This window comes from Micromonospora sp. NPDC048909, from assembly GCF_040649635.1.
In the GTDB taxonomy this organism is placed as follows: Bacteria; Actinomycetota; Actinomycetes; order Mycobacteriales; family Micromonosporaceae; genus Micromonospora.
This window is the reverse complement of sequence record NZ_JBEZFU010000006.1, coordinates 1-55,513: the sequence shown is the minus strand read 5'-3', so window position 1 is coordinate 55,513 and position 55,513 is coordinate 1. Positions and strand designations below refer to the sequence as shown.

Here is a 55,513-nt window from a genome sequence, read left to right as displayed (position 1 = left end):
GCGTCGGCGGCGGCGTCCCACTCCCTGGTCATCAGTCCATCGAGGACGAAGAAGTTGGTGACCCGGGTGGCGCCGATGGTCGGGTCCTGCCGTCCGGTGGAGGGGAACCAGTGCAGGTTCTCCGAGAAGATCGCCTTGAGCACGTACGCCAGGAAGAAGACCGGGATGCAGATGCCGATCAGCGAGCCGCCGACCGAGGCGTGATCGAGGAACCGGCCCCGACGGCGAGCGGCCAGGTAGCCCAGCGGGATACCGATGCCGATCGCGATCACCATCGCCATGACGGTCAGCTCGACGGTGCCCGGGAAGCGCTCGACGAACTCGGTGACCACGGAGCGCTTGGTCGAGGTGGAGGTGCCGAGGTCCAGCCGGATCAGCCGTCGGACGAACCGGCCGTACTGCACCAGGATCGGCTCGTCCAGGCCCATGTTGCGGCGGATCGCGGCGCGCATCTCGGGCGTCCCGCGTTCGCCGAGGATGGCGGTCTCGGGGCCGCCGGGCAGGCGCCGGAGCCAGATGAAGAGCAGGAGGGAGAGCCCGAACAGCGTCGGTATCAGCTGGAGCAGGCGTCTGACGATGAACCGGAACACGGGCAGCCTCGGAGGGGGTGCGGAGGGTTGCGGGCGGGCGCTGAGGATCCAGCGCCCGCCCGCGTTCCTTGCGTCAGGTCAGGACTTGAACTCGGCGCTGGCGTAGCGCTCGTCGGTGAGCGGGCTGGCCTTGATCCCGATCACGTCCTTGCCGAACACGATCGCCGGCGGCGAGTGCGAGATCGGCACACCCGGCAGGAAGTCCATCACGGCCTTGTTGAGGGCCTTGTACTTCTCGGTCCGGGCCGCCTGGTCGGCGGTCGTGTCGGCGTCCTTGAACTGGTCGAAGAGGGCCTTGTTGGTGAAGCCCCACTCGTCCTTCGGCCGGTCGAAGAAGGTGCCGATGAAGTTGTAGGCGTCGCCGTAGTCACCGGTCCAGCCGAGGAAGTGGATGTCGTGCTTGGCCCCGGAGGTGGTGGCGTTCAGGTAGTCCGGGCTCCACTTCAGCGGGATGGCCTCGACCTTGATGCCCACCGCCTGCAGGTCGGCCGAGAGCAGCTCGAAGATGTCCTTCGGGCTCGGCATGTACGGCCGGGTGACCTCGGTCGGGTAGTGGAACTTCAGGGTCAGGTTCGACGCGCCGGCCTCGGCCAGCAGCTGCTTGGCCTTCTCCGGGTTGTAGTCGTACTTGGTGACGTCGCCGTTCCAGCCCTCGACGGTGTCGGGCATGAAGTTCGCCGCGACCTTGGCGCCCGGGGGCAGCTTCGAGTCGACCAGGGCCTGCCGGTTCAGCGCGTACGCGATGGCCTGCCGGACCCGGATGTCGGCGAGCTTCGGGTTGCCCTTCTGGTTGATCGCCAGGTAGAGCACGTTGAACGCCGGACGGGTGAGGACGTTGAAGCCCTCGTCACCCAGCGGCTTGACGTCGGCCGGGCCGACCAGGTCGTAGCCCTGGATGTCGCCCGAGCGCAGCGCCTGCTTGCGCGCGTTCTCGTCCGAGATGGTCTTGAAGATGAGGGTCTTCAGCTTGGCCTTCGTGCCGGCGTAGTCGTCGTTCCGCTCCAGGGTCAGCGTCTTGTTCGCGACGTCCCAGGACTTGAACTTGAACGGACCGGTGCCGGTCGGGTGCTCGGTGGCGTAGGCCGGGTACTTGATGTCCTCGGCGGTGCCACCCACGTTGCTGGCGTCGTACTGCTCCAGCGCCTTCGGGCTGTGGATGGAGAACGACGGCAGCATCAGCGCGGCCGGGATCTTGCTGGAGACCCGGGTGAAGGCCAGGTCGACAGTGGTCGCGTCCTTGGCGGTGCAGGACTTGAAGAGGCTCGGCGGCAGGTCCGGGTTCTCGTTCTTGGCGAAGCCGCCCATGACGTCCTGCCAGTACGCGGTCACGTCGGGGCTCTGCATGAGGCCCTTGCCGTTGTACCAGCGGTTGAAGTTGTAGCAGACGGCCTCGGCGTTGAAGTCCGTGCCGTCGTGGAACTTCACGCCGGAACGGAGCTTGAACGTCCAGGTGGTGCCGGCAGCATCCGGCGTCCAGGTCTCGGCCAGGCCGGGCGTCACCTTGGTGCCGCCCTCCTCCGGGCGGACCAGGGTCTCGAACACCTGGCGGGCCACACGCAGCGACTCGCCGTCGCTGGCGAAGCTGGGGTCGAGCACCTTCGGGTCTCCGGCGACGCCGAAGACGAGGGTGTCCTTCTTGCTACCGCCGGAACTGTCATCGCGGTTGCTCTCGGCGCAGCCTGCTACCGCGAGGGCCGCGACCGCGACGGCCGCGATCGCGACCTTCGGCCTGGGTGCACGCATGTGCTTCACCTCGTCCTTGGGGGTACGGACAACGTGGTGACAGGGGTCACCGATGGCGGTGACCATAGCTCCCGTTACGACCGTGCGGAAACCGTTGCATGGACGGTTGGTATCGGATCGTGTCTTTGCCGGGGTTTGGCCGTCGATTCGAAGGTGAACACCGGGCAAATCCGAGGATTCGGTGTTCACGATGCCAAACTGTTACGTCGATCCCGCCGGTCCGGGCGTCAGGTGTCAGATCAACGCACGCTGGTCGTCAGACCGCCCGGCGCCCCTCGAAGGCCCGCCCGAGGGTGATCTCGTCGGCGTACTCGAGGTCGCCGCCGACCGGCAGGCCACTGGCCAGCCGGGTCACCGAGATGCCCATCGGCTTGACCATCAGCGCGAGGTAGGTGGCGGTCGCCTCACCCTCGGTGTTCGGGTCGGTGGCCAGGATCAGCTCGCGGATCTCGCCGCCGCTGAGCCGGGTCATCAGCTCGCGGATGCGCAGATTGTCGGGCCCGATCCCCTCCAGCGGATTGATCGCGCCACCGAGCACGTGGTAGCGACCGCGGAACTCACCGGTCCGCTCGATCGCCACCACGTCCTTCGGCTCCTCGACCACGCAGAGCACCTCGTCGGTGCGGCGCGGGTCGCGGCAGATCCGGCACTGCTCGGACTCGGCGACGTTGTAGCAGGTGGTGCAGAACCGGACCAGCTCCTTGACCTTGCGCAGCGCGCCGGCCAGCCGGTTGACGTCGGCGGGGTCGGCCGACAGGACGTGGAAGGCGATCCGCTGGGCGCTCTTCGGGCCAACGCCCGGCAACCGCCCCAGCTCGTCGATCAGGTCCTGGATGGCGCCTTCGTACATCTGCCGCTCAGAAACCGGGCAGGCCGAGGCCGCCCATGCCGCCGGTGACCGGGCCCATCTTCCGCTCGGTCAGCTCCCGCGCCGCCTCGGCGGCGTTGTGCACGGCCGCGACGACCAGGTCCTCCAGCGTCTCGACGTCGTCCGGGTCGACCGCCTTCGGGTCGATCTTGATCGCCTTGAGCTCGCCGGAGCCGGCGACGGTCGCGGTGACCAGGCCGCCGCCCGCGGTGCCGGTCAGCTCGGCCTCGGCCAGCTCGGCCTGCGCCTTGGCGATCTGCTGCTGCATCTTCTGCGCCTGCTTCAGCATCTGCTGCATGTTCGGCTGTCCACCTGGGCGCACGATGGCTCCTTCTCGCACTCGTCTGCTCGGCCGCCGCTCAGCCTATCCGTTGTGAGCAGGCTCGCCCCGCCCGGTGCTTCCCCCCGCCGCGCGCCGGACGGACGATCACGGGAACCGAGCGCGAGGGGGCACCGGATGACCGTCGAGCACGCCGCGACCAGCCTGGAACGGCAGGCCCGGGCCTGCGCAGCCATGGCCGCCGGCCGATACGCCGACCTGCTGTCGCGGGCGGCCGCGGACGTCCGAGCCGGCGGGCTGTTCGCCGAGGTGCTCGCCGGCCACCTGGACGCCCCGTTCGGCGCGGCGGTCCCGCTGCGGCTGCTCGGCGGGGTGCACGCCCTGGTGCTCACCGGGCGGGCGCCGGAGCTGGCCGCCTTCTATCCCAGCGCCGGTGGGCGGCAGGTGCCGGGCGACGCCGACGCCTGCTGGGACGCGTTCCGCGCGGTGGTCGCCACCGAGCGCGACACGGTACGGGACTGGTTGCGCCGCCCGCCGCAGACCAACGAGGTGGGCCGGGCCAACCTGCTGGTCGCGGGCCTGCTCTACGCCCTCGGCGAGGTGGGCGGGCGGCCGGTGCGGCTGGTCGAGCTGGGTGCGAGCGCCGGGCTCAACCTGCGCGCCGACCTGTTCCGCGTCGAGGCGCCGGGCTGGGCCTGGGGACCGGCCGACTCCCCGGTGCGGTTGCCGGACGCCTGGCGCGACGGCACACCCGACTGGCTGCCGGCCGCGGCGGCGGCGTACCCGGAGCTGACCGTGCTGGAGCGGCTCGGCTGCGACCTCACCCCGCTCGACCCGACCAGCGCGGACGGCGCGCTGGCGCTGCGGGCGTACGTCTGGCCGGAGCACACCGACCGGGCGGCCCGGCTGGCCGGGGCGCTGGCGCTGGCCCGGCGGGTGCCCGCCCGGGTGACGGCGATGGGGGCGGCGGACTTCCTGGCCGGGATCGACCCACGGCCCGGCACGCTCACCGTGGTGTGGCACTCGGTGATGCGGCAGTACGTACCCGCCGACGAGTGGGCCCGGGTGAGCGCCGAACTCGACCGGCTGGCCGCCGCGGCCGACGCCGACGCGCCCGTCGCGCATCTGCTCTTCGAGCCGGACCTGCTGGACGGCCGTCACTTCCAGCTGCACGCCCGGATCAACACCGCCCCGCCCCAACTCCTGGCCGAGGCCCACCCCCACGGCCTCCCCGCCCACCACCCCTAACCCCAGACCCCCGCCCTCGCCCCGCCCCTGACCCCCGCCCCGGCGCGGCGCGCCCCCGCCCCTGACCCCGCCCCGCCCCAGCGCCACAGGTCCGGCCAGCGCCGGGCCGGCACGTCGGAGAGGTCGGTGTCGAGGGCCAGCGCGCCGCGCCCCGCCCGCCCCGTCGATCATGCAGTTGTGGTGGTGGACGAAAGGTGCGTAACGGCATCGCTCGGGCACCACAACTGCATGATCGACCGCAGCGTGGGGTGGGAGCGGGTGGGGCGGGTGGGTTAGCGGGCGTCTACTTCGTTGATCTTCTCGGCGCCGAACGCCTCGCGGAGCAGCCGTACCGCCTGCGCCTCGCTGGACTCCCGGGCGGTCTTCTCGTCGATCACGTCGTCCAGCGGCTCGTCACCGGGGTCGAACCCCTCGTAGACCGGGGTCGCGGCCGACGGGGCCGACGGTCGCCCACCGCCGGGCCGGACCGGCCCGTCATAGTCCGGGTCGTACGGCGGTTCGCCCGCCCAGTCACTGTCCGCGGTCTGCCGGGCCGGTTGAGTGGGACGCGGCCCGCGGCCCGCCGCGGCGGCCCGGGCGGCCGCGATGGCGCTGCTCACCGGGGCGCTGCCGTTCCCGCCCTGGCGCGGGGTGGCCGACGCCGATCCGCCGGACGCCGCGCCGCTCGACCGACCGGCCGGGCCCGCCGAGGCGCTGGTCGATGTGGCCGGACGATCGGACGGTCCGGTCGGCGCATCCGCCGGGGGGCCGCCCAGGCGGGCCGGCTCGGGCCAGTCCTCGCCCGTGTCGCTCGTGCTGCCGGTGTCGCTCGTGCTGGCCGGGTCGTCCGGGCCGGACGCGGCTCCGCCAGGGCGGGCCGGCTCCGGCCAGTCCTCCTCGTCGTCGGCGGGCGCGGCGGTACCGGCCGAACCGCCTCCGGCCGAACCGGCATCAGCCAGACCGGCACCAGCCACACCGGCACCAGCCAGACCGCCTCCGGCCGCACGGCCACCAGTGGACGCGCCGCCTCGGGCGCCGCCCGCGCCGGACGTCGGGCCGGCCGGCGAGGTGGTTGCGGAACGGGCCGGGGCCGCGCTCGACGAAGTCGCCGCAGCCCGCGAAGTCGCCGCAGCCGGTGAAGTCGGCGCGGCTGGCGAAGCCTGTACTGCCTGTGAAGTCGCCGCTGCCGGCGAAGTCGGTGCAGCCGGTGCAGCCGGTGAAGTCGCCGCTGCCGGTGAAGTCGCCGCAGCCGGCGAAGTCGGTGCAGCCGGTGAAGTCGCCCCACCCGGCGAAGTCGGTGCAGCCGGTGAGGGCTGTGCTGCCGGCACAGTGGGTGCGGCCGGCGCTGACGGGGCGGAGCGGGCCGGGGCGGTCGCCGCGGGGGGCGGCCCGGCGAGCGAGGCGGCGCCCCGCTCACCGGCGACCTCGCAGCGGATCTGCCAGCGACCGCCGAACTCCTCGTACAGCGCCTCGACCAGCACCGACGTGTGGTTGCCCATCATCTGGGCGAGCACCGGCGACTTCACGGTCAGCACCAGGGTGTCGCCGTCCACGTCGCGGACCACCGCGTCGCGCATCAGCGCGGCGGCCGGCTTCTTGATCCGGTTGACCTTGGCGACGATGTCCGGCCAGACCCGGCGGACCGCGACGGCGTCCAGCGCGCCGGCCGGGGAGGCACCGGGGCGCGGCGGCTCGGGGGTGGCCGGATCGGCCATCACCGCGGACGGCGGCACCGGGCGGCGGGCGGGGGCGGCGTGGTCCGCGCCCGCGATGGCGGGATCCGAGCCTTGCGCGGTGGCGCCAGCGCGGCCCGCGCCGGGGGCGGCTGGGGCTCCGGCCACCGGGGCGGAAGCGCCCGGGGACCGGTTGGTCGAGCCCGGGGCGGGCACGGTGGAGCGGGCGCCGGCGACCGTGGCGGCGGCGCGGGCGGCGGCCGCCCCGGTCAGCGCACCGGCAGCCGCCGGCGTGCCGGCGGTCTCCGGGTGCGGCGCGGCGGCAGCCGCGGGCGGGGCGGAAGGCTCCTGGCGTACCCCGGAGGTGGGGGTGGCCGAGCCGGAGCCGGCGGCGGCGGTCGGCGCGTCGGTGCCGGCCAGGGTGAGCCGGCGCTCCATGCGCTCCAGGCGCTGGAGCAGGCCGCCGGTGGTGTCGTCGGCGCCGGGGAGGAGCATCCGGGCGCAGATCAGCTCCAGCAGCAGCCGGGGCGCGGTGGTGCCGCGCATCTCGACCAGGCCGTTGTGCACGATGTCGGCGCAGCGGGACAGGGTGCCCGGGCCGAGCTGCTGGGCCTGCGCGGCCATCCGCTCGATCTGGTCGGCCGGGCCGTCGATCAGGCCCTTGCTGGCGGCGTCGGGCACCTGCTGGAGCACGATCAGGTCGCGCATGCGTTCCAGCAGGTCGGCGGCGAACCGGCGCAGGTCGTGCCCGGCCTCGGCGACCCGGTCGACGGTGGCGTAGGCGGCGGCGCCGTCCCCGGCGGCCAGCGCGTCGCACATCTCGTCGATCAGCGCGGAGTCGGTCACGCCGAGCAGCGCGGCGGCCCGGGCGTAGCTGACCCCCTCCGGGCCGGCGCCGGCGATGAGCTGGTCGAGCACGGAGAGGCTGTCCCGCATGCTGCCGCCACCGGCGCGCACCACCAGGGGAAAGACCGCCGGCTCGACGGTTACCCCCTCCGCCTCGGTGAGCTGCTCCAGGTAGGGGCGGACCACCTTCGGCGGGAACAGCCGGAACGGGTAGTGATGGGTCCGCGACTTGATCGTGCCGAGGACCTTCTCGGGCTCGGTGGTGGCGAAGATGAACTTGACGTACTCCGGGGGCTCCTCGACCAGTTTGAGCAGGGCGTTGAAGCCGGCCGACGAGACCATGTGCGCCTCGTCGATGATATAGATCTTGAAGCGGCTGCGGGCCGGCGCGAAGAACGCCTTCTCGCGCAGCTCACGGGCGTCGTCGACGCCGCCGTGGCTGGCCGCGTCGATCTCGATGACGTCGATCGACCCGCCGCCGTCAGGGGCCAGCGAGCGGCAGGACTCGCACTGCCCACACGGCTCCGGAGTGGGGCCCTGCTCACAGTTGAGCGAGCGGGCCAGGATCCGGGCGCTGGACGTCTTGCCGCAGCCACGGGGGCCGGAGAAGAGGTAGGCGTGGTTGAGCCGCCCGCTGCGCAGCGCCTGTGACAGCGGCTCGGTGACCTGCTCCTGGCCGATCATCTCGGCGAAGCTACGCGGCCGGTACTTGCGGTAGAGCGCCAGTGCCACTCGTCCCGCCTCCTCTCGACCGAGCCATTCTGCGCCGGTCCGCCCCGGGTGACCACCCACCCCGCCGGATCGTTGCGCGCGGGCCGCTCGGTCCGGCTGGCTTGATCAACTCGATGTCGGCGACAGGGCGGTGTCGCGGCGCCCGGGACAGCCCCACATCGGCGACGTGGAGTGGATCAACCGGTCCACAGACAGAAAGGCCTCCCGTGCACCCGGCAGAGCTCGCTTATCCTTGCTGCCTTCCGGCCCTGGGGAGGTTCACGAGATACCGCCGCACGGGAGGTGCCACCAACCCTACCCGACTGCTCGTCGATCTTCAGGGGGTGGTGGGGTGGCCCGGCCGGCGGGGGCCTGTATCCTGGCTCGCGGAGGATTCGCCTAGAGGCCTAGGGCGCACGCTTGGAAAGCGTGTTGGGTTTACACCCTCACGAGTTCGAATCTCGTATCCTCCGCTCGATCGAGCAGGAACACGACAGGGCCGGCCCCATCGGGGACCGGCCCTGAGTCGTCTCTAGGCCGTCGGCGCCGTGGGGATCTTGCGCAGCTCGCCGAGGGTGTACCTGGCCACGGCCTCGATCATCCGGATGCCGGCCGCCTGCGTCCGGTGGTGGTTGGAGAGTACGGCCACCAGCCAGTCGTGCCCGGGCTCGACGAGCCGCCCGATCGTGTTGACCTGCCAGAGGCCACCGTCGGCGGTCACCGTGTCCCACCCGTTCTTGACGTAGACCTTCGTGGTCCCCGTGCCGGCGGCGGCGGGAACTCCCCAGTCCTGGCCTTCCTCGACGTGGCTCATCAGGTCGAACAGGTAGCTCCGGCTGTCCTCGTCCAGTGGACCGTCCTCGTCCGTGAGCGAGGTGAGCAGACGGATCTGGTCGGCCGCGGTCGTGGTGGTCACCCCCCACTGCGCGTCGGGGGTGGTCTCCTTCAGGCCGAAGGTCCTGTTCGCCGAGGTCAGTCCCGGCTTCCGGCCGATCCGGCGGTACAACGCGGTCGCGGCGACGTTGTCGCTCGCGGTGATCATTTTCTTGGCGTTGCGGCGATCGGTGTCGGTGATCTCCTGGTTGCGCTGCCGCGCTCGCAGCAGCAGGGCAGCCAGGATGTCGACCTTGACGATGCTGGCCGTCTGGAAGCGGGTGGTGCCGACGGTGAGCGCGACGTCGGATCTCCGGTCCTTCACCGCCACCGTGACCCGGCCGTTCCCGACCTTCTCCAGGTACGCCGCGACCTTCTGCCGGGCGGCGGCAAGGTAGTCCGGCGTCGGATTGGGTGTGGGCGGGCCGGCAGGTCCTCGGCCTCCCGCCTCGGGCGTCGACTCGTCGCGGCCATCGGACAGGCGCCAGAGGGCGCTCGTCTCGGCCACACCGCCGCCGGTGAGGGCCAGCACCGCCGCCGCCAGCAGTCCGCGACGCGACGGCCCCCGCCCGTTCACTCGGCCCGCTGCGTCGACACGTCGCCGACGAGTGTTCATCAGGGTCCCCAATCGCAGAACGCCAGAGACGGCGCACCCCTGGAACGGAGATGCCATGGCGAGGGGTTGCACGACGCAAACCATCCGGACGCGCCGGCGGTCGATGAGCGGGCACACTCACCGACCGTCAGCTCACCCCACCAGGGAGTACGGCAGGGGTCAGGAGCCCGCCGGGGCGAATTCCTTGTCGGACCGGCAGCTCATCGGGGCACCGTCCGACACGAGGAAGTGGGCGACCTTGTCGAACTCTTCGGCTCCCCGCACCGAGAAGACGCTGAAGTAGATGCGGCTGTTCTTCGGCATCTTCGCCGGCGCGACGACGAGGTCGTACTGCTTCGGCGACCCGTCGGGCCAGTTGACCTTCTCGGTCCGGTAGACCTGGTCGGCCCGCGGCAGTTCCTTGCCCTTCGGCACGCAGAGGGCGTGGGCCTTGACCTCGGCGGGGACACCCGCGTCGGTCAGCGCCCTCTGCAGGGCCGCGGGATCCAGGACCTGCTTGTAGTTCAGGGTCAGCTTCACCGTGCTGTCCGCCTGCTCGGTCAGCGTGAACGCCACCGGCGCCATCGCCGTCGTAGCGCCGGTCGTGGTGCCACCAGCGGCCGGGCCGTCGCCGGCCGGGGCCGCGCCGAGCTGCTGGGTGGCCATCGGCACGGCCAGCGCGAGCGCCGCCACGGCCGCGAGGCCACCACCGGCCAGACCGAGGCTGCGGTTGCGCCGCCGCGCCCGGCCGCGCCGCTCGATCGCCCCGACCGGACGACCCATCTGTACGTCGGAAAGGGTCTGCTTCACCGCGTCCAGCACCTCATCGTCCTTCATGTCCAATCTCCTAACTGGCTACGGGCACGAGCTGTGCCCGCAGGGTTGCGGTGGCACGGGACAGGTGGACGGCTACGGTTCGGGCGGAGATGCCCAGCACATCGGCCACGGCCTTGGTGTCCAGGTCGAGCCAGATGCGTAACACGATCACCTCGCGCTGCCGCTTCGGCAGCCGGCGGATGGCGGTCAGCAGGACGTCGTCCATGCCGAGTCCGTCCTCGGCGAGCTGCGCCCGGTCGTGGCCGTCGAGAGCCACCTCGCGTCGGCGCCGCCGCCACCAGGACACCCGGACGTTGAGGGCGGTGCGCACCACCCACGCCGCCGGTGCCGGATGCCGGCTCACCTTCCGCCAGGAGGCCCAGGCTCGCGCGAACGCCTCAGCGACCAGGTCCTCGGCCAGCGCGCGATCGCCCGTACCGGCCAGTACGGCGCGCAGGCAGTCGTCCCGAGAGCGCTGATAGAACTCCGCGAAGTCCGTCCCGTCTCGTTCCACACCTGCTTTACGCACCAGCGCCCCGATCCATTTACCGCAGCCCGGAGAAAAAACGATGGGCCCGGTGGGCACGGTAGCTCGGCGGATCAGGGCGCAGACCCACCCCTAGCTGGGCGGATCAGCCCGTACGACCAGCGTCCGGGACCGCCCCGGGGCGCGGTGGCAGCACGGACGACAGGGCCGGCCCCAGAAGAGGGCCGGCCCTGAGTCGTCTCCACGGTCATGTCCGCCCGCCCGTTGCGTCGGCGGGACGGCGTCAGCTCGCGACCTGGACCTGCTCCGCGCCGTGCTCGGCGAACCAGGCCTGAAGGTCGGCGCCGCCGAGCGACCGGGTCGCCTCCTGGTCGACGAAGACCGGGCCGATGACGGACCCCTTCGCGCCCTCGAGCTGGCAGCCGAACAGTCGCGCGCCGGTCAGCACGGCGGGCATGTTCGTGCCGCCCAGCGTGCACCACCGCAGGCTGGCGAATTCGAGGTTGGCGTCGCGCAGATCGGTCCGGTAGAGCTTGGCCGAGTTGAGGATCGCGTGGCTCAGATCGGCGCCGGTCAGCACGGCGTCGTCGAGTTGCACCGAAAACAGTCGCGCCGCGCGGAACCGCGCGTTTCCGGCCAGGCAGCCGACCATTTCCGCCTTGGCCAGATCGGCGAAGGAGAAATCGGCGCGCCCGAGCTCACAGTTGTTGAGGTTGGCGTCGCCGAGGTTGGCATCCTCGAATCGCACCCCGGTCAGGTTGGAATTGGCCAGGTAGGCGCCGGTCAGGTCGAGGTTGCTGAGATCGGCGCCGCGAAAGTCGAGAAAGTCGCCGGACAGGTAGGACGTGCCCGGAGCAGCGGCGGCGAACCACTCCTCAAGCGCCTCCCTGGCGTCGGGGCTCTCCGGCCAGCGGATCACGTCCGCGCTGCTGCGCTTGTATCTGCTCATTTGTCAAACACCACCTTGCCGTCCCAGTCCGTGCGACCGGCGACCCGACTCTTCAGATCAGCCACGGCGCTCGGGGACAGATTCTTGGTGTCGATGACCACATTCTGTCCGCCGGCTACCTCGTCGGCGAGTTTCTGCTCGAACTCGTCGCCATCGTAGCGCCCCCTCATTCCCTCGGGCATCGGCTGGCCGGCGTGCCGCCCAGCGGGGAATACGTCGGCCGGCGCTTTCACGTCCCAGTTGTCGCCGTTCGAGTCGATGAATTCGCCCTGGTCCTTCTGGAACGCGGGATCGGAGTTGTCGAGCTCGGCACGGCGAATCGGACCGGGAATCTTGCCCTCCGCCTCCGCCGCGAGCCCGACCTCGGCCTCACGGCGGGACTTGGCGCTGATGTTGCCGTTGTGGGCCGGGTCCGCGGCCAGTTCCTCCACCCGGCGGTCGTACTCGGGGGTGCCGGGTTTGGGGGTGTGGTAATCGTCGTTGCCGCCGGAGGGCCGGCCCGGTGATTCGCCGGAGTCGCCGCCGGGCGGGCGACCCAGTCTCGCCTCCTCGCCGGCGACCTCCTGGGCCCGGGAGACGTTGTCGGGCACTTCGGTGGAACTGCGCCGCCGCTGCCCGGGGATGCCGCTCTCGCCGTCACCGTCACCCGGGCGCGGGGTCGTCCCGCCGTCACCGTGCCCGCCCGGGGGCGTCTTGGGCTTCGCCATCGCCGGCCCTAGCCGTTCAGCAGCTTGGAGAGGTTGGTCAGGCTGCTGATCAGTGCGGCGACGTAGGTCAGGATGCGTCCGCCCCACTTGACCACGGCGGCCACGATCTGCGTGGCGATCACCGGGATGGTGACCACGAAGATCGCCTCGACCGCCCAGATGACCACGCGCGCCACCAGGTCGGCGATGAGGTCGCGTACGACGTCACGGGTGAACGCCACGAGGTTGCCGGCGGCCTGCGTCGCCGCGGCCATCGCGGCGGAGATGCCGCTCATCCCGTCGATCGCCGCCACGTTGTGCGCCATCAGGCCCTGGTAGGCGGCGGCCGCCTGCCCCTGCCACAGCGGCGTGTCCGCGCCGAGGTGCGACTTCAGATCGACGGCGATGCTCTCCAGCTCGGCGGCCATGTTGTCCCAGGTGGCGGCGTGCGAGGCGACGACGTCGGGCATGCCGGTGAGCTCGTCGAGGATCTGCCGCAGCGGCTCGAAGTACTCCATCGCCCAGCCCAGCCCGTTGGCGAGCAGCGCGCTGAAAGGGTCCAGCACGGTCGCGACGGCCTCCACCCCGAACGCCGCACCGGCGATGAGGTCGTCGACCCAGCCCTCGCTGCGAATGGCGTCGACCAGCCCTTGGAAGCTGTCGGCGGCGGCCGCCCCGGTCCACGGCTTGCGGGTCGACTGGACGTCGGCGATCAGCGACCCGTCGCTCAATGCGCCGCCCCCGCCCGACTTCCGTCCAACCCGCTCCCCGCCTTGCGGATCGTGTTGGTGGAGTCGGCGTCGGCGTTGTCGTAGTTGTCGGCGGTCGTGCCCAGCCCCTTGACGACCAGAGCCAGGTTCTCCTCGACGTAGGCGATCAGCTCGTCCTGCCGGGTGTGCCGGCCCTCCAGGACGCCGGAGATCCACCCGCACAGCACCCCGTACGCCGCGTCGTCCCCGGTGATGTGCGCGCTGGCACCCTTGATCGCGCCGAAGCGGCCGCGCAGCGCGTCTATGTTGCGCGCGTGCTGGCGGATCTGCTCCGCGTCGACCTCGAAACCGTCGCCCACGCGGTCACCACCTGCGTTGCTGGTCGTCGGGGCCGTCCGCGGCGGGATCGGCGTCGCGCAGCTGCTGCCCGACCCGCTCGGCGATCGCCCGCGCCGCCGGTGACTCGGTGCCCATGGTGTCGGCGATGATCGCTTGCGACCGGTCGGCCAACTGCTGCCGGGCGGCTCGGATCGTGGTCATGACCGTCCTGGCGACCACGTCGGGCGCGACCCGGTGGATCCGCTGGCCGAGCCAGAGGTCGACCAACTGCCCGGAGGAGTCGACGGTGACCTCCACCAGCCCGTTGTCGTCGGCTGCCGTCACCCGCAGCTCCTGGAGCTGGTCGCTCATCGCCCTGGTGTCGGCCGCGAGCTGGTTGATCCGGCCCTTCCACTCGGCGAGGCGCTCCATGGCGCCGTCCGGGTCCAGCAAGCCGCCCGTGCCTGGAACGCCGGCCACCATGTGTCCCCTCAGTCGCTCAAGGTGATCATGCCTAGTGACAGAGATTAACACGTGGCGTCGCTGCTCACGGTCCACATCAGACTCACCTGGGCCTTCCGCCCGTGCCGAGCCGTGCATTCGCGGCAGCCCGTCCCTCAGGCGGGCGGGCGGGTCCAGGTGAGGAAGCGGTTGGTCAGGTCGGTCGGCGGCGGGGCCTGGTCGATGGCGGCGAGTTCCTCGGCGGCCTCGGCCTGGAGGGTCGCCAGGTAGACCGTCAGCGCCGCGCGGTCGTGCCGGTACTCGCCGAGCAGACGCAGTTTCGCCGGCGAGCAGGGCCAGGCGATGCCGCAGGCGGCGCAGCGCCAGGTGGGCCGGGTCGGCAGGTGTTCGCGGCGGCGGGTCACAGGGCTCGCACCTCGACCTGCCGGGCCCGGTCGACGCGGACGAGCGCGTAGCTCTTCCGGGCCCGCAGGGTGCCGTCCGGATGCACCTCGTGGCCGCGCACCTCGGCCCACTCGGCGCCCTGGAACGGCCCGACGCTCAGCACCTCGGTGATCAGCAGGGTCAGCGGCCCCTCGCCGAACCGGTACGCCTCCTCGGGCACCCGGATCGTCGTGCCAACGGTCAGGTGGTTCACCAGACCAGGCTCCCGTCAGTGGTCAGACAAACACAGGGCGTAGCGATATGGTGGCCAGATATTTTGGGACATCCGATGGAGGGGCCCGTGAACGACGCGCTCCGGGTGGCGCTCAGCGACACCGGGCACACGATCGAATCGCTCGCCGAACGAGTCGGCGTCGACCCGAAGACGGTCGGACGGTGGTTGACCGAGGGCCGCATCCCGCACGCCCGGCACCGGCTGTCGGCGGCGGAGGAGCTTCGCCGGGACGTCGCGGACATCTGGCCGGACACTTCGAGACGTCGTGACCCCATCTGGTTCCGGCCGTGGCAGGAGATCGAGCGCGAGGCGGTGTCGCTGCGGTCGTACGAGTCGGTCGTCCTACCCGGGCTGTTGCAGACCGAGGCGTACGCCCGCGCCGTGCTCGGCGAAGCCGGGCTGATCCCCCGTGGCGACGTCGAGCGGCACCTGATCCAGCGACTCAACCGGCAGGGCATCCTCAAGCAGGACGACCCGCCGCAGCTCACCGCCGTGGTCGACGAGGCGGTGCTGCGCCGGCCGGTCGGCGGCCCGGCCACCATGCGCGAGCAGCTGCACGCCCTGGTGGCGGCCTGCGCCGAGCCGCACGTCCGGGTGCACGTGGTGCCGGCCACGGTCGGCGCGTACGCCGGGCTGAACGGACCGTTCGTGATCGCCACCGCGCGGGACCACCGGATCGCCGGCTACTTGGACAACCAGCTCCAGGGACATTTGGTTAGCGACCCGAGCGACATCGCGGCCATGATGGCAGCGTGGGAGAACGTGCGCGGCGAGGCGCTCTCCCGCCGACAATCTCTCGACCTCATCTCAGAAGTGGCGGAGACATGGAGCTGAACGGCGCAAGGTGGCGCAAGAGCAGCCGCAGCAGCGGCAACGGCGGCAACTGCGTCGAGGTCGCCGACAACCTGCCCGGCGTGATCGGCGTACGCGACTCGAAGGACCCGACCGGGCCGGCGCTGATCTTCGCACCGGCGGCCTGGCACGCGTTCGTCGCGAAGCTGCCCGAGCAGCGCTGACCGAGCCCGGCCGAACACGACCCCGGCCGAGCGCCCGATCCGTCGTACACATGTTCCATCCACAGGCTGTGGATGCCGGAGGTTGCCGATGAGTTACCAGCTCAGCGCGGTGGTCGCGGATGCTGAACTGCTCCGCGAGCAGACCGCGGAGCTGGATCACGCGGTCCTCGGCGAGCTGCGGCAGGACTTCGCGCTGCTGCCGGTCACCCCGCAACTGATCGAGGAGCTGACCGGCGAGCTGCCGGACTTCCGCGTCGACCCTCCGGACGCCGGCCGTCCGTTCCACCTGGTGCTCGCGCCGGCCCTGACCGACGTGCTGGCTGGCTGGTCGCAGCGGGGGCCGCTCGGCTACCTGGAGGCGGAGTTCTTCGGCGGCCTCGGATATCAGTCGGCGGTGCTCTGGTTGGGCGGCACGGTTTCCTGGGGGCCGCGATTCGACGGCACGCTGGAGGCACCCCGGGCGCAGTGGCCGATCAACGCGGCGCTGGTCGAGCTGGGCGTCGAACCCGGGACGTGGATCGACCCGTTCGCCGAGCTGGGGCTGCACCTGGAGCGGAACACCGACGGTTGGCTGGCACACGGGCGGCGGCGGCTCAGCGCCGACTACTGGGACGACCTTGCCGAGCAGTGGGAAAGTCAGGAATCCGGCAAATAGCAGCAACCTGGACGCCCCCGTCCCGTTAGGACCCCCGGGGGAAGCCATGAAATTGCGCCAATTTGCCCTTATCGCAGGGCTGCTGACAGCTGCCGTCATCTCCGGCAGCGCACCGAACGGACCAACCTTCGCTCCACAGGGGCCGGTACGCACCGGCAGCGTGGAGGTGCTCGACCTGAACGGCCTGCGCAACGTCGCATTCGGCGACACCGAGGCCGAGTTGACCCGGAGGGGCGTGCTGCGCTCGGACGTCGACGCCTGCGGCCCGCTGCTCACCGGGCACGAGACGGTCAGCCCGGTCTTCGTCGACGACCGGCTGGTGCTGCTCTGGGCCGGCGACCCGATGCAGACCCCGGAGGGGGTGACCATCGGCACCCCGGTCACCGAGGTCTGGTTCCGATATCCCTCCGTCACCACGCTGCACGCGCCACGCGGGACGTACCGCTTCGACGGCCTGCTGGCCCGGCGCGGCGACCGCGGCTACCTCTTCCTCCATGATGGACAGACGGTGCGCAACGTCATCGCGGGCTACGCGGAGTGGGCCCGGCAACTCTTCGTCGAAGGCGCCGGCCCCTGCTGAACCGGCGCACGGGCCACCGGCAGCCGTCAGGTCGGGTCCGGGTCGCGGGGAGCGCGTAGGGCGCCGATCGCCAGCAGCGCCGGCCCGGCGAGCGCCACCGCCGCGCCCACCACCGCGGACCGGTCCGCCCAGCGGTCCGACGGGACGGCGACACCGACGGAGAGGAAGGCGTCGCCGCTGTCGTCGGCGAACCGTTGCCAGGCCGCCCAGGTATCGGCGAGGTCGGTGAAGGCAGTGCCCGCCGTCACCGCCAGCAGCAGCACTCCGAGCGACACGAGCGCGAACCGGTCGGCACGCCAGCCCGACAGGACCACCATGCCGGCCACGATCAGGGTGGCCAGCAGCGCGGGCCACGCGACACCGAGCAGGCCGGGCAGCGGGGCGTCGTCAACCCGGTCCCAAGCGTCCGCACCGACCACCGCGAGCAGCAGCACCGCGACGACGACCCGGGCCAGCAGCGCACGCCTCGACCGGTGCCGGGCGGGCAGGGCGAACACCGCGAACGCGAGACAGAGCACGCCGAGCAGCAGCCCCACCGCGGCGATCCGCTCCCGGTCGATCCCCCGCCGCCACTGGTCCATCAACACCGGCCCCAGCTCCGCCGACCCCACGTCCGGCCCGCTGCCGTCGAGCGGCGCGTAGAACGGCTCCAGCCAGCCGTTCCCCGCTGGCTGCTCGGGGAGCCACCACAGTTGGATGGCCATGGCCAGGGCGAAGAACCCGATGCCGGCCGCCAGCGCGGTACGCACCCGAGGCGACACCCGGCCGGCCAGGAGCACGTACCCGAGGAAGGCGACCGCTGCGACGAGGCTGGACTGAAGGGCGGCCCGCGACTCGGAGAAGAGCGTGGCCAGGACCGAGAACGCGCCCGCCACGGCGGACACCAGCAGCAGGACACGCGGAGGGCGCACGGCCGGTGATCGTGCCACAACCCGGGCCGGCACGGGTTCCCGACAGAGGGCCCCGTCGATGCCCCGAGCCGGTCCGGCGGCGGTACTACGCTCGGCTGCGTGAGCTCTCCCGTCGACCCGGTCGATCGTCCGCTGTGGCGGGACCGCAACTTTGGCACCTACTGGCTCGCGCAGTCGCTCTCCGCCGTCGGCGACTCGTTCGCCTACATCGCGATGCCGCTGCTCGTGCTCCACGCGACCGGGTCGGTCGCGCAGATGGGTCTGCTCACCGCCGTGGCCGGGGTCGCGTCCGTCGGCGCGGGGGTCTTCGGCGGCGTCCTGGTCGACCGGTACGACCGGCGCACCCTGATGATCACCGCGGACCTGGCCCGGCTGGTCCTCTACGGCCTGGTGCCGCTGGCCTGGCTCGCCGGCCCGCAGGTCTGGCTGATCTTCGTGGTCCTGCCGATCTGCGAAGCGGCCGGGATGCTGTTCCAGGTCGCCGCGGTGACCGCGGTCCGGAACCTGGTCGACCGGGACCGGATCACCGAGGCCAACGGTCGGTTGCAGGCGACGTACGCGGCGGCAGCCGTGGGCGGTCCGCTGCTCGCCGGCGTGGTCTCCGCGCGGTTCGGCCCCACCGCGGCCGTCGCGATCAACGCGGCCAGCTTCGCCCTGTCGGCGGCCGGCCTCTGGCTGGTCCGGCTCCGGCGGCCGGCCCGCGACGACACAACGGTCGGCGAGGGCGTGCCGCGGCGGGAGCGGCCGCTGGCCGAGTTCCTGGCCGGGGCGCGTTTCCTCTGGCGTCAGCCGGTGCTGCGCTCGTTGACCGTCCTGCTCTCGGTCTTCATCTTCCTGACGTTCGGTTTCACCGACGTGCTCATCTATCACGTGAAGCACGACCTCGGCGGCTCCGACGGCACGGCCGGCACCGTGCTCGGGTTGGCCGCGCTCGGCACCATCGCCGGTGCCCTGCTGGCAGCGCCGCTACGGCGTCGTCGCGGCTTCGGCGTCACCTGGGTCGGCGCGATCTCGCTCTGCGGCCTCGCCCTCGTCGGCATCGGGGTCGCGGGGACGGTCCCCGCCGTCACGGTGCTGACCGCGGTCTACCTCTGTGGCGTCAGCGTCGGCGGGATCTGCTCGATGTCGCTGCGTCAGGAGATCACCCCCGATCACCTGCTGGGGCGGGTGACGTCCGCCTTCTGGAGCACGCACTACTCGCTCGGCCCGGCCGGTGCGGCGGCGCTGACCTGGGCCACCAGCCGCTTCGGCGTCACCGCCGTCGCCCTCGTCGCCGGTGGCGGGTGCCTGCTGATCGCGATCGCCGGGCTGTTCACCCCGATCCGGGGCGCCGGGTCGGAGGGGGCCGTGCAACAGGCTCGGGTGGCGGTTACGGCAGGGGCGAGGCGGCGGTGAGCGCCGAGCCGCGGAGTCGGACGGCGTCCTGGCTCGGTGGTGTGCCGAACTGGCGGCGATACTCGCGGCTGAACTGTGACGCGCTGTCGTAGCCGACCCGGTGCCCCACGCCGGTGACGTCGTTGGGGTGGGTGGCGAGCAGGAGCCGGGCCTCCTGGAGCCGGATCTGCTTCTGGAACTGGATCGGGCTCATCGCGGTGACCGCTTGGAAGTTTCGGTAGAAGGCGGAGACGCTCATGCCGGAGAGCTGGGCCACCTCCTCCACCCGGAACGACTGCCGGTAGTGGTCGCGGATCCACCGGACCGCCCGGGCGACGTGGGCGAGGCTGCTGTCGGCGAGGCCGAGCTGGCGGACGACGGCGCCCTGCTCGCCGGTGATGAGCCGCCAGAGGATCTCCCGTTTGATCAGCGGCGCCAGCACGGCGATGTCGCGGGGCCGGTCGAGCAGGCGCAGCAGCCGGATCGCCGCGTCGAGCAGCTCGTCGGGGGCGTCGCTGACGGCAATGCCCGAGGGGACACCGCCGGTGGCGGGTGGCAGGTCTCCGGGGGCCGCCTGTAGCAGCAGCTCCGCGACGGCGGCCGGTTGCAGCGTGAGCCCGAACCCGAGCGCCGGCCGGTCGGGGCTGGCCTCGGTGAAGTGGCCGGTGACCGGAAGGTCGACCGACGCGATGAGGTACTGCCCGGCGCGGTACTCGTAGACCCGGTCGCCCAGCGCGAGCCGTTTCGCGCCCTGCGCGATGAGCGCCAGCACCGTGCCGGACATCGAGGCCGACGGCGGGTCGGACTGCTCGACCTTGGCGATCAGGACGTCGTCGATGGCGGTGGTCCCGTCGGGGCGGACGTGGCGGGCGAGCAGGGCGCGCAGCTCGTCGAGGGGCATGAGGCCCATTGAAGCACTCGGCCTGCATTCTCACCATGGAGAGGATCAGGCAAGAGGTGGAGAGCATCGTTCTACCGATTGAGCAGCCCACGCGGGTTTGATTGGAGAGTCAAATCCCAAGGAGCAAACAGCAGCTCCAGAAATGGACAGGTGGGCACATCATGCGGGTCGCAGTCGTCACCGGGGCCAGTTCCGGCATCGGGCAGAGCGCAGCCATCCAGCTCGCCAAGCGCGGCACCGGGGTGATCCTCACCTACGGCGCCAACCAGTCCGGTGCGCTGGACACGGTGGCGAGCATCGAGAAGGAGGGCGGCACCGCCGTGGCGCTGCCGTTGGACGTGGGTAGGAGCGAGACCTTCCCCGCCTTCCGCGACTCGGTCGTCGCGGCGCTGCGCGGCACCTGGCAGCGCGACACCTTCGACTTCCTGGCCAACAACGCCGGCTTCGCCCAGATGTCGATGTTCGAGGACACCACCGAGGAGCTGTTCGACAGGTTCTTCCGGGTCCTGCTCAAGGGGCCGTACTTCCTGACCCAGACCCTTCTGCCGCTGCTGGCCGACGGCGGCGCCATCGTCAACGTCGCCAGCAACTCGGCGATGGAGTCCGGCCTGGAGCCGGGCTACTCCGGGTACGCCACGATGAAGGGCGGCCTGATGGTGCTGACCCGGTACATGGCCAAGGAGTTCAGCCCGCGCGGCATCCGGGTCAACTCCGTCGCCCCCGGCTCCACCCGGACCCGGCTCGCCGACAACGCCTTCGAGCGGTTCCCCGAGGTGATCCCGGCGCTGGCCGCGAAGACCGCCCTCGGCCGGGTGGGCGAGCCCGACGACATCGGCATGGTGATCGCGACCCTGCTCGGCGAGGAGGGCCGCTGGATCACCGCCCAGAACATCGAGGTCGCCGGCGGCTACAACCTCTGACGGCAGGTAGGCGCAACGCCCGGCCGATCCCCTGGATCGACCGGGCGTTGTCACGCGTCGGGGCGGCGGCCGTACCCGGCGTGGTGTCCGCCCCACTGATCCCGAACGTGAAGATCGCTACAGGGGGGACAATGGAACGGACGAGGGAGGTTGGCGATGGGCGACAAACGAGGGCACGCTGACCGGTCGAAGGACGAGGAGTTCGAGGAGCAGCGGCACGCCAGGTTCGGCAAGCTGCCGGACCGCGTTGTGCCAGAGGACCTGGTCGAGACGACGGACACGGATCCCCCGCGCGACGAGCCGCCGGAGCCCCCGGTGCGCCGGGAGTGGGTGTAAAGCGGAACGCCCGGACGATCCGTGAGGATCGACCGGGCGTTCTCGCTGTTCACGAGCGGTGGCGGCGGGATTTGAACCCGCGGAGGGCGTAAACCCTCACACGCTTTCGAGGCGTGCTCCTTAGGCCACTCGGACACGCCACCGCCGAGTAGGCTACAGGACCGCTGGTTCCGATGCCGAACCGGTATCGCTCGGCCGCGCCTGGCAGGATCTTTGCCATGAGTACGCACATCGGCGCGAAGCCGGGCGAGATCGCCGAGCGGGTCCTGATGCCGGGCGACCCGCTGCGGGCCAAGTGGATCGCGGAGACCTACCTCGAGGACGCCACGTGCTACTCGACGGTCCGGGGCATGTTGGGCTTCACCGGCCGCTGGAAGGGGGTCGACGTCTCGGTCCAGGGCTCCGGCATGGGCATGCCGTCGGCCTCGATCTACGCCCACGAGCTGATCAACGAGTACGGCGTGAAGTCGCTGATCCGGGTCGGTTCGTGCGGCGCGCTGCGCGAGGACCTCCAGCTGCGGGACGTCATCGCGGCGATCGGGTCGTCGACCGACTCGAACATGAACCGGATGCGCTTCGACGGGCTGATCGACTACGCCCCGGTCGCCGACTTCGGGCTGCTGCGGACCGCCGTGGAGGTGGCCGAGCGGCAGGGCATCACCATGCACGTCGGCCCGATCCTGGCCGCGGACGCCTTCTACACCGACCGGCCGGACCTCTACGACACCCTCGCCGACTACGGCGTGCTGGCCGTCGAGATGGAGTCCGCCGCGCTCTACACGATCGCGGCCCGCTACAAGGCGCGCGCGCTGACCGTGTTGACGGTCAGCGACCACATCAAGACCGGCGAGAAGACCACCTCCGCCGAGCGCGAGCAGACCTTCGGCCAGATGGTGGAGATCGCGCTCGACACGATCATCGCCTGACCCTTCGTCGTACCCGCGCCGCCCCGCCGTCCGCCCGGACGGCGGGGCGATGTGCCGTCCGGGCTCGGGGTGGTGACGACGGTCACGGCAGAAAACAATACGACCGGTCGTGCTGGTTTAGTACGGTGAGGAACATGACCGTCGACGGACGTCTCGCCCGGGGTGAGCGCACGCGCAACGCCGCGCTCGACGCGGCCGTGGTGCTCGCCACCGAGGTCGGCCTTGACGGGCTCAGCCTCGCCCAGCTCGCCGACACCCTCGGGGTGAGCAAGTCCGGGCTCTTCGCCCACTGGCGATCCAAGGAGGCGCTGCAGCTCGCCGCGATCGACCGTGCGGTGGCGCTGTGGCAGGAGCGGATCGCCGCGCCGGCGCTGCTCGCCCCGCGCGGCGTACGGCGGCTGCGGGCTCTGCACGAGGCCCGGCTCGACTTCTACGCCGCCCGGATCCTGCCCGGTGGCTGCTTCTTCGCCAACACCCAGTTCGAGTTCAACGCCCGGCCCGGCCCGGTGCGGGACCGGCTGGCCGAGGTCTACGGCCAGTGGGCCGCGTTCCTCGAACGCCTCATCCAGCAGGCGGTCGACGCCGGCGAACTCCCCGCCGACCTGGACATCGCGCAACTGGCGTACGAGATCGACGCGCTCGGGATGGCCGCCGCGATGCACTCCCGGCTGCTCGACCCGGACGCCGCCTACCGGCACGCCCGGGCCGGTCTGCTGCACCGCCTGCGGCGGCTCTGCCCCGACCCGAACCTCCTACCGGAAGGCCCCTCATGACCCACGCCGTCGCCGACCAGCCCACCGTCGAGTTCGGGCACGTCGAGCACGTCACGGTGCACTTCGACGACCTCGACGCGATGGGCATCCTGCACAACGCCCGCTACGCGGTGCTGCTGGAACGCGCGCTGACGCCGTACTGGACCGAGCGGGGGTTGGCCTACCGGGGCAGCGCCACCCCGCCCGACCTGTTCCACGCGGTCCGCGAGTTCACCATCACCTACCGCGCCCCGATCGCCGCCACCGGCCCGGTGGCCGTGCACTTCTGGCTCGAACACTTCGGCACCAGCAGCGCCGAGTACGCCTTCGAGTTCCGCTCCGTCGACGGCGGCACCCTGCACGCCGAGGGGCGGCGGGCCATCGTCCGCCTCGACCCGGCGACGCTGCGGCCCGCCCCCTGGACCGACGCCGCCCGGGCGGTCGCCGTCACCCTGCTCCGCCCGGCCGCCACCCCCGCCTGACGCGGTTCGGGTGCGTCTGTCGCCGCCCGAGCGACGACAGACGCACCCGAAGCCAGCCCTGAGCCGGCTCAGCCGAGCGCCTCGGTGGGGGCGAGCCGGGCCGCGCGCACGGCCGGGTAGAGGCCGGCGAGACCGCCGATCAGCAGGGTCGCCCCGACACCGCCGGCCATCGCCCAGACCGGCACCACCGTCGGCCACTGCCGCCAGAGGGCGTACCCGGTGGTGACCAGGATGCCGAGCAGCACCCCGCCCGCGCCGCCGAGCGCCGAGAGCAGCAGCGACTCGGCCAGGAACTGCACCCGGACCTGCCCCCGGGTGGCGCCCAGCGAGCGCCGCAACCCGATCTCGGCCCGCCGCTCCAGCACCGAGATGACCATCGTGTTCGCCACCCCGACCCCGCCGACCAGCAGCGCCACCGCGCCCAACCCGAGCAGCAGCCCGGTGAACGCCTCGTCGGTGGCCGCCGCAGCGGCCAGCGCGTCCGACGGTCGGGAGACCTGCACCTCGTTCGGCGCCTCCGGGTTGGCGGTCGCGCCGAGCACCGCGCGGACCGCCTCCACCGAGGCCTCCCGCGACCGGGTGTAGACGGTGGTCGGGTGCTCGTCGAAGTTGAGGTACGCCGCCGCGGCCGGCCAGCCGACCAGCGCCGAGCTGTCCAGCTCCGGCGCGAGCGGGGCCGGGGCGAGGATGCCGAGCACGGTGAACCAGCGATCGCCCAGGTACACCTGCACGTCCGGTCCGGCCGCGCCGAGCCCCAGCCGGCGAGCGGCGGCGTCGCCCAGCACCACGGCGGGATACCGCTCGGTGGCCCCGTTCAGCCAACTGCCGCTGCGTACCGTCGCGCCGACCGTGTCGAGCAGCCCGAGCTGGGCGGCCCGGGTGGCGATGCCGCCCGTCTCGCCGGACGGGATGCGGTCGCTGCGGTAGACCGGGGTGTCCGGCACCTGGCCGGTGGCGGCGACGCCGGTCACCGGCCCGATCCGGTCGATCATCGCCACCGACTCGACCGGGAGCTTCGCCTGGTCACCGAAGAGCGTGTTGCCGGGCGCCACGGTCAGCAGGTTGGTACCGAGCCGGTCCAGCGTGCGGTCCAGGTCGGCGCGGGACGACGAGGAGATGCCGACCACCGCGACCATCGCCGCGATGCCGATCGCGATGCCCAGCGCGGAGAGGAACGCCCGCAGCGGCCGGGTGCGCAGCCCCACCCCGCCGACCCGGAACACGTCGCCCGGGCCGAGCCGGGCCGGCGCCGGTCGCGGCCGGAGGTCCACCGCCATCAGCGCACCCCCGCCATCAACGGCGCCGCCGGGTCGGAGACCACTCGACCGTCGCGCATCCGCACCTGCCGCGGCAGCCCGTCGGCGATCTCCCGGTCGTGCGTGATCACCACGACCGTGGTGCCGGTCGCGTGCAGGTCACGCAGCAGGGCGAGCACCGCGGCGCCGGCCACCGAGTCGAGGTTGCCGGTCGGCTCGTCGGCGAGCAGCACGGCCGGCTCCCCGACCACCGCCCGGGCCACCGCGACCCGCTGCCGCTCGCCGCCGGAGAGCTCGTGCGGCCGGTGGGTCAGCCGGTGGCCCAGCCCGACCCGGTCCAGCGCGGCCTCCGCGCGCCGCCGCCGCTCCCGTCGGGGTACGCCGGCGTAGAGCAGCCCGTCGGCCACGTTGTCCAGCACCGGCGTGCCGGCGGCCAGGTGGAACTGCTGGAAGACGAAGCCGATCCGGCGGGCCCGCAGCGCGGAGAGCTGCCGGTCCGGCAGGGTCGCCACGTCGTACCCGTCGATGCGTACCCGGCCGGCGGAGGGGCGGTCCAACGTGCCGATCAGGTGCAGCATCGTCGACTTGCCGGAACCGGACGGACCGACGATCGCCAGCAGCTCGCCGTACCCGATCCGCAGCGAGACCTCGCGCAGCGCGGCGACCCCGCCCGGGTACGTCCGGCTCACCTCCTCCAGCACCACGGCGTCGCCGGTCACGCCGGCACCCCCACCGTCAGGCCCTCGGCGAGGTCCGGTCCGCTGACCTCGACCCGACCGGCGGCGAAGAGGCCGGTGGTCACCGCGACGATCCGGCTCCGGCCGCCGTCGACCACCTCGACGCCGTAGCCGCCCTCGGCGAGCGCGAGCAGCGCCGCCACCGGCACGGTGAGCACGTCGGGGCGTTCGGCGGCGGTGAAGGTGACCTCCACACTCGCCTGGTCGTAATCGGCGAGCTTCGCCGGGTCGGTCACCGAGACGGTGACCTCGATCTTCGTCTCGGCCTCGGTGGACTGCCCTGCCGCGCCGGTCGAACCGGCCTCGATCACCGTCTGCACCGACTCGACCTTCCCCGCGACCGGGTCGCCGTCCGGCAGCGCGACGCTCACCGCGCCGCCCTCCTTCGCCAACCGCTGGTCGTCCACGTCCAGCTCCACGGTGACCAGCCGGCTGGTGCCGGTGTACGCGAGCACCGCCTGGCCGGGCTGCGCCGCGTCGCCGGTCGCCGCCTGGTGGCTCTCCACCCGCACCGCCCCGTCGGCGTAGACGATCCGGCCCGGCTCGACCCGGCCGGTCTCGGGCAGCCCGAGGTCCTCCTGCCAGTCCCGGACGGCGTCGGCGGTGCTCCCGGTGTACTCGTCGTCGACGGTGAAGCCGTCGTGGCCGAGCGCTCGCAGGTTCCGCTCGAACTGCGCCACGTCCGCCCCCTCGACGCCCGGTTCCAGCACCCGGTACGCGGGCAGCGAGCCGTAGAACAGCAGCACCGGGGCGTTGTCGACCGCGTACAACCGCCCGCCCCGCTTCACCACCGTGCCGGTCTCCGGCAGCGCGGTGATCGTTCCGCTCAGCCGCGCGGTCGCCGAGCGGGTGGTGCCGTAGCCCAGCTCTCCGTCCACGTTCTGCGCGTCGGTCAACGTCTGCCGGGTGACCGTGGCGGTGGCCGGTGGGGTGGTGCCGGCGGCGGCCGTACCCCGGTCGGTGCCGCCGAAGCCCACCGCGGCCACGACGCCCGCGGCGGCCGCGACCACGACGGCCCCGGTCAGCGCGACCGTGCGGAACCGGATACGGCGAGCCCTCACCGGGTGGCTCCGGCGATCTTCGGCGCGTACTGCCGGCACTTCTCCATTGCGGCCTTCACCTTCGGGTCCTTGATGTTCACCACGTCGAGCCGGAGCTGGAGGCCGCCGTCGGCCGACGGGTCCGGGAACTCCGGCACGCCGTTCTCCCGCATGCAGGTGGCGAGCTTGCGCAGCCGCTCCACCTGCTCCGGGTCGAGCTTCAGCTTCTCCCCGCCGTTGGGCAGGTGCTGCCGGCAGCTCTCCATCGCCGCCTGCACCTTCTGCGGGTCGGTGTCCTTGCCGAACCGGAACAGCTGTCCACCGCCGGGCTCCGGGTCCGGCACCTCGACCCCGTGCTCCCGCATGCACTCGCTGAACTTCAGCCGCCGCTCGTCGTCGCTGAGCTGGGCCGCGGGGCTGGCGGACACGGCTTGCGCCCCGCCACCGCCGGCGGTGGCCACCGCCGGCTCGTCGCCCGACCCGCCGCAGCCGGTCACGGCCAACGCGAGCAGCAGCGGCAGCGCGAACAGTCCTCGTCGCATCGCACGCTTCCTCTCCCGGCCCGGCGGGACCGCCGGGCCTTTCCGGTACCGCCCGACGGGACCGCCGGGCGGGACACCGGCGGGACCGACGGCGTCCCGGCCAGTCCACGACAAGGGGCGTATCCCGGGCGTAACCGCCGACGTTTACGGCGGCGTTATCCGGGCCCGGGGCACCATGGGCGGGTGAGAGTGCTGGTGGTCGAGGACGAGGGCCTGCTCGCCGAGAGCATCGCCGAGTGGCTGCGGCGGGAGGCGTTCGCGGTGGATGTCGCGTACGACGGCGACGCGGCGCTGGAACGGCTCGGCGTCAACGACTACGACGTGGTGGTCCTGGACCGCGACCTGCCGGTGGTGCACGGCGACGAGGTGTGCCGGGCGATCGTGGACAGCGGCGGGGAGACGCGGGTGCTGATGCTCACCGCCGCGGCGGCCGTCCGGGAACGGGTGGCCGGTCTGGCGCTCGGCGCCGACGACTACCTGACCAAGCCGTTCGCCCTGGTGGAGCTCTCCGCCCGGGTGCACGCGCTGAGCCGGCGGACCCGGCGGGCGGCGCCGCCCACCCTGGCCCGGGCCGGCATCCTGGTCGACCCGGCTCGCCGCGAGGTGCACCGGGACGGCCGGTACGTGCCGCTGTCCCGCAAGGAGTTCGCCGTGCTGGTCGAGCTGCTGCGCGCCGACGGCGCGGTGGTCTCGGCGGAGGAGCTGCTGGAACGTGCCTGGGACGAGCACATCGACCCGTTCACCAACGTGGTCCGGGTCACCGTGATGAAGCTGCGCCGCAAGCTGGGCGAGCCGCAGGTGGTCGAGACCGTGCCCGGTGTGGGATACCGGATACCGTGAAGCGCTTCTCGCTGCGGGCCCGGCTCACCGTCATCTACGGCAGCCTCTTCCTGATCGCCGGGCTGGTCCTGCTCGCGGTCACCTACGTGCTGGTCGACCAGCGCACGGCGCAGCCGTTCGGGGTGGCGTTGCGCGACGTCAAGCCGATCGTCCCGGCGGCGGACACGAAGTTCTCCGGCAACCAGGCCGAGCAGCTGCGCCTCATCATCAACAAGGCGCAGGACGAGGCGCGTGACCAGACGCTCTACTCCCTGCTCACCCAGGGCGGGATCGCGCTCGCCCTGGTCTCCGTGGTGGCCATCGCGTTCGGCTGGCTGATCGCCGGCCGGGCGCTGCAACCGCTGCACCAGATCACCGGGACGGCCCGGCGGATCGCCGGCGCCGACGTGGCCGGCCGCGGCCTGCACGAACGGATCTCGCTGCCCGGGCCGCCCGACGAGGTACGCGAACTGGCCGACACCTTCGACGAGATGATCGAGCGGCTGGACCGCTCCTTCGACGGGCAGCGCCGGTTCGTCGCGAACGCCTCGCACGAGCTGCGTACGCCGCTGGCGCTGAACCGGTCGCTGATCGAGCTGGCGGTCACCCGACCCGGCGCCTCGGAGGACGTACGCCGACTCGGCGAGTCGCTGCTGGCGGTGAACGAGCGGCACGAACGGCTGATCGACGGGCTGCTCACCCTGGCCGATTCGGAGAACGAGCTGACCGCCCGATCCCGGGTGGACCTGGCCGACCTGGCCGACCACGTGCTCGACCAGGCCGCCTCGGGCGACGGCGGCCCGGCGGTGACCCGGGAGCTGGGGCCGGCTCTGGTCTCCGGCGACCCGGTGCTGCTGGAGCGGCTCACCACCAACCTGGTGGAGAACGCGCTGCGGCACAACGTCCGGTCCGGCGGGTGGGTCCGGGTGAGCACCGGTCTGCGCGACGGTCGCGCGACGCTGACCGTCAGCAACACCGGCCCGGCGGTGCCCGGCTACGACGTGGAGGCCATCTTCGAGCCGTTCCGCCGGCTCTCCGGCGAGCGGATCGGCGGCGGGCGCGGCTTCGGCCTGGGGCTCTCCATCGTCCGCGCGGTCGCCCGGGCGCACGGCGGCACGGTGACCGCCCAGCCGCGCGACGGCGGCGGGCTGGAGGTCACGGTCAGCCTGCCGCCGGCCTGATCTGACTGCTGCCCGCGGCGGTCGCCCCTGGAATCAGCGGAAGAAGGCGCGGAGCAGGGCGGCGCTCTCGTTCTCCAGCACCCCGGCGTAGACCTCGGGGCGGTGGTTCAGCCGCCGATCCCGCAGCACGTCCCAGAGCGACCCCACCGCGCCGGTCTTCGGCTCCCAGGCGCCGAAGACCACGGTCGACACCCGGGCCAGCACCAGCGCGCCGGCGCACATGGTGCACGGCTCCAGGGTGACCACCAGGGTGCAGTCGTCCAGCCGCCACCGGCCGAGCCGTTCGGCGCCCCGGCGCAGCGCCAGCACCTCGGCGTGCGCCGTCGGGTCGCCGGTCAACTCCCGTTCGTTGCGGCCGATCGCCAGCTCGGTCCCGTCCGGGCCGTAGAGCACCGCACCGACCGGGATGTCCTCGACGGCGGTGTCGCTCGCGGCCGACGCCGGGCCGGTCACCGCGACCTCCAGGGCCCGGCGCATCCACAGCTCGTGCCGCTGCCGGCGGCCCAGCTCGCCCAGGTCGGCCAGCCCCTCGTCGGCGCCCGGGCCGACCCGCCCGATCCGGCCGGGCGTCGGTTGGCCGGGCCGGACGGTCTCCAGCGCCGGATCGGTCGCGTCGGCCGGCTCGGACCCGTGCGGTAGGAGCGGTTCGCCACCCACCGGCTCAGACCTCACGCAGCTCTTCGACCTCGTCGACGCAGCCCAGCACCAGGCAGATCTCGGCGGTCACGTCCGCCGGCAGCATGCCCTCCTGGGCACAGAGGTTCAGCAGCTTCTGCGCCGGGATGCCCAGGTCCGCGAGGAGGTCGGCGTCACCGACCGGGTCGGCCTCCGGGTCGACGGCGGGCTGTTCGTTCTCCTCGTCGCCACTCGTCGCCGGCCGGGGCTCCTCGGTGTCGTCCAGCCCGGTGACCGAGGTCTTCAGGTCACCCACCAGCAGCGCACCCAGCCGGGACTCCTCAGCGTACGCCGAGTCGGAGCCGAAGATCCGCAGGTCCTCACCCTCGTCGAGGCGCAGGATCACCAGGTACGTGTCGTCGGCCTCGACGAAGAGCAGCGACAGGTCGGCCTCCTGGTCGACGTCCCGCAGCCGGTCGGCGACCTCGTCGATGTCGCCGGCACCCCGCAGGTTCACCTCGGCTGCCGTCCAGCCGCTCTCATCGCGCACCACGGCAGCAGCGAAGTACGACACGGTCCCCCCAAATTGCCTCGGCACAGCTCGCCGACTCGTTACGCGTGCACGTTAGCCCGTCGGGTCGGCAGGCGACCGGTCAACGCCCCGAAGGCCCGGCCATTCCTACCAAACTCACCGACGGTCAGCTGGCGATCCGTCGGCGGGTGGCGATCAGCTGCCGGAGCTGCGCACTGCGGGCCCGCTGCGGCCGCTCGCGCTGGCGTACCGCGCGGGCCCCGGCCAACTCAGCGAGGAGTTGCAGGCGGCGGCGGCTGCGCTCGGGATCCTGCCGCGGAGTGGTCCAGGCCATAGTGCCGAGAGTGCCGAGTCGGAACGCCCACGTCAAGATGGGCTTCGCTGCGCAGCCGACCCGCCACGCGACGCAGTCACCAGAGCGGCCAGTCGGCGCTGGTGGCCCAGCGCACCGCGACGATCGCGGCGGCGATGCTCCACCCGCCGGCGGTGACGATCGCGACGCCGGTGGCCACTCCCCGGTCGCCGTGGCGGACCAGCAGGAGCGCGGCCAGCCAGGCCAGCAACCCGGCGACCACCGTCCACCACGCGTAGCTCGCCACGTCGGTGCCGAGCAGCCCGAACAGCAGCAGCCAGGCGGCGGCGGCACCGCCGCCCACGGCGACCCCGGCCCCGGTGACCGGATGCGGTTCGCGGAACGTCGGCCGGGTCGGCGGCCCGGCCGGAAACAGCCCCGAGGGGGTACGCGACGCGGGGTGCATCTCGGCACCCGGGGTCGACGGGAAGTACGGCCGGTCGGTCGTCACCGTCGCCTCCCCTCAACCGGACCACTCGTCCCCACCGTACCGACTCTGCCAGGATGACCGGATGCCCTCGCCGACGATCGGACGCCGCGCGTACCCGGTTCCGCTGCTGCTCGTCATGGTGCTCGCCGCCGGCTGCGCCACCACCCGGCCGGGGGTTCCGACGGGGCCCGCGCCGACCCCACCCGGCGTCTGGGCGAGCGCCGAGCAGCCGGCGTCGACGCCCAGCCCGGCCGGGCCGACCGCCCCCGCGCCGACCAGTGCCGCGCCGGCGACCTCCGCCCGCGCCGATCTCCGCCACGTCTTCCCGGTCCGGGCGGGAAACGTCGACTACCACCCGACACACTCCGGCTACCCGGGCACGGACATCTTCGCCGACTGTGGAGAGCCGGTCGTCGCCGTCACCGACGGGAAGATCCTGGAGGTCAGCCGGGTCGACCGGTTCGACAAGCGGGGGCCGCTCGGGCCGTACAACGGGGGGCTCTCGGTGGCGCTGCTCGGCGACGACGGGGTGCGCTACTACGGCTCGCACCTGAGCGAGATCGCCGGCGGCGTCGACGGCGGCGTCCGGGTGCGGGCCGGACAGAAGCTGGGCGAGGTGGGCCGGACCGGCAACGCCAACAACGTCTGCCACCTGCATTTCGGCATCTCGCCGCCGTGCACCGGCAAGGACGGCTGGTGGATCCGGCGCGGGGTGATCTGGCCGGCCCGCTACCTGGACTCCTGGCGGCGGGGCGGCAACCGGGCGCCCGCCACCGAGGTCGCCACCTGGCAGCGCAAACACGGCTGCCCCAAGGCTCCCTGACGACCGGCGCAGCGGCTAGGTTCGGTGGGATGAAGGCTCGGGACCCCATCGCCGACCTCAGGCGGATCGCGTTCATGCTGGAGCGGGCGAACGAGGCGACCTACCGGGTGCGGGCGTTCCGCTCCGCGGCCAAGGCACTCGCCGGCCTGCCGACCGCCGAGCTGACCGCGCGAGCGGCCGCCGGCACCCTCACCGACCTGGCCGGGGTCGGCGACGTCACCGCCCGCTGCGTGGCGGAGTCACTGGCCGGCGAGGAACCGGTCTACCTGCGCCGGCTGCTCGCCACCGAGGGCAGCGACCTGGACGCCGAGGCGACCGCGTTGCGGACCGCGCTTCGCGGTGACTGCCACACGCACTCCGACTGGTCCGACGGCGGCTCGCCGATCGAGGAGATGGCGCTGGCCGCGGTGGAGCTGGGGCACGAGTACGTGGTGCTGACCGACCACTCGCCCCGGTTGACGGTGGCCCGCGGGCTGACCGCGGCCCGGCTGCGCCGCCAGCTCGACCACGTCGAGCAGGTGAACGCGGCGCTGCCCGAGGGGTTCCGGATCCTCACCGGCATCGAGGTGGACATCCTCGCCGACGGTTCGCTCGACCAGGACGAGGAGCTGCTGGCCCGGCTCGATGTGGTGGTCGGCTCGGTACACAGCGGGCTGAGCGACGAACGGTCGAAGATGACCCGGCGGATGCTGGCCGCGATCGCCAACCCGCACCTGGACATCCTCGGGCACTGCACCGGCCGGATGGTGTCGTCCCGGCCGGCCGGGGTCACCGGGCCGGGCGACCGTGGGCATCGGGCGCGGACGCGCAAGGAGAGCGACTTCGACGCGGACGCGGTCTTCGCGGCCTGCGCCGAGCACGACGTCGCCGTGGAAATCAACTCGCGGCCGGAGCGGCAGGACCCGCCGAAGCGGCTGATCCGCCGCGCCCTGGAGGCCGGCTGCCGCTTCGCCATCAGCACTGACGCGCACGCCCCGGGCCAGCTGGACTGGCAGCGGTTCGGCTGCGAACGGGCGGCCCTTTGCGGGGTGACCGCCGACCAGGTGGTGAACACCTGGTCGGCGGCGGAACTGCTCGACTGGGTCGGCAAGCGCTCCTGACGGTCAGCGTTGGCTGGCCGGCTCGACGGCGGGAACGGCGGGCGCGCCGAGACCGACCGGCGTCGCCGGGCCCCGCCGCCGGATCAGGCCCTGGGAGACCGCGACGCCGAAGAGCACGATCAGCGCACCGACGGGCTGGTGCCAGTTCAGCCGCTCGTCGAGCGCCAGCGCACCGATCAGCACCGCGAAGACCGGGATCAGGTAGGTCACGGTGGAGGCGGTGCTCGCCCCGGCGACCCGGATGTTGCGCATGTTGATGACGAAGGCCAGGCCGGTGCCGAGCGCGCCGAGCGCGAGCACGCTGCCGAGCACCTCGACCGACAGCTCGGTCGGCAGCGGGGGCGCCCCGGCCACCAGCGGGGTGACGATCGCCAGCTGCGCGGCGGCGATCAGCAGCTGGGCCGCCGAGAGCGAGACGCCGGAGTAGGCGCTGCCGGCGACGAACCGCTTCTGGTACGGGATGGCCAGGCCGTAGCAGGCGGCCGCGCCGAAGCACATCAGCTGCCCGGTGAAGTGCGCCCCGCCGATGCCCTCCCAGACGCCGAGCACCACCAGCACGCCGGCGAAACCGAGCCCGAGCCCGATCGCCCGGCGCGAGGTGAGCCGCTCGGTACGGAAGACCAGCACCGCGAGCGGCAGGACGATCAGCGGCGTGGTGGCGTTCCAGATGCCGGCGAGCATCGACTCGACGCGCTGCTCGCCGTAGCCGAAGAGGGTGAACGGGATCGCGACGCCGAACGCGGCGACCACCGTGAGGTGCGCCCACACCCGGGGCTCGCGAGGCAGTCGGTCGCGGAGCACGGCGAGCACCACCAGCAGGGTCAGCGCCCCCGCGGTGACCCGGTAGAGGGTGAGCTGCAGCGGGTGCAGCTCCTCGACCCCGACCTTGATGAACAGGAAGCTGGAACCCCAGATCGCGGCCAGCGCGATGAACCCGGGCAGCCAGCTCCGCAGCGCCGGCCGGTCAGGGGTGATGTCGGCAATCACCCCTGACACTCTGCCCCAGGGGTACGACGAAGTCCCGCGCTTTTCGGACGCAGTGCCGAACGCCACGGGATTTGCACCTGCGCACCTGAACACGGCAAACACGGTCGACATCGGCCTGGGCCGGTCACGTAGGGTCGCAGCGTGGGACGAATCGACGAACTCGCGAACCGCTACGTCGCCGAGTGGGCGCCGCTGAGCCCGACCGGCGCCACCTATGTCGGCATCGCCGGCTACGACGACCAGCTCGACGACCTGTCGCCCGACGGCTACGCGGCCCGGGCCGACCTGACCCGCCGCACGCTGGCCGACCTCGACGTGACCGAGCCGGAGACCGAGCCGGAACGGACCGCCAAGGAGGCCATGCAGGAGCGGCTCGGCCTCGACCTCGCCCGCTACGAGGCGGGTGAGGCGACCAGCGAGGTCAACGTGATCTCCAGCGGGCTGCACGAGATCCGCATGGTCTTCGACCTGATGCCCACCGAGGGTGCGGACGCCCAGGCGAACGTCGCGACCCGGCTGAACGGCTTCGCCGCCGCGCTCGAGGGCTACAAGACCACGCTGCGCGAGGCGGCCGCCGCCGGGCACATCAGCTCGAAGGTGCAGCTGGTCGAGGTGGCCAAGCAGTGCGACATCTGGGTCGACCCGAACGGCGACAACTTCTTCCACGGCCTGGTCGAGCGGCTCGGCGCGGACGGCACGCTCGCCGCCGAGCTGCGCCGGGGCGCGGCGGCGGCCACCGCGGCGACCGCCGAGTTCGGCCAGTTCCTCCGCACCGAGCTGGCCCCGAAGGGGCGGGACAAGCAGGCCGCCGGCCGGGAGCGCTACGAGCTGGCCTCGCAGTACTTCCTCGGCGCCAAGATCGACCTCGACGAGACGTACGCCTGGGGCTTCGCGGAGCTGGCCCGCCTGGAGAGCGAGATGCGGGCGGTGGCCGCGCGGATCGTCGGTGCGGGCGCCAGTGTCGACGACGCCGTGGGAGCGCTGGACGCCGACCCGGCCCGGACCATCCAGGGCAAGGAGGCGTTCCGCGACTGGATGCAGGCGCTGGCCGACAAGGCGATCAGCGAGCTGCACGGCACCCACTTCGACATCCCGGAGCAGGTCCGCCGGATCGAGTGCTGCCTCGCCCCGACCAGCGACGGGGCCATCTACTACACCGGGCCGAGCGAGGACTTCTCCCGCCCGGGGCGGATGTGGTGGGCGGTGCCGCAGGGCATCACCGACTTCTCCACCTGGCGCGAGGTGACCACCGTCTTCCACGAGGGCGTGCCGGGTCACCACCTCCAGGTCGCGCAGACCGCGGTCCGGGCCGACCTGCTCAACCGCTGGCAGCGACTGCTCTGCTGGGTCTCCGGCCACGGTGAGGGCTGGGCGCTCTACTCCGAGCGGCTGATGGACGAGCTGGGCTACCTGGAGGATCCGGGCGACAAGCTCGGCATGCTCGACGGGCAGGCGATGCGGGCGGCCCGGGTGATCGTCGACATCGGCATGCACCTGGAGCTGGAGATCCCCCGCGACAACCCGTTCGGCTTCCACCCGGGCGAGCGGTGGACGCCGGAGCTGGGCTGGGAGTTCATGCGGGCGCACTGCCGGGTGCCCGACGAGAACCTGCGCTTCGAGCTGAACCGCTACCTGGGCTGGCCGGGGCAGGCGCCGTCCTACAAGGTCGGCGAGCGGATCTGGTTGCAGGCCCGGGACGAGGCGAAGGCCCGCAAGGGCGCCGACTTCGACCTCCGGGAGTTCCACCGGCAGGCGCTCGACCTCGGCGCGCTCGGGCTCGACCCGCTGCGCCGGGCGCTCGCCCGACTCTGACGGACCGGTGGACCGCAGGCGGCAGGCGGCAGGCGGGCAACTGCTCACGAGCGTGATGACTCTGCGGCATATTGATACCGCAGAGTCATCACGCTGATCGGCGTCCGGTGCCCGCCGGGCGGCCCACCCGAAACCCGACCCGGGTGCCGGGATGCACGCGATCGGGGTTGAGCCGGTGACGTCGGTGTCAGCCGATGGAGAGGGCCAGCGCCGGGCGGGCGGTCAGCGTGTCGGTGGTGACGAACGCCAGGTCGATCGCCGGATCGGTGAAGGTGACCGGGATCGGCGAGGTGACCGGGATGCCGTCTGGGAAGGGCAGGTCCGGCGTCAACGTGATCTTGATGCCGAGCAGCCGGCCGACGAACCGCGTGGTGTAGAAGGCGACGTCCCCCTGCACGGTCAGCCGGTCGGTCGCGTACCGCTGGTTCAGCCCCTGCGGGCCGTCCGCGCGCAGCAGGAAGTCGTCGGTCACGGCCTTGCGCATGCTGAACTTCAGCACCTTCAGGCTGCCGCCGTCGGTCGGCAGGTCGGTGATGCCCTCGAACCGGAGCCCGGTCATCGTCAACGACGACCCGGTGAGCTTGGACGGCTTCCGGGCCACCTGCGGCTGACCCGGGTCGGCGGCGATGCGGGGCAGCGGCTTGCCCGCCTCCACCGTGCCCGGGTGGGCCGGCGGGGTGGACGCGCCCGGGCAGGCGGTGGAGCCGGGCCGGCCGGTGGGGACGGTGGGTGCCGCGGTGGCGGTCGGCCGGGCGCTCGCGGTGGGCGTCGGCGTCACCGAAGGGCTCGGGGTGGGGGTACGCCGGCCCCCGCCGGTGAGCAGGTCGCCGATCCCCTCCAGGATGTCGGTGATGATGTTGCCGTCCTTCGTCGGCGTCGGCGTCGGGCTGGCTGCCGGGGCACCACGGCTGGCCGACTCGGCCGGCTTGGCCGCCTTCGACCGGGTCGGGCACGGGGGCACGGCGGCCCGTCCCGGCTGCGCCGGCGCGGCCTGCACGGGCCTCGACTGGGTGGCGACCAGGCCGGTGGCGGCGAGGCCGAGCACCAGCAGCGCGACGGCGAAGTAGCGGGGGTCGCTCACACCACGCGGCTGGGGCACCTGGTGGCGCGGCTCCTCGGCGTCGTCCATCAGTTCGACGGCGCCGGCGCGCTCCGGGTCGGCCCCGGCGGACTCAGCTGCGACGGGCGCCGACTCGGTGGCCGCGACGGGCTGCGGCTCAGCCACGACGGGCACCCGCTCCGCCACAGCGGTCTCCGGCTCGGCGGGCGCGGCGGAGGTGGTCGGCGTCCAGGCGAAGGCGAGTGAGCTGCCGACCATGCCGAGCAGCAGACCGACGAAGAAGCCACCGAGGTTGAGCCCGATCAGCGAGTAGACCGCGGTGACCGCCGCAACGACCGAGTAGAAGAGCCGCTGCGCCGGGCTGAACCAGAGCAGCAGGCCGCAGCTCACCAGGATGACCGGGATCAGCAGGGAGAGCAGGCCGGTTGCTCCGCTGTGGAAGCTCAGGCCGTTGAGCGTCATCCGGGTGGAGGCGAACATCTCGATCCCGGCCAGGGCGGTGAACAGGCCGCCCCAGAACGGTCGGCTCCGCTGCCAGCGGCGGATACTCCGCCACGCCTGTGCGGGACCGCCGGGCCGGGAGTGGGACGGGTTGGCGGTTGTCACGTACTCCTCCTGGCGGAGCGGAAACGGGGAAACAGAGCGGGCCCGCGCTGGTCGGCCACCGCGGGTCGCGGCTCACCTCAGAAGCACTCCTTGCCCTTCGCGTCATCGCCCACGTTGACCTTCAGCCGGAGTCCGACCAGGTTGAAGGTGGCCGCGGTGGTGTAGCGGGACACCTGCTGCAGGTTGGTGATGGTGACGTGGTCGGAGTTCTGGCCGAACGAACCCCGCTGGGCCGTCGGGTTCAGGTCGGTCGCGTCCCGGCCGATTTTGATGTTGGTGAAGGTCGCGTTGCCGTTCAGCGAGTCCATCGCGATCAGCAGGTCCTTGGCCCGGGCGGGCTCCTTGCCCTCACCTGCGTTGATGGTGAGCACCACCGGCAGGCCGGGCAGGTCGGCGCGGACGGACTGGCAGAGGCTGTACAGCTCGGCGCTGCTGATCTCGGAGAGGGCGATCGGGTGGACCTCGCCCGGCTTGCCGTCCTTGCCCTTCTCCTTGACGATGCCGCCGTACTGCTTGAAGCCGTCGCCCTCGAGCCGGTCAGCGCCGATCTTGAACGTCTGCCCGGAGACGGTGATGTCGGACGCGATGGCCCCGGTCGACATGCCGAAGAGGATGGCGCCGACGGCGGCCGTGGCGGGCACCATCATCGCGGCGAACCGCCGCCACCGGATACGACCCGGGTTGTCGAACCGTTCCTGCACGGGTTCCTCCTCAGGCGGGGGGGGACGCACGGGTGGCCGGCTCCGACGTGACGGCCCCGCACCGGGCCGTCACCTGTTACCGGCGGGTAACGAACGAGCTCGATGGTGCACCTCGTGCGACGTAGGGCACAACCCCCCGATTACTCGGCAGTAACAGCCGATCCACAGTCGGCACCATGATGGTGACCGTACGCACTCACCCTCAACCAGACAACGTGGGCATTGACTCTCTAAGGCGGACGGATCGCGCGACTTTTCAATACGGAGGGTAGCCTAGCCATCGACGCATTACAATTCCGCAACGACGCACGGCGCGCGGGGATCGCCGAAGGGGTGGACCGCGATGCGGTCCACCCCTTCGTTCGCAGCGACGGTCAGGAGCGCTCCGGCTCCTTCTCCCCGGCCCGCGCGGGTGCACCGGAGGTGACCTCCTCCTGCTCCGGGGCGGGTGCCGGAGAGCCGGGAGCGTCAGTGTCATCGCCGTCATCGAGACGGTGCCGCGCGGCGACCCCCCGCCGACCGGAGACGAGCAGCCAGATCCCCACGATCAGCAGCACCGCGCCGAGCACGGCGAGGCCGAGCGGCAGGGTACGACCGATCAACTGCAACTGGTCGCGGGTGTTCCCCGCCGAGGCCAAGCTGTTGTCGATGGTCTCGTCGGTGTAGACGAAGTCGCCGTCCAGCAGGGTGGTCGGCTGCCCCTGGTCCGGGACCAGCGTCTTCTTCTGCTGCTCGCGCACCTTGACGAAGTTGCCGCTCACCGGCTCCACCCAAATCGTCCGGGTGTTGCTGTAGGTGACCTTGCCGCTGGTCGCGCCCGGGGCGAACGTGCCGACCAGCGCGCTGACCGAGTCGGCCGCCATGGCCAGGTCGCTCTCCGGGATGACCTGCACGAACCGGTAGGCCTCGGTGCCCTTGATCTCCTCGGTGCCGTCGAACTTGATCGGCAGCGCCCGGCGCAGGTCGCGGTCGAAGTACTCGTAGTCCTTCTGCTCGGTGTGGAACGGGAACTTGTAGGTCTGCCCGGCCATCTTCACGCCGTCGTTCTTGCTCGAGTCACCGTCGGTGTCGAGGTATTGCTTGTCCCAGTCGACCGCCGCCGCGGTCTCCCGGTCCAGGGCGAACTCGACGGCGTACTGGCTGATCACGTCGCCGTTCTGCTGCCACTTGACCGTGCCGAAGGCGTCCCAGACGACCGCCTCGCCCTTGAGGTCGCCGGTCATCTCCTTGTCGGTAGTGCCGGCCTGCGGTGCCACCTCGGTGGTGGCCTCCAGGGTTCCGGTCTGCACCGTCGGCGGCATACCCTCCTTCAGCTGCAAGAACTTGGCGTTCTCGGCGACCGCCACGCTCTTCTTCAGGCAGCCCTCGGGCTCGCCGTCGGCGTTGCAGAGCGTCAAGTCGTACGGCAGCTTCGTCACCGACGGTGCCACGTAGAGCGCCGTACCCCCGGCCACCACGAGAGACAGAACGCCTATGCCGAACAGCACGGCGCCCAGGCGAGCCTTCACTGATCCTCCCCAACAAACACAGTCAGCCGGTGTCCGGCGAGCGGTCTTATCCCTAAACTGGGCCGCACGTTACTCCCGGGTTACATATCCACGCGACCCTCTGGACGGTTGATGTCTGCTCCGATTCCCGATCAGATCCTGCGGCGGCTGCCCGCGCTCGACGCGGTCCGGGTCATCGGCGCGCTCGCCGTCATCGGGCACCACGTCGGCTTCGCCACCGGACGCAACACCGGTGACGCCGCGCTGGGCGCCTGGCTGTCCCGGCTCGACGTGGGCGTCGCCGTCTTCTTCGTCCTCTCCGGATTCCTGCTCTTCCGGCCGTACGCGCACGCGCTCGCGACCTACCAACCGCGCCCGTCCACCGGGCGCTACCTGTGGCGGCGAGCGACCAGGATCCTCCCCGCCTACTGGGTCGCCGTGGTGGTCTGCCTGCTGGTGCTGCCGGAGAACCGGCCGGCGTCGGTGGGCGACTGGCTGCGGCACGCCACGTTGACCCAGATCTATCAGCACGGGCAGCTGAAGCACGGGCTGGGCCAGACCTGGAGCCTGGCCACCGAGGTCCTCTTCTACCTGCTGCTGCCGGTGCTGGCCGCGCTGTTGCTGGGCCGGAGCTGGCGTCCCGGGCGGGTGCTCCGGATCGCGGCGATCGCCACGCTGGTCACCGCCAGCTGGCTGACGCTCATGGGGTTGGGCGTGCTCAGCCTCGGCCTGCACACCATGTGGCTGCCTTCGTACGCCGGCTGGTTCGGCGCCGGGATGGCGCTGGCCACCATTCACGTCGCGCTACGCACGGGCACCGGCGAGCGCTGGCGATGGCTGGACGAGCTGGGCGCGGCGCCGCTGGCCTGCTGGGCGGTCGCCCTGGCCGCGCTGGCCATCGCCACCACGCCCCTGGCCGGGCCGCGCGACCTGGCCGAGCCGACCGCCGGGGAGTTTGGCGCGAAACTCCTGCTCTACCTGGTGGTCGCGGTGATGCTGCTGCTGCCGATCGCGTTCGGCCCGCAGACCGGGGTCAAGTCGGTATTCGACAGCATCCTCGGCCGGTGGCTCGGCCGGGTCTCCTACGGGCTCTTCCTCTGGCACCCGTTCGTGCTGGAGGGCATCTACCTCGTCGGAGACCGGCCCGAGTTCACCGGCGACCCGCTCGGCACGTTCCTGCTCACCGTCGCCGGTGGGCTGGTCCTCGCCGCAGTCAGCTACTACGCCATCGAACGGCCGTTGCAGCGCTGGGGCAGTCAGTGGCCGCGCCGCCGGCGCAGCACGACCGAGAGCCAGAGCACCGTGACGGTGGCGACCGCGGCCAGCTGAGGCGCCGGCGCGGTGTGCCCGCCACGGGTCAGCGTGTACCAGCCAGCCACTGCGAAGCAGCCGACCGGCAGCCAGCGTACGAATCCCTGGCGGATCCGGTGCAGCCGCCGCCGGTCCGCCGGGTGCAGGTACGGTTCCAGGGCTCGCCCCGCCAACGCGAGGAGGGCGATCGCCACCATCACCGCCCCTGCCGCCGGACCGCCAACCAGCAGCAGCGCCAGCCCGCCGAAGAGGACCGCCACCAGGCGGTAACGCCGCCGGTGCGTGGACCTCGGCGGGGCCGGGGCACGCCGCCGCGCCGGCAGAGCGGCGAGCAGCACGACCCCGGCGAGCAGCACCGCCCCGGTCACCAGCGCGACCACGTAACCGTGGTCCGGTGCGAAGCGCAGCACCACCTCGCCGGAGAACCCGGCCGGCACCAGCCAGCCCTGCTGCCACCCGTCCACCACGAACGGCGTCAGCGTCTGGCCGGCGGCGGTGGCCACCCAGCCGACGTTCGCGTTCTCACGCAGGGCCAGCACCCGCTGGTTCTGGTATCCGTCCAGATGCAACCGGCGCTCGGCGGCCGACCAGCCGTCCACCCGCACCGGGGTCCGCACCGGGTCCGGTTGCCCGGCACTGGCCGCCGCGCCGCCGGTCGAACCGGCCGGCACCGGGTCCGGGGCCAGCACCAGCTGGGTCGGCACCGCCAACCGGCTGGCCACCGCCGCCACCCGGGCTGCACCCGCGGTCAGCTTCAGCGCTGACGCTTCACCGGCCCCACAGAGCATCGCGTCCACCTCGCGTAGTTCGACCAGGTCGCGGCGGGTGGCGACCAGCGCGGTACGACGCTTGGCGCCGGCCACGTCAACGCTCGGACCGCTGCCGCAGGGCAGCGTGATCCGCTCATTCGGGCTGTTCTGGGCGGGCGGGGCGCCGGGCAGGGCGGTCAGCTCGCCGACCCCGACCGCGAGGTTGCGCGTCAACCGCCGGTACGGGTCATAGGTTCGCGCCGGGACCGTGTCCGAGATCAGCACGGTGATCTCGTCGCTGCGCATCGGCCGGTCGAACACGAGCGTGCCGCCGTCGTCGAGCATGCCGACACGCATTCCGTCGTCACCGATCACGGTGACCTGCCAGGGCCGGGCGGCCGCCGCGGTCGGCGGCAGGGTCAGCCGCACCCCGGTGACGGTCCGCGCCTTCGGCCAGGTCAACCGCAGCCATGGCTGTCGGTCCGAGTCGGCGGCGTACCAGGTGGTCGCCGGGTCGCCGTCGACCACCGCGCCGGGCCGAGCGGCCGGGTCCGGCACGGCCGACGTGGACGCGGCGACCACCGGCGGGACGCCCTTGGCCACCACGGCCGCGCCGTCGGCATCGAGCAGCGCGTCGAGCGCCGCACCCGGCCGGGGCCGCGCCCGCAGGCCGAGCTGGTAGCCGGCGGCGACCGGCAGGTCCACCGTCCGGTCGATCCGGTCCCCGTCCTCGGACTCCCGGGCAAGCCCGCCGTCACAGAGCGGCCGCCCTTCGTCGAAGACGCAGGCCGGCACGGACGGCGCGGCGGTGAGCACCACCGAGGCCGGCGCGGTGGTACGCGGCGCCGACGGCACCACCAGGGTCCGGGCGGCTTCGACACCGGGGATTGCCAGCTCGGCGATGCCCACCCCGCCGAAGCCGGCCCGGACGTCGAAGACCTGGTCAACGGTGATGCGCACCCGCCGGGTGGGGTAGCCGTCGGGCAGGTCGGCGACCACGGTCGGCGAGAAGCTGTCGATGACCGTCTGCTGCCGCCCGGCGGTGACGGTGATCCGGGTGGGCAGCGAGTCCGCCCCGGTGTCGAAGGTCATCCGCACCTGCCGGACCACCTGCGGGGTGTCCAACTCCAGCTCGAACCACTGACCGGACGACGCGGTGCCCGGGGCGGAGCGCCAGGAGGTGGCCGGGTCACCGTCGACCGCCGCGTACGGCTGGTGCGCCGGGCGCCCGCCGACCAGGGGTTGCGCGTCGGACCAGGAGCTCGACGCGGAGACCGAGCCGATGCCGAGGTAGCGGGCGACGGTCGGCTGTTGATCACCCCACTGTGGAAGGTAGTCCCGGGCGGGCGCGCCGAGCCGCGCCTCCTCCTCCGGCGTCATCGTGGCCGAGGCGTTGTCGTGGGCCGTGCCGAAGGCGACCTCCCGGCGGCGCAGTCCGTCGGTGAGCGCCACCCGCCCGCCGTCGAGCTGCGCCGGGCGGTCCCCGGCCAGCACCGTGGGCGCTGCGGGGAGCCGGCCGGCGGCGGCCAGCGACAGCAGCGACTCCGTCCCGCCGACGACCGTGGTCAACCCGGCCGCGTCGTACGCCACCACCGGGCTGACCGGCTGCTGGACCTCGTACACCTCCAGCGCCCGGACCTTGACGTCCAGGCCCCGGTCGACGAAGTTGCCGGGCAGCGCGCCGCCGCCCACCTCTGGGCCGAAGGCGCGGACTGGGCGGATGCCCGGTGAGCGGGCCAGCGCCTGCCGGACCACCACCGGTTGGGTGGCGCCGGAGCGCCCGTAGTCCAGGTCGGATCGGAGCAGCAGGTACCGCACCCCGGAGCGGGCGAGCAGCTCGCCCAGGCCGGCCGAGCCCTGCCCGCCGGCCAGCGCCGACTCGACCGCGTCCAGCAACCGGATGGTGCCCGGCGGGGTGAGTGGCACCGAGCTGCGCACCGCCCACGGGCTCTTCAGCAGTGGCTGGGTCATCTCGTCGCTCGGGCTGCCCCAGAGATAGCGGGGGAAGCGGGCGGCCGGCACCACCAGCACCCTGTCATCGCCGGCGTTGCGGTCGAGCCAGGCGGCGGCCTGCCGCCAGTACCCGGGCGCCTCCCGGTAGCTGCCGGGTGCGGCGAGGCCACCACCGAGCGCGGGCGCGGCCACCGCGGCCACCGCCACCAGCGCCGTCCCGGTCACCAGTGCAGCGCGCAGCCGCACCGGCTGGAGCAGCCGGGGCAGCCCCGGGTTCAGCTCGGGCCGGTCAGCGGCCCAAGCGGCGCGCAGCACCAGCCCGACCAGGTGGGCCAAGCCGAGGATCAGCGGCAGGCGGAGCACCACGTCGAACTTGTGCACGTTGCGCAGCGGCGCCCCGGCTCCGTCCAGGAAGTTCTGCAGGGTCTGCGCGCCGAAACCGTCGATCCGGCCGACGTGGCCGAGCCCGACGAGCGCCAGCCCGACCAGCAGGCCGGTGATCAGAAACCGCCGGTACGGCATGCCGCGGCGGGCCAGGCCGGCCAGGCCGAGCGCGGCGACCACCAGGGTCGCGACCACCAGCGGCCGTTCGGTGGCGAGCCGCCAACCGGCGGTCCACGGAGGCCCGTACGCACCGTTCAGGTAGGCGTGCCAGTGCGCGGCGCCGCGCAGCACGGTGGTGGTGTCCGTCGGCGCGGTGGTGACCGGCGCGGTCTCGATGTAGTCCAGGAACGGCGGGCTGTACCGGCCGAGCAGTAGCAGCGGTACCAGCCACCACGCGGTGGCCGCCGCGACGGCCAACCCCCAGGCGACCAACGCCCTGATCCGCAGCCAGGCCGGGTGCAGGCCTACCAGCCAGAGCCCGGCCAGCGGCACCACGGCCAGCACCGCGGTCGCGTTCACCCCACCCGCGCACGCCACCACCAGCGCCGACCGGGTCACCGCGCGGCGTACCGACGCGCCCTCGGCCAGCCCGACCAGCGGAACCAGCACCCACGGGGCGAGCGCGCTCGGCCACGCCTCCACCGAGATCGGGCCCAGCTCGGTCACCAGCCGGGGAGAGAGCGCGAACGCGACCCCGGCGAGCATCCGGGCCCACGGCGTACCGATATGCAGCCGCTCAGCGAGCCGGACCACCCCGGTGCAGGCCACCGTCATCAGCAGCGCCCACCAGAGCCGCTGCACCACCCAGGCCGGCAGGGCGAGCAGCTTCCCGACGAGGAAGAACGGGCCCATCGGCCACAGGTAGCCGTACGCCTGATTCTGCAACTGTCCGAAGGTGCCATCCGGGTCCCAGACGTGCAGGGCGCGGGTCAGCCATCCGGCTGGATCGATCGCCAGGTCCACCTTGGTGTCAATAACGATCATGCCCGGATCCTGGAGGAACGCCAGGGCTGACAAACCGAGACAGACCGCGACCAAGCGCAGATGCCACACCGTTCTCGATGTGTTCTCCGGCCGCTCGGCCAGCTCCGGACGGCCCGGCGCCTGCTGCATCTCGCCTCCGATCGGGCATTGCGGGTTCCGTGACGAAGCCCATAGTGTGACGCGACCGCGAAGACTACTCGGCAGTAGGAGTGATCGTGGAAGCACCGGCTGCCGCTACCCGGCACATACTGTTCCTCAATTGGCGAGACACCCGGAACCCGGAGGGCGGCGGATCCGAGGTCTATGTCGAGCGCATCGCTGGCGAGCTCGTCCGTCGCGGTCACCAGGCCACCCTGCTCTGCGCCACGCACGCCGCCGGACCGGCCGAGGAGGTCACCGCCGACGGCGTCCGGGTGCTGAGGCGCGGCGGCCGACACACCGTGTACCTGCGCGCCGCGCTGGCCTACCTGGCCGGCGCCCTCCGCCTCGGGCCGCTCTCCCGCCGCCACGGCGGGCGGCCCGACCTGATCGTGGACGTCGGCAACGGCCTGCCCTTCCTCTCCGCGCTCTACGCCCGCCGCCCGGTGATCGCGCTCGTGCACCACGTACACCGGGAGCAGTGGCCAGTGGTGCTGGGCCGCTGGCTCGCCAAGTTCGGCTGGTGGGTCGAGTCCTGGCTGGCCCCTCGGGTCTACCGCCGGTGCCAGTACGTGACCGTCTCCGCCGCCACCAGGAACGAGTTGGCCACCCTCGGTATCGACCCGGCCCGCGTCGCCATCGTGCACAACGGCACCCCGGACATGACAGTCGGGGTGGTGCCCCGTTCGGCCCAGCCGTCGCTGGTGGTGCTCGGCCGGCTGGTGCCGCACAAGCAGGTCGAGGTGGCGCTGCGTACCGTGGCCGCGCTCGTCGGCGAGCTGCCTGGGCTCACCCTCGCGGTGGCCGGGCAGGGCTGGTGGGAGCCGCAGCTACGCCAGGTCGCCGAAGACCTCGGGGTCACCGAGCGGGTCCGGTTCACCGGTTTCGTGACCGACGCGGAGAAGCGCGAGCTGCTGGCCGCGGCCTGGGTCGCGCTTACCCCCTCGCTCAAGGAGGGCTGGGGGCTGACCATCGTGGAGGCCGGTGCGGTGGGCACCCCGACGGTGGCGTTCCGGGGCGCGGGTGGGGTCGAGGAGGCGCTCGTCGACGGGGAGACCGGGCTGCTCGCCGACGATGTCGACGACTTCACCGCGAAGGTGCGGCTGCTGCTGACCGACGAGGCGTACCGCTCGGCGATGGGGACGGCAGCGCGGGCGCACGCCGCACGGTTCACCTGGCCGGTCTCGGGAGAAAAATTCGTGGCCCTCGTAACGAGGGCCGCGAACGCTCCGGCGCTGGCGCCGGCCGAACCTGTGGCGGCGTCCTACCTGGTGCCGTAGACCAACGGCTGGTTGGCACCGCCGTCGCTGTTGCTGCTGCTGCCTGAACTGTCCCGGGCGGCCTGCTCGGCCTTCGCCGCCTCGGGCGCCGACGTACCGCTCAGGGTGGTGGCGAGCGCCACCGAACCGAAGACACCGAGAGCGACCGCGGTCACCCCGATGAGAACCAACGAGAGCGCACTGCGCATGGGGTTGTCTTCCTCCTCGTGAGCTGCGTGCGCGGGACGTTACCACCAAGTAGGGGCGGTGGGGAGGGCCGCGAGGACCGTCGATACCGGCCGGTCATCCGGCCGGGCCGGGGCAGTCCCCACCCGGTGCACGGGCCGGGATCCCGCTCACCCGCCCGCGACGGTCCCCGCCGCGATCGGGTTCTCGTAGAGCGCCAGGTCGGGGCCGGCATACACCTCGCGGAGCCCGATCAGGGTGGCCGGAGTCACCGCCTGGTCGCCGGTCATCCGCTGCACCACCACCCAGCGCACGCCTGTCGTGCTGACCGGCGCCCCGGCGGTCAGCAGCCGGCGGACGGCGGCCGCCCGGACGTTCTCGCCGCTGACCTCGGTCTGGCCCACGAAAAGGGTGTCGTCGATGAGCACGTCGGCGTTGACGTACCGGGGCAGCGGGTCGAGCACCGTCCGGCCGCCGTTCCACGGATAGGCCCGGTAGGCACCGAGCGGCAGCGAGAGCACCTCGCCGGGCTGCCCGTCGAGCCGGGCGGCGACGGCGGCCCAGTCCGCCGGGTAGGTCACCGGGCGCAGCCGGCCCGCCGCGCCGAACGCCAGGTCCGGCAGGACCACCACGGGCAGCAGCGCGGCGCCCGCCAGCACCGCTCCGGCGGCGCCCCGGCCTGCCCGCCCGGCGAGGCCGACGGCGAGCCGCTCCGCGCCGAGCGCGGCGCCGAGCGCGAGCAGCAGGGCGTACGGCAGCAGGAACTTCTGCCCGTCCCGGAGCAGCCCGGCCCCGGGCACCTCGGCGACCAGCCAGCCGAGCACCGTGGACACCCCGGGCAGCACACCGAGCGCCGCGGTGAGCACACCGGCGGCGGCCAGGGCGGCGAGCCGGGTGGCGGTGCCGGCCGGCCAACTGCGGCGCAACGACCGGAAGCCGAGCCCCGCCAGCATCAGCACCAGGAGGGTGGCGACCGGGGCCAGCGGGGAGGACCGACTGACCGGGGTGGTCTGAGCGTTCCAGATGCCGCCGGTACCGGCGAGCGCGCCGAACACCCCGCTCCAGTTCTCCGCCCGGGCCGCGAAGGCGGCCACCCCGTCCGGGTCGCTCCGCCCGTCCGCGGAGGTCAGCGCGGCCACCACCAGCCACGGCGTGTTCAACGCCAGCACCAGGCCCACCGCCGCGGCGGTGACCCCGGCAGCGCCCCGTCGGGCGAGCAGCACCGCGGTGGCGGCCAGCGCGATCAGCCCACCGGTCGGGGTGACCGCGGCGGGCAAGGCGGTGAGCACCAGCCCGGGCAGGCCGCCTGGGCGCCTCTCGCGTACCCGGATCGCGGCGCCCACCAGCCAGGGCAGCGCCCCGTACGCCAGCAGCAGCCCCCAGTGCCCGATCAGCAGCCGCTCGGCCAGGTACGGCGTCCAGGCGTATCCGACCGCCGCGACCGCTCGGGTCGCGGGGTGCCGCGCCGGCACCAGTCGGCCGGCGCCGAGCGCGGCGAGCAGCAGCACGGCGGCGAGCACCACCCGTTGCAGCAGCCACCCCGGCACGGCCGCGCTGGCCAGCGAGACCAGCGCGTCGAGCGGCACCGCGCGGGGCAGCGAGCCGGTCGGCAGCACCAGTTCGGCGCGCCACGGCTGCCGGGGCACGAAGACCATGTCGTAGCTGAGCACGTAGCCGGGGGTGGCCAGCGGCGCGAGGACCAGCCCGGTGACGGCCAGCCCGACCCCGGCGAGCAGCAACCGTTCCCGCAGGGTTGACCTCCTCACTAGGCTTGCCCGGCGAGGGCGCCGGCGTGGCGACACTGTACGCGCGCCCGCTGGACATCGGCGGTGCCGGCGACTCGGGGCGGTCATGGGTACGAAGTGGGACAGGCGCGGCCGGGCCTCCGGCATCGGCGCGGCAGGCCTCGCGGTCACATTGGCCGGGGTGTTCGTCAACGGACTGGCGTACGTGGTGCCGGTTCTCGGGGCGCGGCACCTCACCCCGGCGGAGCTGAGTGCGCTCGCCACGCTGCTGGCACTCGGCGCGATCGGCGGCGTCGCCAGCACCGGCCTGCAGATCGCGGTCGCGGTGCACCGGGCCCGGCACGGGCGGGCCGCCACCGCCCGGCCGACCGTGCTGACCGTGGTGGTCACCGCCGTGCTGCTGGCCGTCACGCTCCCGGTGGCCGCCGTTCAGCTCCGGTTGACCCCAGTCGCCGTACTACTGCTCGGCGTGCTCACGGTGGCGGTGGTCGCCGCCGGCCGATGGCTCGGCGAGATGCAGGGCGACCAGCGCTTCCTGCGCCTTGCCGCCGCGATGGCGGTGCTCGCCGCCGGCCGGTACGGCGGCATGGTCGCCGGGCTCGCGCTCGGCGGCGGGCTGACCGGATCGCTGCTCGCCGCCGCGGTCACCTCCGTGCTGGTGCTCGCACTGCTGGTCCGGCTCAACCGCGGCGCCGGAATCGACCCGGTCGCCCCGGCGCTGGCCACCCAGACGGTGCTCACCGCCAGCGGCGCCACCCTGGCCATGCTCGTCGTCTCCTACGCGGACCTGCTGCTGGCCCGCCGCTTCCTGCCGCCGGACGCGTCCGGCACCTACGCGGTCGGCACCGTACTCACCAAGGGCGCGCTCTGGGCACCGCAGGTGGTCACCGTGATCGCCCTGCCCAGGCTGGCCCGCGGCGACCGGCGGACGCTGCTCACCGCGCTGGCCGTGGTCGGCGGCGCCGGGGCGATGCTGGTGCTCGCGTCGATGCTCGCCGGTGGGCTCGCCTTCCGGCTGGCCGGCGGCCCGGACTACGCTGCCGCCGGCCGCTACGCGCCACTCTTCGCCGCAACCGGCGCGCTGTATGCGCTGGTCTTCGTCCTGATCAACGCCCGGGTCGCGGCGGCGGCCCGATGGCCCTCCGCGCCACTGTGGATCTCCACAGCCGGGTTCGTCGCCGCGGTGGCTTTCGCCGTGCCGCACACCGTTGCCGGAATCGCCGGCGCCGCACTGGTGACCGCCGCGCTCACCGCGCTGGTCACCGGCGCACTGGCGATCCCCCGCACAGTGGACACCACGCCGGTTTCCGTCCGTCCGCCCACTACCGCCCGAACCGGAGGTCATGGCACGCTGCGGGACGACTGACCAGCAGACGGGGGTTTCTGGTGACGGTGGCCGACTCGGGCAGGAAGCGGGTCGGCGCCCGCCAACCCGCCCGCTGGCTGCTCGCGCTGTACGCGATCTGCCTGGTGGCGGCCGTACCGGCGGCCGTGCCCCGGCCGGCGCAGGAGCCGGACGGGATGACGGCCGACCAGCTCACCGCCGCCTTCGACCACTACGGCGACACCTCCGGTCAGTGGAGCGGGGCCGACCGGACGGCCTCGGTCCGGCTCCCCGACGGCCGCCTGCTCTGGCTCTTCTCCGACACCTTCCTCGGCCCGGTCGGCCCGGACGGCTCCCGGCCGCGGACCGCGTCGTTCATCAACAACTCCGCCGTCGTCCAACAGGGTGACGAGCTGCGCGAGACCGTGCACGGCGGCACCGCCGAAGAGCCGGCGTCGCTGATACCACCGCCGGCCGCCGACCAGTTCCACTGGATCGGTGACGCCCAAGTGGTCGGCGATACGCTCCAGGTGCTGGTCAACCGCTACCGCCGCACCGGCGCCGGCCCGCTGGACCATACCCTGCTGAGCACCGCGCTGGCCACCTTCACGCTGCCCGCGTTGACCCCAACCGGAGTCCGGCCACTGCCGCTCGGCGACCGGATCTCCTGGGGCTCGGCGCTGCTGCGCGACGACGGGCACACCTACGTGTATGGCACCGAAGCGGTCGGCGAGGCGAAGTTCGCGCACGTCGCCCGGGTCGCCGGGGACGACCTCGGCGGTCCGTGGGAGTTCTGGAGCGGCACCTCCTGGCTGTCCGACGTGGCCGCCTCGGCCCGGCTGCTCAGCGGCGTCGGCACCACGTACGGGGTGCAGCGGGTCGGCGGGCGGTACGTACTGGTCACCCACGAGAACAACCTGGTATTCAGCGCCGATCTGGTGGCCTACTCGGCGGCCGGCCCGACCGGCCCGTTCGAGGGTCCGGACTACCTCTACCGGGCGCCGGAGAACGAGGCCGGGCACATCGTCTACGACGCCGACCTGCACCCGGAGCTGGCCCGCCCCGGCAAGCTGCTGATCTCGTACAACGTCAACAACGTCGACGACGCCGTCGCGTACGCCGACGCGGGCATCTACCGGCCACGCTTCCTGGAAGTCGACTGGCCGCGTCGCCGACCGGACCGGCGGGACCTCCCGCCGGCACCGGCCGAGCTGACCGCGGCGGCCCGGGGCGCCGGGAACGCCGACCTGGCCTGGTCCGCTGCTCGGGCCGACGACGAGCTGCGATACCAGGTGCACCGGCGGGACATCACCGCCGGGCAAACCCACTTCGTACGGCTCGGCGAGCCGACCACCGACACCCGCTGGTCGGCCGACTTCCTGGTCAACGGCCACGAGTACGAGTTCCGCGTCACCACCCTCGGACGGCGGGGCGAGAGCACACCGTCGCCGGCCGCCCAGATGACCGCCACCGTACCGCCCCCACCACCACCCGGCGGCGTACTCGCAGTCACCGGGATGACCGGGGACGCTGCGCTGCGCTGGGATCCGCTGCCGTTCGTCCAGCTGTTCCGGGTCTACCAGAGCGACGTCACCGACGGCCGGCGGGGCCAGACCCTGGTAGGCACCTACACCGGTACCAGCGCCACCGTCCGGTCGCTGTGGCACGCCCGCACGTACGAGTTCACCGTGGTCGCGGTCGGCGGCGGTGGGGACAGTCCACCCTCGGCACCGGCCCGGGTGACCGCCTTCGTCACCCCACCGGCCCCGCCCGGCGGGCTCACCGCCGTCCCCCAGGCCGACGGCACCGTGCGGGTGAGTTGGCGGAGCCTCGGCCCGGGCATCTCGTACCGGGTCCACCGGCGGGACCTCAGCGGGGGCACGACGGATCCGGCGATGCCCGCGCTGGAGACCCGGGCCACGCACCTCGCCCGGCACCTCGAACACGACCACGAGTACGAGTTCACGGTCATCGCGGTCAACAGCGGCGGGGAGGGCCCGCGCTCCACCCCGGTACGGGCCCGGTCCCGATTCGCGCCGCCCCAGACCGCGCCGCGCGAGCTGCGGGCCAAAGCCGGTGCGGGCAGCGTCGAGCTGACCTGGCGGTCGTCGGTGCCCCGCGGCTGGCACCGGGTCTACCGGCGCGACCTCACCGCCCGGGAACGCGACTTCACCGAGGAGAAGATGCCGGTGAAGGGCAACCGGGCCACCATCGCGCTGCTGCGCAACGGCCACGAGTACGAGTTCGCGGTCGCTGCGGCCAACCAGGCCGGTACCGGCCCGCTGAGCGAGCCGGTCCGCGTCACCCCGCAGCTACCCACCCCGACCGGGCTGGCCGCGACGGCGGCGGGCACCGGCGAGGTACGGCTGAGTTGGCGGTCGGCCGGCCCCGGGTTCGCCTACCGGGTGCACCTGCGGGACGCAACCGCCGGGGAGCCCTGGCGCACGGACCGGTACCCGGTGACGGCGACCCGGTCCAGTTCGGTGCTCCTGGTCCAAGGCCACCGATACGAGTTTCGGGTGACCGTCACCGACGGCACCGCCGAAGGCTCACCCAGCGGGACGGTCACGGTAACCGTGCGGTGAGCGTGGCCGATCGCCTTCGGCCAGCCAGCTACCGAGCAGCTGGTGGTCGATCGAGTCGACCCGGCCGAGCGGCCGGCCGGCGGCCAGCCGGGCGCGCAGCTCGTCCCGGGTGAACCAGCGCGCCTCCTGCAGCTCGACGCCGTCCACCCGAACCTCCTCGGACGCGGCCGTGGCCCGGAAGCCCACCATCAGCCCGGCCGGGAACGGCCACGCCTGCGACCCCTGGTACGACACGCCGGTCAGGGTGATGCCGGCCTCCTCGGCCATCTCCCGGCGCACCGCGTCCTCCAGGCTCTCGCCCACTTCGACGAAGCCGGCCAGCGTCGAGTAGGCGCCTTCGGCCGCGCCGGCGTGCCGGGCCAGCAGGCAGCGGTCGGGAGCGCCGGGCGCCTCGACCAGCACGATGATCGCCGGCTCGATGCGGGGGAAGAGCAGCCCGGCGCACTCCGCCGCCGAGCACTGCCGGACGTGCCCGGCGTCGCGGCTTGTGGTGGGCGCACCGCAGCTGCCGCACCAGCGCTGCCGCCGATGCCAGTGCAGCAGCCCGCGCGCGTACGCCTGGGTTGCCGCCTCGGCCGGGTCGAGCCGGCCGGCCAGGCTCCGCACGTCTACCGCCGACGCCGCGCCGGCCAGCGCGACCGCGTCGGCTTCGGCGTGCCCGGACAGGTCCACGGCGAAGACCGCCACGTCGGCGTCGAGGCCGAGGAAGACCAGCTCGCCCGCTGCGGCGAGCACCGGTCCCGCTGCGGCGCCGGTCAACCGGACCGGCCGGTCGTCCGCCGTGACCAGCGAGCGGTCCCGCCACAGCGGCAGCACGGTGGTCCGTGGGTCGGCGCGCAGCGCCGTCATCCGCTCCCCGTCGGCTCGCAACGCGGCCGCCCGGTCCAGCCACCCACCGCCGTACGCCAGCACCCGCTCATCGGTCCGCATGCCGTTACCGTGCCATGTCGGCCCGACGGCTCGCCGGCCGGCCGGCACCGGTCCGACACGCCGTACGACACACCGCCGCGGGCGGGCCGGGGCGGCGGCGGCGCGCTCGGCCGGGCATTGGCTACCGTAGGTGTTCCTCCGCGCGGGGAGCGCCCCCCGCGGCACGTCGCGATAGAGGTTGCTGTGACGCTGTACGGCGAGAAGAGTCCGCCCGCCGACGACCGGCCGACCGTGCAGGTCACTGCGGTCAGCTGGCCCGGTGACGAGCCTGAGCCCGGGACACCGGCCGAGGCGTCCGCCCGGCCCCGCTCACGCCGGCTCCGGCTGCTGCTCGCCGCCGGGCTCAGCACCGTGGTGCTGGGTGGCGTGGCGGGCGCCGGTGCGTACGCGTACGCGGGCGACGTGCCGCGCGGGACCACGGTGCTCGGTACCGAGCTCGGCGGTCGCAGCCGCGCGGAGGCCGCCCGGCACCTCCGGGCCGAGTTGGAGCGGCGCGCGGCCGAGCTGGCCGCCCCGCTGTCGGTCCGGGTCGGTGAGCGGACCGCCGAGATCAATCCCGCGGAGGTCGGCCTGACGGTCGACGTGGAGGCGACGGTGGCCGCCGCGGCCGAGGCGGAGGCCCACCCGGTCAGCCGGCTGGTCGGCTCGCGCTCGGTGCAGCCGGTGGTCTCGGTCGACGCGGCGAAGCTCGACGCCGCGTTGCGGAAGGTGGTCGGCGACCAGGGGCGGAAGATGACCCTGCCGGCCATCACGTTCTCCGGCACCACGCCGAAGGCCGTCCACCCGAAGCCCAGCCTGGCGCTGGACGCGGAGCGCTCCGCCGAGGTGGTCCGGGCCGGATGGCTCGCCGACCAGCCGGTGACCGTGCCGCTGGTCGAGTCGCACCCGGCGACCACCGCCGAGGAGGTGGACCGGCTGGTCGACGAGCTGGCGAAGCCTGCTGTCGCCGCGCCGGTGAAGCTGACCACCGACAAGGGTTCGGTCACCATCGCACCGAAGGCGATCGCGAAGAGCCTCCGCTTCACCGCCGACAAGGCCGGCAAGCTGAGCCCGCAGGTGGACGTGAAGCGGCTGCGCGCCGCGCTCGGCGACGACCTGGCGGCCATCGAGGTGACGCCGAAGAACGCCCGGCTGACCATCGCCGGAGGCAAGCCAAAGGTGGTGGACTCCGGTCGAGCCGGCCAGCAGCTGGACGCTTCCGCGCTCGGGCGGGACCTGCTCGCCGTGCTGCCGAAGAGCGACGACCGGGAGGTCGCGGGCGTCCTGAAGCCGACCGAGCCGGAGGTGACCGCCGAGAAGGTCGCCGGTCTCGGCATCAAGGAGAAGGTCTCCTCGTTCACCACCCGGTTCACCGGCGGGCTCGCCTCGTCGCGCAGCCAGAACATCGTGACCATCGCCAAGGAGGTCGACGGCACGGTCGTGCTGCCGGGCGAGACGTTCTCGCTCAACGGGCACACCGGCGAGCGCGGCTACCAGCAGGGCTACCGGGACGCGCCGGTGATCCTCGACGGCAAGCTGGTCCCCGGGGTGGGTGGCGGCACCTCGCAGTTCACCACCACACTCTTCAACGCCAGCTACTACGCCGGCTTGGAGGACGTCGAGCACAAACCGCACTCCTACTGGTTCGACCGCTATCCGGCGGTCATCGAGTCGACGATCTTCTGGCCGAACCTCGACTTCAAGTTCCGCAACAACACCCCGCACGGGGTCCTGATCGACACCTCCTACACGTCGAGCACGGTGACCGTGTCGATGTGGAGCACGAAGATCTACGACAGCGTGAAGACCGAGTACGGCCCGCGGCGCAACATCACCGTGCCGAAGACCATCTACCTGGAGCCCGGGCCGTCCTGCATTCCCAGCAACGGCATCAACGGCTTCGCCCAGGACGCGTACCGGGTGATTCGCAAGGACGGCAAGGTGGTCAAGCGGGAGAAGTTCAGCTGGCGCTACGACGCCGAGCCGCGCTACATCTGCGCTCGCGAGCCCTCCTGACGCCCGTCGCGCTCCACCTGCTCAACGGCCCCCGCCGGCATCGTCGCCGGCGGGGGCCGCTTCGTTGGTACGGGGTATCGCGCGCCGGCCCGCAGCCAGGCCCCGCGTAGCCCGCCGCTATCCCGGCGGGCCGGACCAGCTCGGGTGCCGTTCCTGGTCGGGCGAGCTGGTGGGCTTCAGCAAGCGACGGGGTGGGGACCTCGGCGGCCTGTCTCGGAGAACGAAGGCGCGTGGTCGGTGCAGCGTCACGACCAGGGCGCCGCGGCTGCCTGGCTTGGCGAACCGTCCCCGGCTGTCGCAGGGGGATGGCTGGACAGGGGACTCCGCGGTCAGCAAGGCGCCTGCGGGTGCGGGCAACAGCCAGCCCCAGGGCGCCGGCGGTTGCCATATATCCGCCCCGAGGGCCCAAGGTAAAGGCCTGGAAAACGCCGTCAGGGCCACCCCCAAGATTTGGGGTGGCCCTGACGGGAACGATTGTCCGGCGGTGTCCTACTCTCCCACACCCTCCCGAGTGCAGTACCATCGGCGCTGGAGGGCTTAGCTTC

The 55,513-nt window shown here is 72.8% G+C and carries 53 protein-coding genes, 2 tRNA genes, 1 other RNA gene and 1 pseudogene (1 of these 57 cut by a window edge); 22 read left to right on the top strand and 35 right to left on the bottom strand.

Annotation, left to right across the window (positions count from 1 at the left end; all coding sequences use genetic code 11):
• The 4 genes from AB0C04_RS17875 to AB0C04_RS17860 all read right to left on the bottom strand — a co-directional run.
• A protein-coding gene (locus tag AB0C04_RS17875; RefSeq protein WP_350873610.1) for an ABC transporter permease crosses the window boundary here: on the bottom strand, positions 1–590 show its 5' portion. 415 nt of this gene lie to the left of the window's left edge; the window shows 590 of its 1,005 coding nt (coding positions 1–590); it begins with the start codon at positions 588–590; the stop codon falls past the left edge of the window.
• A gap of 78 nt (positions 591–668) precedes the next feature.
• Positions 669–2,333, bottom strand: coding sequence for an ABC transporter substrate-binding protein (locus tag AB0C04_RS17870; RefSeq protein ID WP_357055448.1), 1,665 nt, complete (start codon positions 2,331–2,333; stop codon positions 669–671).
• Between the two features lie 256 nt (positions 2,334–2,589).
• Positions 2,590–3,183 carry a recombination mediator RecR gene (gene recR / locus AB0C04_RS17865; protein ID WP_357055445.1) on the bottom strand — a complete coding sequence of 198 codons (594 nt, stop codon included), beginning with the start codon at positions 3,181–3,183 and terminating at the stop codon, positions 2,590–2,592.
• Positions 3,184–3,190: 7 nt separating this feature from the next.
• Positions 3,191–3,499, bottom strand: coding sequence for a YbaB/EbfC family nucleoid-associated protein (locus AB0C04_RS17860; RefSeq protein WP_350873672.1), 309 nt, complete (start codon positions 3,497–3,499; stop codon positions 3,191–3,193).
• 159 nt (positions 3,500–3,658) lie between these two features.
• Between AB0C04_RS17860 and AB0C04_RS17855 the strand changes: the two genes are divergently transcribed.
• Positions 3,659–4,729 carry a DUF2332 domain-containing protein gene (locus AB0C04_RS17855; protein WP_357055441.1) on the top strand — a complete coding sequence of 357 codons (1,071 nt, stop codon included), beginning with the start codon at positions 3,659–3,661 and terminating at the stop codon, positions 4,727–4,729.
• Positions 4,730–5,001: 272 nt separating this feature from the next.
• Here AB0C04_RS17855 and AB0C04_RS17850 read toward each other — a convergent pair whose 3' ends face one another.
• A complete protein-coding gene (locus AB0C04_RS17850; RefSeq protein WP_357055438.1) occupies positions 5,002–7,959 on the bottom strand; it encodes a DNA polymerase III subunit gamma and tau in 2,958 nt (985 codons plus the stop codon).
• Between the two features lie 195 nt (positions 7,960–8,154).
• An RNA gene (ffs, locus tag AB0C04_RS17845) (signal recognition particle sRNA small type) lies at positions 8,155–8,244 on the bottom strand.
• An 82-nt stretch (positions 8,245–8,326) separates the two neighbouring features.
• On the opposite strand from ffs, the gene AB0C04_RS17840 reads away from it, so the two are divergent.
• A tRNA-Ser gene (locus AB0C04_RS17840) sits at positions 8,327–8,411 on the top strand.
• Between the two features lie 59 nt (positions 8,412–8,470).
• On the opposite strand, the gene AB0C04_RS17835 is transcribed toward AB0C04_RS17840, so the two are convergent.
• The 10 genes from AB0C04_RS17835 to AB0C04_RS17790 all read right to left on the bottom strand — a co-directional run bounded on the left by AB0C04_RS17835 (position 8,471) and on the right by AB0C04_RS17790 (position 14,471).
• Positions 8,471–9,388, bottom strand: a complete 918-nt coding sequence (locus AB0C04_RS17835; protein WP_357055435.1) for a serine hydrolase — start codon at positions 9,386–9,388, stop codon at positions 8,471–8,473.
• Between the two features lie 198 nt (positions 9,389–9,586).
• The gene (locus AB0C04_RS17830) at positions 9,587–10,243 is read right to left on the bottom strand and encodes a hypothetical protein (RefSeq protein WP_357055432.1); all 657 of its coding nucleotides are present in this window, start codon (positions 10,241–10,243) and stop codon (positions 9,587–9,589) included.
• Between the two features lie 10 nt (positions 10,244–10,253).
• Positions 10,254–10,751: a sigma-70 family RNA polymerase sigma factor gene (locus tag AB0C04_RS17825; RefSeq protein ID WP_357055429.1), complete on the bottom strand. Its 498-nt coding sequence runs from the start codon at positions 10,749–10,751 to the stop codon at positions 10,254–10,256.
• A 241-nt stretch (positions 10,752–10,992) separates the two neighbouring features.
• Positions 10,993–11,628: a pentapeptide repeat-containing protein gene (locus tag AB0C04_RS17820; RefSeq protein ID WP_357055426.1), complete on the bottom strand. Its 636-nt coding sequence runs from the start codon at positions 11,626–11,628 to the stop codon at positions 10,993–10,995.
• 26 nt (positions 11,629–11,654) lie between these two features.
• Entirely contained in the window at positions 11,655–12,365 is a 711-nt protein-coding gene (locus AB0C04_RS17815; RefSeq protein ID WP_357055423.1) for a hypothetical protein, read from the bottom strand.
• Between the two features lie 8 nt (positions 12,366–12,373).
• Entirely contained in the window at positions 12,374–13,075 is a 702-nt protein-coding gene (locus tag AB0C04_RS17810; protein ID WP_357055420.1) for a hypothetical protein, read from the bottom strand.
• The gene (locus AB0C04_RS17805; RefSeq protein WP_357055417.1) at positions 13,072–13,413 is read right to left on the bottom strand and encodes a hypothetical protein; all 342 of its coding nucleotides are present in this window, start codon (positions 13,411–13,413) and stop codon (positions 13,072–13,074) included. Before AB0C04_RS17805 ends, AB0C04_RS17810 begins: the two co-directional genes overlap by 4 nt.
• Before the next feature lie 4 nt (positions 13,414–13,417).
• The gene (locus tag AB0C04_RS17800; protein WP_357055414.1) at positions 13,418–13,852 is read right to left on the bottom strand and encodes a YbaB/EbfC family nucleoid-associated protein; all 435 of its coding nucleotides are present in this window, start codon (positions 13,850–13,852) and stop codon (positions 13,418–13,420) included.
• A 137-nt stretch (positions 13,853–13,989) separates the two neighbouring features.
• On the bottom strand, positions 13,990–14,238 hold the full coding sequence (locus AB0C04_RS17795) for a flavin reductase (RefSeq protein WP_357055411.1): 249 nt from the start codon (positions 14,236–14,238) through the stop codon (positions 13,990–13,992).
• On the bottom strand, positions 14,235–14,471 hold the full coding sequence (locus AB0C04_RS17790; RefSeq protein WP_357055408.1) for a hypothetical protein: 237 nt from the start codon (positions 14,469–14,471) through the stop codon (positions 14,235–14,237). The genes AB0C04_RS17795 and AB0C04_RS17790 overlap by 4 nt, the downstream gene beginning before the upstream one ends.
• An 87-nt stretch (positions 14,472–14,558) precedes the next feature.
• On the opposite strand from AB0C04_RS17790, the gene AB0C04_RS17785 reads away from it, so the two are divergent.
• The 4 genes from AB0C04_RS17785 to AB0C04_RS17770 all read left to right on the top strand — a co-directional run bounded on the left by AB0C04_RS17785 (position 14,559) and on the right by AB0C04_RS17770 (position 16,743).
• The gene (locus AB0C04_RS17785; protein ID WP_357055405.1) at positions 14,559–15,326 is read left to right on the top strand and encodes a helix-turn-helix transcriptional regulator; all 768 of its coding nucleotides are present in this window, start codon (positions 14,559–14,561) and stop codon (positions 15,324–15,326) included.
• A complete protein-coding gene (locus AB0C04_RS17780) occupies positions 15,317–15,508 on the top strand; it encodes a DUF397 domain-containing protein (RefSeq protein ID WP_357055402.1) in 192 nt (63 codons plus the stop codon). The genes AB0C04_RS17785 and AB0C04_RS17780 overlap by 10 nt, the downstream gene beginning before the upstream one ends.
• Positions 15,509–15,596: 88 nt before the next feature.
• Positions 15,597–16,163, top strand: coding sequence for a hypothetical protein (locus AB0C04_RS17775; RefSeq protein ID WP_357055399.1), 567 nt, complete (start codon positions 15,597–15,599; stop codon positions 16,161–16,163).
• A 46-nt stretch (positions 16,164–16,209) separates the two neighbouring features.
• Positions 16,210–16,743 carry a hypothetical protein gene (locus AB0C04_RS17770; protein WP_357055396.1) on the top strand — a complete coding sequence of 178 codons (534 nt, stop codon included), beginning with the start codon at positions 16,210–16,212 and terminating at the stop codon, positions 16,741–16,743.
• A gap of 26 nt (positions 16,744–16,769) precedes the next feature.
• On the opposite strand, the gene AB0C04_RS17765 is transcribed toward AB0C04_RS17770, so the two are convergent.
• The gene (locus tag AB0C04_RS17765; RefSeq protein WP_357055393.1) at positions 16,770–17,654 is read right to left on the bottom strand and encodes a hypothetical protein; all 885 of its coding nucleotides are present in this window, start codon (positions 17,652–17,654) and stop codon (positions 16,770–16,772) included.
• A 99-nt stretch (positions 17,655–17,753) separates the two neighbouring features.
• On the opposite strand from AB0C04_RS17765, the gene AB0C04_RS17760 reads away from it, so the two are divergent.
• Positions 17,754–19,049, top strand: coding sequence for an MFS transporter (locus AB0C04_RS17760; RefSeq protein WP_357055390.1), 1,296 nt, complete (start codon positions 17,754–17,756; stop codon positions 19,047–19,049).
• On the opposite strand, the gene AB0C04_RS17755 is transcribed toward AB0C04_RS17760, so the two are convergent.
• Entirely contained in the window at positions 19,024–19,929 is a 906-nt protein-coding gene (locus AB0C04_RS17755; RefSeq protein ID WP_357055388.1) for an AraC family transcriptional regulator, read from the bottom strand. The two genes, AB0C04_RS17760 and AB0C04_RS17755, sit on opposite strands and share 26 nt — an antisense overlap.
• Positions 19,930–20,090: 161 nt before the next feature.
• Here AB0C04_RS17755 and AB0C04_RS17750 point away from each other — a divergent pair, with 161 nt between their 5' ends.
• Both AB0C04_RS17750 and AB0C04_RS17745 read left to right on the top strand, forming a co-directional pair.
• The gene (locus AB0C04_RS17750) at positions 20,091–20,849 is read left to right on the top strand and encodes an SDR family oxidoreductase (RefSeq protein WP_357055385.1); all 759 of its coding nucleotides are present in this window, start codon (positions 20,091–20,093) and stop codon (positions 20,847–20,849) included.
• A 156-nt stretch (positions 20,850–21,005) separates the two neighbouring features.
• Positions 21,006–21,185, top strand: a complete 180-nt coding sequence (locus AB0C04_RS17745; protein ID WP_357055382.1) for a hypothetical protein — start codon at positions 21,006–21,008, stop codon at positions 21,183–21,185.
• A 56-nt stretch (positions 21,186–21,241) separates the two neighbouring features.
• On the opposite strand, the gene AB0C04_RS17740 is transcribed toward AB0C04_RS17745, so the two are convergent.
• Positions 21,242–21,328, bottom strand: a tRNA-Ser gene (locus tag AB0C04_RS17740).
• A 75-nt stretch (positions 21,329–21,403) separates the two neighbouring features.
• Here AB0C04_RS17740 and deoD point away from each other — a divergent pair.
• The 3 genes from deoD to AB0C04_RS17725 all read left to right on the top strand — a co-directional run bounded on the left by deoD (position 21,404) and on the right by AB0C04_RS17725 (position 23,345).
• A complete protein-coding gene (gene deoD, locus AB0C04_RS17735) occupies positions 21,404–22,111 on the top strand; it encodes a purine-nucleoside phosphorylase (RefSeq protein ID WP_357055379.1) in 708 nt (235 codons plus the stop codon).
• 134 nt (positions 22,112–22,245) lie between these two features.
• A complete protein-coding gene (locus AB0C04_RS17730) occupies positions 22,246–22,884 on the top strand; it encodes a TetR/AcrR family transcriptional regulator (protein ID WP_357055376.1) in 639 nt (212 codons plus the stop codon).
• Positions 22,881–23,345 (top strand): thioesterase family protein, encoded by a 465-nt coding sequence (locus AB0C04_RS17725; protein WP_357055373.1) that lies wholly within the window; start codon positions 22,881–22,883, stop codon positions 23,343–23,345. The genes AB0C04_RS17730 and AB0C04_RS17725 overlap by 4 nt, the downstream gene beginning before the upstream one ends.
• Before the next feature lie 68 nt (positions 23,346–23,413).
• On the opposite strand, the gene AB0C04_RS17720 is transcribed toward AB0C04_RS17725, so the two are convergent.
• From AB0C04_RS17720 to AB0C04_RS17705, 4 genes are read right to left on the bottom strand one after another with little or no spacing between them, the layout of a single operon-like run.
• Positions 23,414–24,622 (bottom strand): ABC transporter permease, encoded by a 1,209-nt coding sequence (locus AB0C04_RS17720; protein ID WP_357055370.1) that lies wholly within the window; start codon positions 24,620–24,622, stop codon positions 23,414–23,416.
• Entirely contained in the window at positions 24,622–25,320 is a 699-nt protein-coding gene (locus AB0C04_RS17715) for an ABC transporter ATP-binding protein (RefSeq protein WP_357055367.1), read from the bottom strand. Before AB0C04_RS17715 ends, AB0C04_RS17720 begins: the two co-directional genes overlap by 1 nt.
• Positions 25,317–26,399: a peptidoglycan-binding protein gene (locus AB0C04_RS17710; RefSeq protein ID WP_357055364.1), complete on the bottom strand. Its 1,083-nt coding sequence runs from the start codon at positions 26,397–26,399 to the stop codon at positions 25,317–25,319. The genes AB0C04_RS17715 and AB0C04_RS17710 overlap by 4 nt, the downstream gene beginning before the upstream one ends.
• Entirely contained in the window at positions 26,396–26,920 is a 525-nt protein-coding gene (locus tag AB0C04_RS17705; RefSeq protein WP_357055361.1) for a hypothetical protein, read from the bottom strand. The genes AB0C04_RS17710 and AB0C04_RS17705 overlap by 4 nt, the downstream gene beginning before the upstream one ends.
• Before the next feature lie 183 nt (positions 26,921–27,103).
• On the opposite strand from AB0C04_RS17705, the gene AB0C04_RS17700 reads away from it, so the two are divergent.
• Both AB0C04_RS17700 and AB0C04_RS17695 read left to right on the top strand, forming a co-directional pair.
• Positions 27,104–27,760, top strand: a complete 657-nt coding sequence (locus AB0C04_RS17700; RefSeq protein ID WP_357055359.1) for a response regulator transcription factor — start codon at positions 27,104–27,106, stop codon at positions 27,758–27,760.
• Positions 27,757–28,920, top strand: a complete 1,164-nt coding sequence (locus AB0C04_RS17695; protein ID WP_357055356.1) for an ATP-binding protein — start codon at positions 27,757–27,759, stop codon at positions 28,918–28,920. The genes AB0C04_RS17700 and AB0C04_RS17695 overlap by 4 nt, the downstream gene beginning before the upstream one ends.
• Before the next feature lie 33 nt (positions 28,921–28,953).
• Here the strand turns inward: AB0C04_RS17695 and AB0C04_RS17690 are convergent, their stop codons facing one another.
• The 4 genes from AB0C04_RS17690 to AB0C04_RS17675 all read right to left on the bottom strand — a co-directional run bounded on the left by AB0C04_RS17690 (position 28,954) and on the right by AB0C04_RS17675 (position 30,825).
• Positions 28,954–29,397: a nucleoside deaminase gene (locus AB0C04_RS17690; RefSeq protein ID WP_357056516.1), complete on the bottom strand. Its 444-nt coding sequence runs from the start codon at positions 29,395–29,397 to the stop codon at positions 28,954–28,956.
• A gap of 184 nt (positions 29,398–29,581) precedes the next feature.
• A complete protein-coding gene (locus AB0C04_RS17685) occupies positions 29,582–30,109 on the bottom strand; it encodes a tRNA adenosine deaminase-associated protein (protein WP_357055353.1) in 528 nt (175 codons plus the stop codon).
• A 124-nt stretch (positions 30,110–30,233) separates the two neighbouring features.
• Positions 30,234–30,401: a hypothetical protein gene (locus tag AB0C04_RS17680; protein ID WP_350873648.1), complete on the bottom strand. Its 168-nt coding sequence runs from the start codon at positions 30,399–30,401 to the stop codon at positions 30,234–30,236.
• Between the two features lie 76 nt (positions 30,402–30,477).
• Positions 30,478–30,825, bottom strand: coding sequence for a hypothetical protein (locus AB0C04_RS17675; protein ID WP_357056513.1), 348 nt, complete (start codon positions 30,823–30,825; stop codon positions 30,478–30,480).
• A gap of 106 nt (positions 30,826–30,931) precedes the next feature.
• Between AB0C04_RS17675 and AB0C04_RS17670 the strand changes: the two genes are divergently transcribed.
• Together AB0C04_RS17670 and AB0C04_RS17665 are read left to right on the top strand one after the other, a co-directional pair.
• Complete coding sequence (locus AB0C04_RS17670; protein ID WP_357055349.1) at positions 30,932–31,672, top strand: M23 family metallopeptidase; 741 nt, start codon at positions 30,932–30,934, stop codon at positions 31,670–31,672.
• 29 nt (positions 31,673–31,701) lie between these two features.
• Positions 31,702–32,772: a PHP domain-containing protein gene (locus AB0C04_RS17665; RefSeq protein WP_357055346.1), complete on the top strand. Its 1,071-nt coding sequence runs from the start codon at positions 31,702–31,704 to the stop codon at positions 32,770–32,772.
• Between the two features lie 3 nt (positions 32,773–32,775).
• On the opposite strand, the gene AB0C04_RS17660 is transcribed toward AB0C04_RS17665, so the two are convergent.
• Positions 32,776–33,759, bottom strand: coding sequence for a DMT family transporter (locus tag AB0C04_RS17660; RefSeq protein ID WP_357055343.1), 984 nt, complete (start codon positions 33,757–33,759; stop codon positions 32,776–32,778).
• Between the two features lie 141 nt (positions 33,760–33,900).
• Here AB0C04_RS17660 and AB0C04_RS17655 point away from each other — a divergent pair, with 141 nt between their 5' ends.
• Positions 33,901–35,571, top strand: a complete 1,671-nt coding sequence (locus AB0C04_RS17655) for a DUF885 domain-containing protein (RefSeq protein WP_357055341.1) — start codon at positions 33,901–33,903, stop codon at positions 35,569–35,571.
• 187 nt (positions 35,572–35,758) lie between these two features.
• On the opposite strand, the gene AB0C04_RS17650 is transcribed toward AB0C04_RS17655, so the two are convergent.
• The 3 genes from AB0C04_RS17650 to AB0C04_RS17640 form a co-directional block, all read right to left on the bottom strand.
• Positions 35,759–37,237 (bottom strand): DUF6114 domain-containing protein, encoded by a 1,479-nt coding sequence (locus tag AB0C04_RS17650; RefSeq protein WP_357055338.1) that lies wholly within the window; start codon positions 37,235–37,237, stop codon positions 35,759–35,761.
• Positions 37,238–37,314: 77 nt separating this feature from the next.
• Positions 37,315–37,938 carry a DUF6230 family protein gene (locus tag AB0C04_RS17645; protein WP_357055335.1) on the bottom strand — a complete coding sequence of 208 codons (624 nt, stop codon included), beginning with the start codon at positions 37,936–37,938 and terminating at the stop codon, positions 37,315–37,317.
• A gap of 374 nt (positions 37,939–38,312) precedes the next feature.
• The gene (locus AB0C04_RS17640) at positions 38,313–39,446 is read right to left on the bottom strand and encodes a DUF3068 domain-containing protein (RefSeq protein WP_357055332.1); all 1,134 of its coding nucleotides are present in this window, start codon (positions 39,444–39,446) and stop codon (positions 38,313–38,315) included.
• Between the two features lie 111 nt (positions 39,447–39,557).
• Here AB0C04_RS17640 and AB0C04_RS17635 point away from each other — a divergent pair, with 111 nt between their 5' ends.
• Positions 39,558–40,754 carry an acyltransferase gene (locus AB0C04_RS17635; RefSeq protein ID WP_357055329.1) on the top strand — a complete coding sequence of 399 codons (1,197 nt, stop codon included), beginning with the start codon at positions 39,558–39,560 and terminating at the stop codon, positions 40,752–40,754.
• On the opposite strand, the gene AB0C04_RS17630 is transcribed toward AB0C04_RS17635, so the two are convergent.
• Entirely contained in the window at positions 40,682–44,935 is a 4,254-nt protein-coding gene (locus AB0C04_RS17630) for an alpha-(1->3)-arabinofuranosyltransferase (protein WP_357055326.1), read from the bottom strand. The two genes, AB0C04_RS17635 and AB0C04_RS17630, sit on opposite strands and share 73 nt — an antisense overlap.
• An 86-nt stretch (positions 44,936–45,021) precedes the next feature.
• On the opposite strand from AB0C04_RS17630, the gene AB0C04_RS17625 reads away from it, so the two are divergent.
• Positions 45,022–46,224, top strand: coding sequence for a glycosyltransferase family 4 protein (locus AB0C04_RS17625; protein WP_357055323.1), 1,203 nt, complete (start codon positions 45,022–45,024; stop codon positions 46,222–46,224).
• On the opposite strand, the gene AB0C04_RS17620 is transcribed toward AB0C04_RS17625, so the two are convergent.
• Both AB0C04_RS17620 and AB0C04_RS17615 read right to left on the bottom strand, forming a co-directional pair.
• Positions 46,209–46,412, bottom strand: a complete 204-nt coding sequence (locus tag AB0C04_RS17620) for a hypothetical protein (RefSeq protein WP_357055320.1) — start codon at positions 46,410–46,412, stop codon at positions 46,209–46,211. The genes AB0C04_RS17625 and AB0C04_RS17620 overlap by 16 nt on opposite strands.
• A gap of 177 nt (positions 46,413–46,589) precedes the next feature.
• A pseudogene (locus tag AB0C04_RS17615) lies at positions 46,590–48,155 on the bottom strand (hypothetical protein); the annotation flags it as partial.
• Between the two features lie 160 nt (positions 48,156–48,315).
• On the opposite strand from AB0C04_RS17615, the gene AB0C04_RS17610 reads away from it, so the two are divergent.
• The gene (locus AB0C04_RS17610; RefSeq protein ID WP_357055317.1) at positions 48,316–49,500 is read left to right on the top strand and encodes a polysaccharide biosynthesis protein; all 1,185 of its coding nucleotides are present in this window, start codon (positions 48,316–48,318) and stop codon (positions 49,498–49,500) included.
• A gap of 20 nt (positions 49,501–49,520) precedes the next feature.
• Positions 49,521–52,043, top strand: coding sequence for a fibronectin type III domain-containing protein (locus tag AB0C04_RS17605; protein ID WP_357055314.1), 2,523 nt, complete (start codon positions 49,521–49,523; stop codon positions 52,041–52,043).
• Here AB0C04_RS17605 and nudC read toward each other — a convergent pair.
• Complete coding sequence (nudC, locus tag AB0C04_RS17600; protein ID WP_357055311.1) at positions 52,008–52,973, bottom strand: NAD(+) diphosphatase; 966 nt, start codon at positions 52,971–52,973, stop codon at positions 52,008–52,010. The genes AB0C04_RS17605 and nudC overlap by 36 nt on opposite strands.
• 183 nt (positions 52,974–53,156) lie before the next feature.
• Between nudC and AB0C04_RS17595 the strand changes: the two genes are divergently transcribed.
• Positions 53,157–54,968, top strand: coding sequence for a VanW family protein (locus AB0C04_RS17595; protein ID WP_357055308.1), 1,812 nt, complete (start codon positions 53,157–53,159; stop codon positions 54,966–54,968).
• Positions 54,969–55,513: the final 545 nt, after the last annotated feature.

What these genes read in the sequence shown, in the direction of transcription:
- AB0C04_RS17690 (WP_357056516.1), bottom strand. Translation starts at nt 29,397, where the DNA reads ATGCGCCGGGCCCTGGAGGTCGCGGTGACCGGCCCGGCGTCGGCCGCG.
- nudC (WP_357055311.1), bottom strand. Translation starts at nt 52,973, where the DNA reads ATGCGGACCGATGAGCGGGTGCTGGCGTACGGCGGTGGGTGGCTGGAC.
- AB0C04_RS17855 (WP_357055441.1), top strand. Translation starts at nt 3,659, where the DNA reads ATGACCGTCGAGCACGCCGCGACCAGCCTGGAACGGCAGGCCCGGGCC.
- recR (WP_357055445.1), bottom strand. Translation starts at nt 3,183, where the DNA reads ATGTACGAAGGCGCCATCCAGGACCTGATCGACGAGCTGGGGCGGTTG.
- AB0C04_RS17770 (WP_357055396.1), top strand. Translation starts at nt 16,210, where the DNA reads ATGAAATTGCGCCAATTTGCCCTTATCGCAGGGCTGCTGACAGCTGCC.
- AB0C04_RS17780 (WP_357055402.1), top strand. Translation starts at nt 15,317, where the DNA reads ATGGAGCTGAACGGCGCAAGGTGGCGCAAGAGCAGCCGCAGCAGCGGC.
- AB0C04_RS17670 (WP_357055349.1), top strand. Translation starts at nt 30,932, where the DNA reads ATGCCCTCGCCGACGATCGGACGCCGCGCGTACCCGGTTCCGCTGCTG.
- AB0C04_RS17720 (WP_357055370.1), bottom strand. Translation starts at nt 24,622, where the DNA reads ATGGCGGTGGACCTCCGGCCGCGACCGGCGCCGGCCCGGCTCGGCCCG.
- AB0C04_RS17675 (WP_357056513.1), bottom strand. Translation starts at nt 30,825, where the DNA reads ATGCACCCCGCGTCGCGTACCCCCTCGGGGCTGTTTCCGGCCGGGCCG.
- deoD (WP_357055379.1), top strand. Translation starts at nt 21,404, where the DNA reads ATGAGTACGCACATCGGCGCGAAGCCGGGCGAGATCGCCGAGCGGGTC.
- AB0C04_RS17745 (WP_357055382.1), top strand. Translation starts at nt 21,006, where the DNA reads ATGGGCGACAAACGAGGGCACGCTGACCGGTCGAAGGACGAGGAGTTC.
- AB0C04_RS17725 (WP_357055373.1), top strand. Translation starts at nt 22,881, where the DNA reads ATGACCCACGCCGTCGCCGACCAGCCCACCGTCGAGTTCGGGCACGTC.
- AB0C04_RS17815 (WP_357055423.1), bottom strand. Translation starts at nt 12,365, where the DNA reads ATGGCGAAGCCCAAGACGCCCCCGGGCGGGCACGGTGACGGCGGGACG.
- AB0C04_RS17730 (WP_357055376.1), top strand. Translation starts at nt 22,246, where the DNA reads ATGACCGTCGACGGACGTCTCGCCCGGGGTGAGCGCACGCGCAACGCC.
- AB0C04_RS17860 (WP_350873672.1), bottom strand. Translation starts at nt 3,499, where the DNA reads ATGCAGCAGATGCTGAAGCAGGCGCAGAAGATGCAGCAGCAGATCGCC.
- AB0C04_RS17630 (WP_357055326.1), bottom strand. Translation starts at nt 44,935, where the DNA reads ATGCAGCAGGCGCCGGGCCGTCCGGAGCTGGCCGAGCGGCCGGAGAAC.
- AB0C04_RS17775 (WP_357055399.1), top strand. Translation starts at nt 15,597, where the DNA reads ATGAGTTACCAGCTCAGCGCGGTGGTCGCGGATGCTGAACTGCTCCGC.
- AB0C04_RS17755 (WP_357055388.1), bottom strand. Translation starts at nt 19,929, where the DNA reads ATGCCCCTCGACGAGCTGCGCGCCCTGCTCGCCCGCCACGTCCGCCCC.
- AB0C04_RS17620 (WP_357055320.1), bottom strand. Translation starts at nt 46,412, where the DNA reads ATGCGCAGTGCGCTCTCGTTGGTTCTCATCGGGGTGACCGCGGTCGCT.
- AB0C04_RS17750 (WP_357055385.1), top strand. Translation starts at nt 20,091, where the DNA reads ATGCGGGTCGCAGTCGTCACCGGGGCCAGTTCCGGCATCGGGCAGAGC.
- AB0C04_RS17830 (WP_357055432.1), bottom strand. Translation starts at nt 10,243, where the DNA reads ATGAAGGACGATGAGGTGCTGGACGCGGTGAAGCAGACCCTTTCCGAC.
- AB0C04_RS17680 (WP_350873648.1), bottom strand. Translation starts at nt 30,401, where the DNA reads ATGGCCTGGACCACTCCGCGGCAGGATCCCGAGCGCAGCCGCCGCCGC.
- AB0C04_RS17665 (WP_357055346.1), top strand. Translation starts at nt 31,702, where the DNA reads ATGAAGGCTCGGGACCCCATCGCCGACCTCAGGCGGATCGCGTTCATG.
- AB0C04_RS17705 (WP_357055361.1), bottom strand. Translation starts at nt 26,920, where the DNA reads ATGCGACGAGGACTGTTCGCGCTGCCGCTGCTGCTCGCGTTGGCCGTG.
- AB0C04_RS17870 (WP_357055448.1), bottom strand. Translation starts at nt 2,333, where the DNA reads ATGCGTGCACCCAGGCCGAAGGTCGCGATCGCGGCCGTCGCGGTCGCG.
- AB0C04_RS17635 (WP_357055329.1), top strand. Translation starts at nt 39,558, where the DNA reads ATGTCTGCTCCGATTCCCGATCAGATCCTGCGGCGGCTGCCCGCGCTC.